50 protein-coding genes (2 of these 50 only partly in view) are annotated in these 57,671 nt (G+C 63.3%); 17 read left to right on the forward strand and 33 right to left on the reverse strand.

Features of this window, described 5'->3' with window-relative positions; genetic code table 11:
- Positions 1 to 359: the 3' portion of a phosphate/phosphite/phosphonate ABC transporter substrate-binding protein gene (locus M3P21_RS02440; protein WP_249706517.1), read on the forward strand. The gene continues 424 nt to the left of window position 1, outside the view; 359 of the gene's 783 nt are visible here — the last part of the coding sequence; its start codon lies off the left edge, out of view; it ends in the stop codon at positions 357 to 359.
- 6 nt (positions 360 to 365) lie between these two features.
- Here M3P21_RS02440 and M3P21_RS02445 read toward each other — a convergent pair whose 3' ends face one another.
- The 3 genes from M3P21_RS02445 to M3P21_RS02455 form a co-directional block, all read right to left on the reverse strand.
- A complete protein-coding gene (locus M3P21_RS02445) occupies positions 366 to 1,712 on the reverse strand; it encodes an MmgE/PrpD family protein (RefSeq protein ID WP_249706518.1) in 1,347 nt (448 codons plus the stop codon).
- Positions 1,713 to 1,729: 17 nt separating this feature from the next.
- On the reverse strand, positions 1,730 to 4,147 hold the full coding sequence (locus M3P21_RS02450; RefSeq protein ID WP_249706520.1) for a GcvT family protein: 2,418 nt from the start codon (positions 4,145 to 4,147) through the stop codon (positions 1,730 to 1,732).
- A 101-nt stretch (positions 4,148 to 4,248) separates the two neighbouring features.
- Complete coding sequence (locus M3P21_RS02455; protein WP_249706522.1) at positions 4,249 to 5,499, reverse strand: aminotransferase class V-fold PLP-dependent enzyme; 1,251 nt, start codon at positions 5,497 to 5,499, stop codon at positions 4,249 to 4,251.
- 160 nt (positions 5,500 to 5,659) lie between these two features.
- On the opposite strand from M3P21_RS02455, the gene M3P21_RS02460 reads away from it, so the two are divergent.
- The gene (locus tag M3P21_RS02460) at positions 5,660 to 5,989 is read left to right on the forward strand and encodes a hypothetical protein (protein WP_249706524.1); all 330 of its coding nucleotides are present in this window, start codon (positions 5,660 to 5,662) and stop codon (positions 5,987 to 5,989) included.
- 3 nt (positions 5,990 to 5,992) lie between these two features.
- On the opposite strand, the gene M3P21_RS02465 is transcribed toward M3P21_RS02460, so the two are convergent.
- Both M3P21_RS02465 and trhO read right to left on the reverse strand, forming a co-directional pair.
- Positions 5,993 to 6,505: a potassium channel family protein gene (locus M3P21_RS02465; protein WP_249706526.1), complete on the reverse strand. Its 513-nt coding sequence runs from the start codon at positions 6,503 to 6,505 to the stop codon at positions 5,993 to 5,995.
- A gap of 79 nt (positions 6,506 to 6,584) precedes the next feature.
- A complete protein-coding gene (trhO, locus tag M3P21_RS02470) occupies positions 6,585 to 7,490 on the reverse strand; it encodes an oxygen-dependent tRNA uridine(34) hydroxylase TrhO (protein WP_249706528.1) in 906 nt (301 codons plus the stop codon).
- Positions 7,491 to 7,653: 163 nt separating this feature from the next.
- Here trhO and pncA point away from each other — a divergent pair, with 163 nt between their 5' ends.
- The 3 genes from pncA to pncB all read left to right on the forward strand — a co-directional run bounded on the left by pncA (position 7,654) and on the right by pncB (position 11,893).
- Positions 7,654 to 8,247, forward strand: coding sequence for a bifunctional nicotinamidase/pyrazinamidase (gene pncA, locus M3P21_RS02475; RefSeq protein ID WP_249706530.1), 594 nt, complete (start codon positions 7,654 to 7,656; stop codon positions 8,245 to 8,247).
- Between the two features lie 75 nt (positions 8,248 to 8,322).
- Positions 8,323 to 10,545 (forward strand): hybrid sensor histidine kinase/response regulator, encoded by a 2,223-nt coding sequence (locus tag M3P21_RS02480; RefSeq protein ID WP_249706531.1) that lies wholly within the window; start codon positions 8,323 to 8,325, stop codon positions 10,543 to 10,545.
- 58 nt (positions 10,546 to 10,603) lie between these two features.
- Complete coding sequence (gene pncB, locus M3P21_RS02485) at positions 10,604 to 11,893, forward strand: nicotinate phosphoribosyltransferase (RefSeq protein ID WP_249706533.1); 1,290 nt, start codon at positions 10,604 to 10,606, stop codon at positions 11,891 to 11,893.
- A gap of 6 nt (positions 11,894 to 11,899) precedes the next feature.
- Here the strand turns inward: pncB and M3P21_RS02490 are convergent, their stop codons facing one another.
- The 6 genes from M3P21_RS02490 to M3P21_RS02515 all read right to left on the reverse strand — a co-directional run bounded on the left by M3P21_RS02490 (position 11,900) and on the right by M3P21_RS02515 (position 19,376).
- The gene (locus tag M3P21_RS02490; RefSeq protein ID WP_249706534.1) at positions 11,900 to 13,351 is read right to left on the reverse strand and encodes an aldehyde dehydrogenase family protein; all 1,452 of its coding nucleotides are present in this window, start codon (positions 13,349 to 13,351) and stop codon (positions 11,900 to 11,902) included.
- Entirely contained in the window at positions 13,344 to 14,957 is a 1,614-nt protein-coding gene (locus M3P21_RS02495; RefSeq protein WP_249706535.1) for an ABC transporter ATP-binding protein, read from the reverse strand. The genes M3P21_RS02490 and M3P21_RS02495 overlap by 8 nt, the downstream gene beginning before the upstream one ends.
- Positions 14,954 to 15,769 carry an ABC transporter permease gene (locus tag M3P21_RS02500; protein WP_249706536.1) on the reverse strand — a complete coding sequence of 272 codons (816 nt, stop codon included), beginning with the start codon at positions 15,767 to 15,769 and terminating at the stop codon, positions 14,954 to 14,956. Before M3P21_RS02500 ends, M3P21_RS02495 begins: the two co-directional genes overlap by 4 nt.
- Positions 15,766 to 16,713: an ABC transporter permease gene (locus M3P21_RS02505; protein ID WP_249706537.1), complete on the reverse strand. Its 948-nt coding sequence runs from the start codon at positions 16,711 to 16,713 to the stop codon at positions 15,766 to 15,768. Before M3P21_RS02505 ends, M3P21_RS02500 begins: the two co-directional genes overlap by 4 nt.
- 42 nt (positions 16,714 to 16,755) lie before the next feature.
- On the reverse strand, positions 16,756 to 17,823 hold the full coding sequence (locus tag M3P21_RS02510) for a ligand-gated ion channel (RefSeq protein WP_249706538.1): 1,068 nt from the start codon (positions 17,821 to 17,823) through the stop codon (positions 16,756 to 16,758).
- Between the two features lie 65 nt (positions 17,824 to 17,888).
- A complete protein-coding gene (locus M3P21_RS02515) occupies positions 17,889 to 19,376 on the reverse strand; it encodes an ABC transporter substrate-binding protein (RefSeq protein WP_249706539.1) in 1,488 nt (495 codons plus the stop codon).
- Between the two features lie 158 nt (positions 19,377 to 19,534).
- Here M3P21_RS02515 and panB point away from each other — a divergent pair, with 158 nt between their 5' ends.
- Positions 19,535 to 20,374 carry a 3-methyl-2-oxobutanoate hydroxymethyltransferase gene (panB, locus tag M3P21_RS02520; RefSeq protein ID WP_249706540.1) on the forward strand — a complete coding sequence of 280 codons (840 nt, stop codon included), beginning with the start codon at positions 19,535 to 19,537 and terminating at the stop codon, positions 20,372 to 20,374.
- Positions 20,371 to 21,219, forward strand: coding sequence for a pantoate--beta-alanine ligase (gene panC / locus M3P21_RS02525; RefSeq protein WP_249706542.1), 849 nt, complete (start codon positions 20,371 to 20,373; stop codon positions 21,217 to 21,219). The genes panB and panC overlap by 4 nt, the downstream gene beginning before the upstream one ends.
- Before the next feature lie 11 nt (positions 21,220 to 21,230).
- On the opposite strand, the gene idi is transcribed toward panC, so the two are convergent.
- The 10 genes from idi to M3P21_RS02575 all read right to left on the reverse strand — a co-directional run bounded on the left by idi (position 21,231) and on the right by M3P21_RS02575 (position 29,349).
- Positions 21,231 to 21,773 carry an isopentenyl-diphosphate Delta-isomerase gene (gene idi, locus M3P21_RS02530; protein WP_249706543.1) on the reverse strand — a complete coding sequence of 181 codons (543 nt, stop codon included), beginning with the start codon at positions 21,771 to 21,773 and terminating at the stop codon, positions 21,231 to 21,233.
- Positions 21,774 to 21,961: 188 nt separating this feature from the next.
- Positions 21,962 to 22,375: a c-type cytochrome gene (locus M3P21_RS02535; RefSeq protein ID WP_249706544.1), complete on the reverse strand. Its 414-nt coding sequence runs from the start codon at positions 22,373 to 22,375 to the stop codon at positions 21,962 to 21,964.
- A gap of 93 nt (positions 22,376 to 22,468) precedes the next feature.
- Complete coding sequence (locus M3P21_RS02540) at positions 22,469 to 23,506, reverse strand: P1 family peptidase (RefSeq protein ID WP_249706545.1); 1,038 nt, start codon at positions 23,504 to 23,506, stop codon at positions 22,469 to 22,471.
- An 84-nt stretch (positions 23,507 to 23,590) separates the two neighbouring features.
- A complete protein-coding gene (locus M3P21_RS02545; RefSeq protein ID WP_249706546.1) occupies positions 23,591 to 24,331 on the reverse strand; it encodes an SDR family oxidoreductase in 741 nt (246 codons plus the stop codon).
- Between the two features lie 73 nt (positions 24,332 to 24,404).
- Positions 24,405 to 24,824 (reverse strand): alternative ribosome rescue aminoacyl-tRNA hydrolase ArfB, encoded by a 420-nt coding sequence (arfB, locus tag M3P21_RS02550; protein ID WP_249706547.1) that lies wholly within the window; start codon positions 24,822 to 24,824, stop codon positions 24,405 to 24,407.
- 79 nt (positions 24,825 to 24,903) lie between these two features.
- Positions 24,904 to 25,542 (reverse strand): queuosine precursor transporter, encoded by a 639-nt coding sequence (locus M3P21_RS02555; RefSeq protein ID WP_249706548.1) that lies wholly within the window; start codon positions 25,540 to 25,542, stop codon positions 24,904 to 24,906.
- Between the two features lie 93 nt (positions 25,543 to 25,635).
- Entirely contained in the window at positions 25,636 to 26,457 is an 822-nt protein-coding gene (locus M3P21_RS02560; protein WP_249706549.1) for an esterase-like activity of phytase family protein, read from the reverse strand.
- A gap of 35 nt (positions 26,458 to 26,492) precedes the next feature.
- Entirely contained in the window at positions 26,493 to 27,323 is an 831-nt protein-coding gene (gene mepA, locus M3P21_RS02565; RefSeq protein WP_373319937.1) for a penicillin-insensitive murein endopeptidase, read from the reverse strand.
- Positions 27,324 to 27,364: 41 nt separating this feature from the next.
- A complete protein-coding gene (locus M3P21_RS02570) occupies positions 27,365 to 28,729 on the reverse strand; it encodes an MFS transporter (RefSeq protein ID WP_249706552.1) in 1,365 nt (454 codons plus the stop codon).
- A gap of 47 nt (positions 28,730 to 28,776) precedes the next feature.
- Positions 28,777 to 29,349, reverse strand: a complete 573-nt coding sequence (locus M3P21_RS02575) for an acyl-CoA thioesterase (RefSeq protein ID WP_249706554.1) — start codon at positions 29,347 to 29,349, stop codon at positions 28,777 to 28,779.
- Between the two features lie 132 nt (positions 29,350 to 29,481).
- Here M3P21_RS02575 and M3P21_RS02580 point away from each other — a divergent pair, with 132 nt between their 5' ends.
- The 3 genes from M3P21_RS02580 to yaaA all read left to right on the forward strand — a co-directional run bounded on the left by M3P21_RS02580 (position 29,482) and on the right by yaaA (position 32,732).
- Positions 29,482 to 29,769 carry a YggT family protein gene (locus M3P21_RS02580; protein ID WP_249706555.1) on the forward strand — a complete coding sequence of 96 codons (288 nt, stop codon included), beginning with the start codon at positions 29,482 to 29,484 and terminating at the stop codon, positions 29,767 to 29,769.
- Between the two features lie 89 nt (positions 29,770 to 29,858).
- Complete coding sequence (gene recQ / locus M3P21_RS02585) at positions 29,859 to 31,898, forward strand: DNA helicase RecQ (protein WP_249706557.1); 2,040 nt, start codon at positions 29,859 to 29,861, stop codon at positions 31,896 to 31,898.
- 27 nt (positions 31,899 to 31,925) lie between these two features.
- Positions 31,926 to 32,732, forward strand: a complete 807-nt coding sequence (gene yaaA, locus M3P21_RS02590; protein WP_249706559.1) for a peroxide stress protein YaaA — start codon at positions 31,926 to 31,928, stop codon at positions 32,730 to 32,732.
- A gap of 23 nt (positions 32,733 to 32,755) precedes the next feature.
- Here yaaA and M3P21_RS02595 read toward each other — a convergent pair whose 3' ends face one another.
- The 9 genes from M3P21_RS02595 to M3P21_RS02635 form a co-directional block, all read right to left on the reverse strand.
- Positions 32,756 to 33,544, reverse strand: a complete 789-nt coding sequence (locus tag M3P21_RS02595) for an IclR family transcriptional regulator (RefSeq protein WP_249706561.1) — start codon at positions 33,542 to 33,544, stop codon at positions 32,756 to 32,758.
- Entirely contained in the window at positions 33,534 to 34,700 is a 1,167-nt protein-coding gene (locus tag M3P21_RS02600; protein WP_249706563.1) for an acyl-CoA dehydrogenase family protein, read from the reverse strand. The genes M3P21_RS02595 and M3P21_RS02600 overlap by 11 nt, the downstream gene beginning before the upstream one ends.
- A gap of 12 nt (positions 34,701 to 34,712) precedes the next feature.
- Positions 34,713 to 35,909 carry an acyl-CoA dehydrogenase family protein gene (locus tag M3P21_RS02605; protein ID WP_249706564.1) on the reverse strand — a complete coding sequence of 399 codons (1,197 nt, stop codon included), beginning with the start codon at positions 35,907 to 35,909 and terminating at the stop codon, positions 34,713 to 34,715.
- Positions 35,909 to 37,087 (reverse strand): acetyl-CoA C-acyltransferase, encoded by a 1,179-nt coding sequence (locus M3P21_RS02610; RefSeq protein WP_249706566.1) that lies wholly within the window; start codon positions 37,085 to 37,087, stop codon positions 35,909 to 35,911. Before M3P21_RS02610 ends, M3P21_RS02605 begins: the two co-directional genes overlap by 1 nt.
- Positions 37,088 to 37,098: 11 nt before the next feature.
- Positions 37,099 to 39,186: a 3-hydroxyacyl-CoA dehydrogenase NAD-binding domain-containing protein gene (locus tag M3P21_RS02615; protein ID WP_373319929.1), complete on the reverse strand. Its 2,088-nt coding sequence runs from the start codon at positions 39,184 to 39,186 to the stop codon at positions 37,099 to 37,101.
- A gap of 109 nt (positions 39,187 to 39,295) precedes the next feature.
- Positions 39,296 to 41,338 (reverse strand): hypothetical protein, encoded by a 2,043-nt coding sequence (locus M3P21_RS02620; RefSeq protein ID WP_249706567.1) that lies wholly within the window; start codon positions 41,336 to 41,338, stop codon positions 39,296 to 39,298.
- Positions 41,335 to 44,094, reverse strand: coding sequence for a DUF4159 domain-containing protein (locus tag M3P21_RS02625; protein WP_249706569.1), 2,760 nt, complete (start codon positions 44,092 to 44,094; stop codon positions 41,335 to 41,337). The genes M3P21_RS02620 and M3P21_RS02625 overlap by 4 nt, the downstream gene beginning before the upstream one ends.
- Complete coding sequence (locus M3P21_RS02630) at positions 44,091 to 44,966, reverse strand: DUF58 domain-containing protein (protein WP_249706571.1); 876 nt, start codon at positions 44,964 to 44,966, stop codon at positions 44,091 to 44,093. The genes M3P21_RS02625 and M3P21_RS02630 overlap by 4 nt, the downstream gene beginning before the upstream one ends.
- Positions 44,963 to 45,970 carry an AAA family ATPase gene (locus tag M3P21_RS02635; RefSeq protein WP_249706573.1) on the reverse strand — a complete coding sequence of 336 codons (1,008 nt, stop codon included), beginning with the start codon at positions 45,968 to 45,970 and terminating at the stop codon, positions 44,963 to 44,965. Before M3P21_RS02635 ends, M3P21_RS02630 begins: the two co-directional genes overlap by 4 nt.
- A gap of 65 nt (positions 45,971 to 46,035) precedes the next feature.
- Here M3P21_RS02635 and M3P21_RS02640 point away from each other — a divergent pair, with 65 nt between their 5' ends.
- The 3 genes from M3P21_RS02640 (at position 46,036) to M3P21_RS02650 (ending at position 49,454) form a co-directional block, all read left to right on the forward strand.
- Complete coding sequence (locus M3P21_RS02640; protein WP_249706575.1) at positions 46,036 to 46,614, forward strand: DUF1285 domain-containing protein; 579 nt, start codon at positions 46,036 to 46,038, stop codon at positions 46,612 to 46,614.
- A 78-nt stretch (positions 46,615 to 46,692) separates the two neighbouring features.
- Positions 46,693 to 48,147 (forward strand): xylulokinase, encoded by a 1,455-nt coding sequence (xylB, locus tag M3P21_RS02645; protein WP_249706576.1) that lies wholly within the window; start codon positions 46,693 to 46,695, stop codon positions 48,145 to 48,147.
- Between the two features lie 8 nt (positions 48,148 to 48,155).
- Entirely contained in the window at positions 48,156 to 49,454 is a 1,299-nt protein-coding gene (locus M3P21_RS02650; protein ID WP_249706578.1) for a cytochrome-c peroxidase, read from the forward strand.
- On the opposite strand, the gene M3P21_RS02655 is transcribed toward M3P21_RS02650, so the two are convergent.
- Positions 49,451 to 50,974 (reverse strand): CRTAC1 family protein, encoded by a 1,524-nt coding sequence (locus M3P21_RS02655; protein WP_249706580.1) that lies wholly within the window; start codon positions 50,972 to 50,974, stop codon positions 49,451 to 49,453. The genes M3P21_RS02650 and M3P21_RS02655 overlap by 4 nt on opposite strands.
- Complete coding sequence (locus tag M3P21_RS02660; protein WP_249706581.1) at positions 50,961 to 52,184, reverse strand: ROK family transcriptional regulator; 1,224 nt, start codon at positions 52,182 to 52,184, stop codon at positions 50,961 to 50,963. Before M3P21_RS02660 ends, M3P21_RS02655 begins: the two co-directional genes overlap by 14 nt.
- Positions 52,185 to 52,354: 170 nt before the next feature.
- Here M3P21_RS02660 and xylF point away from each other — a divergent pair, with 170 nt between their 5' ends.
- From xylF to xylA, 4 genes are all read left to right on the forward strand, one after another.
- Complete coding sequence (gene xylF / locus M3P21_RS02665; RefSeq protein ID WP_249706582.1) at positions 52,355 to 53,371, forward strand: D-xylose ABC transporter substrate-binding protein; 1,017 nt, start codon at positions 52,355 to 52,357, stop codon at positions 53,369 to 53,371.
- A gap of 110 nt (positions 53,372 to 53,481) precedes the next feature.
- Complete coding sequence (locus tag M3P21_RS02670) at positions 53,482 to 54,780, forward strand: sugar ABC transporter permease (RefSeq protein ID WP_249706583.1); 1,299 nt, start codon at positions 53,482 to 53,484, stop codon at positions 54,778 to 54,780.
- The gene (locus tag M3P21_RS02675; RefSeq protein WP_249706584.1) at positions 54,780 to 55,559 is read left to right on the forward strand and encodes an ATP-binding cassette domain-containing protein; all 780 of its coding nucleotides are present in this window, start codon (positions 54,780 to 54,782) and stop codon (positions 55,557 to 55,559) included. Before M3P21_RS02670 ends, M3P21_RS02675 begins: the two co-directional genes overlap by 1 nt.
- 33 nt (positions 55,560 to 55,592) lie before the next feature.
- Positions 55,593 to 56,900, forward strand: a complete 1,308-nt coding sequence (xylA, locus tag M3P21_RS02680) for a xylose isomerase (protein ID WP_249706585.1) — start codon at positions 55,593 to 55,595, stop codon at positions 56,898 to 56,900.
- 4 nt (positions 56,901 to 56,904) lie between these two features.
- Here xylA and M3P21_RS02685 read toward each other — a convergent pair whose 3' ends face one another.
- On the reverse strand, positions 56,905 to 57,671 hold the 3' portion of the coding sequence (locus M3P21_RS02685; RefSeq protein ID WP_249706586.1) for an ABC transporter ATP-binding protein. 232 nt of this gene lie beyond the right edge of the window; 767 of the gene's 999 nt are visible here — the last part of the coding sequence; its start codon lies beyond the right edge, outside the window; its stop codon occupies positions 56,905 to 56,907.

Below are 57,671 nucleotides of genomic sequence, written 5' to 3' on the forward strand. Positions count from 1 at the left end.
CGCGGGGCTTTTGGTTCGAACACAGGCTGCGCACCCATGGTCATCTGAATTCGGCGCGCTCTGTTGCAGAGGGCAAAACCGATATCGCGGCGCTGGATGCGGTGAGCTGGCGGTTGATCCGAGCCTACGAGCCATTTGCCAAACAATTGCGCGTGCTGGATTTGACCGAGCCGACACCGGGCCTGCCGCTGATTGCGGCAAAAGGGCAACCTGCCGAACTGATATTTGGTGCGGTTGCAACCGCCATAGCCCAGTTGAGCGAAACCGACCGACAGCTACTGGGGCTGAAGGGGATCACCCGCATCCCGCGCGCGGCCTATCTCTCTATCCCGAACCCGCCTGACCCGGACAGCGACTGAGCACCCTTACAGCGGCTCACAGAGCAGCGGCAGCAGATCGGAAATGCGGCTTTCTGCCTGTGTTAGGCTCAAAACACGATCGCGGATCGCCGCCGCGCGAGGCTCGCCAAGGCAGGGCGCGGCAAAGCCCATGAATTTCCCGGTGATCTCCGCTTCGGACATCGGCACCTCCACCCCGCCGCGCGCATGGGTGTCACCCGAATGCAGAACCCGGCCATCGCGTGTCTCAACCTCGGCATCGGCGGTGCGATGGGTGGGGAATCGGGCATTGTGCGTGGCCGTCTCGACCACTTCAATCTTAGGCAGGATGGCGGCCACCACCGGGTCACTCAGGCCCGGCCCTGATATCTGCGCGACGCCGATTGTCCCATGCACCATCTGGCTGGCGACAGCGAAGCGCAACGAATACTGCGCCTGCGAGGTTGTCTCGGGCATGTCGGGGAACAGGCAGGCGGCCTCGTGAAAGCTGCTGATCTGAACCCGGGTGATCTGGTCATGGGTCAGATCATGGGTCTGCATGATGTGGCCGACGGCGTCGATGGCGGCATGCGCCCAGCGGCAGATCGGGTAGGGCTTTATATATTGCTGTTCCATCTGCCAGACGTGGCCAAGATCGCCCCAATGTCGTGCGGCACTCTCGGCCTCGACCGTGATCGCGGGGGCACCGGTGAACCCACGCTCGGCGAGGATGGCGGCAGAGATACCGACCATCGCGCCCCAGCCGGACCCATCATGCAGCATGGTCGGATTGGCGATCTCGCGCATCATTTGCGAGCGGGGGCCGTGATATTCGGCGATTCCCAGGCCTTGACGCAACTGATCCGGGGAATGCCCGCGCAACCGCGCGGCAACGGCTGCAACCCCAAGGCCATTCCAGGCACCCGAGGTGTGATAGTCGCTGACCGAGGCATGCAGCGCCAGACCCGCCCGCCCGGCAATCTCGTACCCAACGGTGATCGCCGCCAGCGCCTCTGGCCCGCTGAGATCGGGCAAGTGTTGCGCTAATGCGGACAGCGCGGGGATGACGGCGACGCCGATATGTCCTTTGACCGGGTTGAACCCGTCATGGGCGTCCAGATTGTCGGTCTGTGTCGCTGCTGCGTAAGCCGCACCCGCCAGGCTGACATTGCGACCGTCAAACATCATCCGGGCGGCATGGCCGGGATCGTTGCTGGCATAGAGCAGGTCGGCAGCGTCACGCGCGAACACGCCCGCCTCCATCGGGGTCGAGGCCGCGACGACGCCGAGCGTATCCAATGTCATCAGTGCGGCTGCGTGCAGGGTGCTGTCGGGGATGTCCGAAGGGGACAGATGCAGGGCAAAGGCTGCGATCCTGTCGAAACGGTCGGTCATGGTGTTCCTCCCCGTGGTCAGCTACGCAGACGGGCTCCTTCGGGATCGAAGGGCGGCGATGTCAGCCGTCTGGCCCGATGCGGTTTGCCGAGAATGAAAATCTCGACCGCCTCACCCGGTCCAGCCAGCGCCGGATCGGCAAATCCGATCGCGAGGGACTGGCCAACGGAATAGCCATAAGCGCCTGAGGTCACCCGACCAACCGGGCGCCCGTCGGGCAAAAAGATCGGCTCACCACCGCTGGCATCGGCCTCGTGGGCTGCCTCGACCGCAAAGACCGACAGCACCTCGCGCGGCGCGTTGTCCTTGACCCGCAGATAGGCCTCTTTGTTGAGGAAATCCTTGTCGAGCTTGATCAGACGTTCCAGCCCGACCTCCTGTGGCCAATATTCGGGGCTGTATTCCCGACCCCAGGAGCCATAGCCCTTTTCGATGCGCAAGGACCCCAGCGCACGACCGCCGGCCGGCCCGCCGCCAAGGTCACGTGCGGCCTGTAAAAGCGCGGTATAGAGCCTGATTTGATCACCCTCGTCGCAATGCAGCTCCCATCCCAGATCGCCGGTAAAGCTGACGCGGATGGCGAGGCAGGTGACGCCCGCCACCTCGATCGTCGCCGAGCGCATGAAGCGGAAGGCGTCGTTGGACAGGTCGGCATTGGTCAGCCGTTGCAACATCTCGCGCGCCTTGGGTCCTGCGACGTTGAACCCGGCGATGCGATTGGTCGCGCGGTCAAGCGTGGTGCCCTCGGGGCGGCCCACCATGTCGAAATAGCGCTGGTGATAGCGTTCGGCCATGCCCGAGCCGACCATCATATAGGTGTCGTCGGCGGTTTTGGTGATCGTGAAATCCCCGGCGATCCCGCCGCGGATGCCGATGAGCGGGGTGAGGCAGGATCGACCGATCTCGGACGGCACGCGATTGGCCACAAGCCGGTCCAGCCAGTCCTGAGCGCCTGCGCCTTTGACGACATAATTGGCGAAGTTCGAGATATCGATGACACCCACCGCCTCGCGCAGCATCCTGACCTCGCGCCCCACCGGCTCCCACCAGTTCTGGCGGGTGTAGCTGTTGGTGTCGATGGTCCCCGGCTGATCCGCGAACCAAAGCGGATGTTCCCAGCCGGAATTGAGGCCAAAGACAGCGCCCATTTCCTTTTGCATCGCATAAGCGGGCCGCATCCGTGCGGGGCGCCCGGCCTCGCGCTCTTCGTTGGGGAAGTGGATGGCGAACCGATGCGTATATTGGTCCTGCACGCGGGCCTTGGTAAAGGCCTTGTCCGCCCAGTCGTCGAAGCGGGCAAGATCCCAGGCGAACATGTCATATTGCGGCTCGCCCTCGATCATCCATTGCGCCGCCAGCAGGCCCAGACCCCCGGACTGCGAGAAGCCGGGAATGATGCCACCGCAAACGAAATAGTTCCTGAGTTCCGGCACCGGACCCCAGAGTGCGTTGGCATCCGGCGACCAGATCATGGGGCCATTGATGACGCGTTTGACCCCGGCGGTGGCGGCGACCGGCACCCGCTCGGTCGCGCGCATCACGTTGTCCATGATCCGATCCAGATCATCGGGGAACAGATCATGGGCGAAATCCAGCGGTGTACCCTCTTCAGCCCAGAACCGCATGTCTTTTTCGTAGGCTCCGATCAGCAGCCCATTGCCTTCCTGCCGGAAGTAATATTCGCCATCGCGATCCGCGATCGAAGGCAGGCGGCGGCCCAGGGCGGCGACCTCGTCAATCGCGTCGGTGACGAAATACTGATGCTCGGTCGGTTGCAGTGGCAGGGTCAGCCCCGCCATCGCCGCGACCTCACGCCCCCAGAGCCCGGCGGCGTTCACCATCCATTGGGTATGAATATCGCCCTTTGCGGTGCGCACGATCCAGGACCCGTCAGGCTGTGGATCAGTGCCTAATACGGGGCAAAACCGTTCAATTGTGGCGCCCATCTTGCGCGCACCGGCGGCATAGGCGTGGGTGACGCCCGAGGGATCGACATTGCCGCCATCGGGCTCATACATGATGCAGCGGATGTCATCGAACTGCGCCAAAGGGTGCAATTCCATCGCCTGTTCGCGGCTGAGCTCATGGAAGTTCAGGCCATAGAACCGCGCCTTGGCCTCTTGCAGGCGCAGTTGATGCTCGCGCGCCTCGGTCTGCGCCAGATACAGCGAGCCCGGCTGGAACACGCCGCAGCCCTGACCGGTTTCCTGCTCCAGCTCTTTGTAGAGGTTCATGGTGTAGTGCTGGATGCGGGTGACGTTGTTGTTGTCATGCAGCCCGTGAATGCCCGCCGCCGCGTGCCATGTGGACCCTGACGTCAGCTCATCGCGTTCCAGCAGGACGACATCGGTCCAGCCCAGTTTTGCCAAGTGATAAAGGATCGAGCAGCCGATCAGCCCGCCTCCGATCACGACGGCCTGTGCGTGGGTTTTCATCACTTGCGCGCTCCCTGCTGCTCGTGCTGGGGCTCAGAAAGCCACAGGAATCGTCAGCCGTATGGCCCGTTCCCGACATGATGCGTCGGGACCGGACCCTGTCAGCCACAGATTCCATTCATTGCGGCAAGGAACTGCGCCACTTCATGTTCACTATTGTAGTGACACATCGAGACGCGCACGCAGGCCTCCTGACCCAGCGGGGTCAGGATGTTGCCGGAGTAATGATCAGCCTTGCGCAGATGGGTGCGGATGCCTTGTTCGTTGAGCTTTTTGACCACATCAACCGACGCCACACCGTCCACCCAGAGCGAGACCAACCCTTCGCGTGCGGGGTTGTCGACGCCGCCGATGATATGCACGCCGTCGATATCCTTCAGGCCCGGCAGGTTGCCGGTGCCGTGGATCATTGCATCGGTCAGGGCCTTTTCCTGGGTGTGAATCGCCTCACCTGCCGCGACAAACCGCGCCCGACGGCCGGTTGCGTCCGTAACCTGCGTACCAAGCCATTCGAAATAATCCGCCAGATCCGACAGCGTCGCGTAAGAACCGGTGTCGCGCGTGCCCATCTCCCAATTGTCCTCCGGCCCGTCGATCAGAGCGTTGTGGGGCAGGTGGGTCAGCCGGTCCGAGATCCAGGCCAGACCGTAGCCGTGGCGCGAGAACACCTTGTAGGGCGAGATCACATAGCCGTCGATGTCATAGCTGTCGATGTCGATCCGGCCATGGGCGGCATGCTGGATGCCGTCGACAATGATGACCGCCTCGGGGGCAACCGCCCGGATCGCCGCCGAGACCGCCGCCACATCCACTCCGATCCCGGTCACGGGGGACGTGTGGATGATGGTCGCAACCTGTGTGTCACGGGTCACCGCCCGCGCGTAAGCCTCGGCAGTGATGGTGCCGGTCGCGTCGTCATGCGGGATCAGGACGTGGCGTTGCCCGGCGATCCCGGCCCAACGCGCGCAGGCGCTTCTTGTGGCCGGATGTTCCAGTGTAGAGCCCAATACCACGCCCTCACCGGTCCCGAGGCAGGCATTCATGATCAGCCGGAACAACAGCTCGGTGCCGCTTTCACCGACAAAGAACTGCCCACCGGTGGCGTTCATGAAGACCCGCATATCCTCCTTGGCTTGGGTGATGACCCGCACCAGTTCATGACTGCCGGGATTGTCGCGGCCCTGATTGTCGGGGATCGCCGCATAGCGGGTGGACGTGTCGACCACGGAGTTGAGGGTCAGCGCCCCGCCGGCGTTTTCAAAGAACACGCGCGGGCCTTGTTGCGGGCAATGGTCGATCTGCGCAAACCGTGCGCGGATTTCGGTCAGAAGCTCGGGGCGGATCGATGGCATGCGGGTGAACCTTATTGGGTGCTGTCGAAAGGAACAGACCCCAGCTTGCGGTGATTTTCCAGCCCTGCCGCGACCAGAAACTGTCACCCCAGCGACCTCACCTTGAAAGTGTTCACATTTTGTTCTATATACCTTTTGTTAAGGAACAAGGATGTCTCTCATGGTCAACACCGCCCGTGACGCCTGGTTCAATGAGCCGGGAAACGATTATCACCTGCTGCCGGTGACGGATCGGCAGATGCAATTCGCCACAGCGATTGCCACCCGTGCCGCGCTGGAGATTCCGCCCGAGGCGCGACGCGACAGGCGCCGGATGTCAGAGTGGATCTCTGCACATAAGGGGCAGGGCGCATCGCCCTTTGATGCCTATCCCAGTGGCAAACAGGTGTCCTATGCCGAACGTCTGTCGCGCCAGAAACGCCGCCCGATCCCGCATGAGTGTTTCCGCGACAAGGCGCTGATGTCAGCCTGGATCGACCGCAACCGCTAGGGTTCAGCCTTGGTCGTCGCGCTGATGCGTCCGGGTATAAGACGCGATGGTCGCCGCCACAAAAAGGCCCAGCAGCACATATCCGGCAATCGCCTCGGTCACCGCCACGGCCCGGCACAGTCCAACGGGTTGCAGATCGCCATATCCGACGGTGGTGAAGGTCACGTAAGAGAAATACAGCACATCCGAGGGATTCTCGGCACCGAGCACGCAGAAATCGTCATAGCCAAACGCGCCATAGACGGCGGCGAACAGGAACGGCACCACCTGGATAAAGGAAATCCCCATGATGATCAGCTGTCGGCGCGGGCTTTCCACAAGGATCACGTGCAGCCAAATCTGAACCAGCAGCCAGACCGCCAGCCCGATGGTGGCGATATTGCCAAAAGCGTTACCCGCCTGCCGTTCGTCGAGATGGGACAGGAAGAAAAAGGCGGCGCTGCTGACGCAGACCATGGCCGCGGCCCCCAGCAAGGTTCGCCGGAATTCTTTTGCCAATATGATCTTTGCAGACATCGCTGACCCGTTCTGTGGATTTCCCGAATGAAATCATCACGCTTCGGGGCGTGCTGCGCAAGCCCCGACCGAACTGGCTTTATGCCTGCCCCAGATGTTCCTCGCCGCGTGCCCGGGCCAGCGCGATCTGTTTCTGACGCTCGCGGAACCGGGTCTTGTCCGCCTCGCTGGTCTCGTCGATGCACTGGTGGCAGGATACACCCGCCTCGTATGCGGGCCGCGAACGGTCCTCGGGCAGGATCGGACGGCGGCAGCCATGGCACAGCTCATGCGGACCCTCGACCAGCCCATGCCCGACCGAGACGCGGTTGTCGAAGACAAAGCACTCGCCGTCCCAACTGCTCTGCTCTTGCGGGACCTCCTCCAGATAGCGCAGGATGCCGCCCTTGAGGTGGAACACGTCCTCGACGCCCTGGCCAAGCAGGTAATTGGTCGATTTCTCGCAGCGGATGCCACCGGTGCAGAACATCGCGACCCGCTTGTTGTGGAACCGGTCCTTGTTGGCGGCCCACCAATCGGGGAATTCGCGGAAACTGTCCGTCTTAGGGTCGATGGCGCCTTCGAAGGTGCCGATGGCGACCTCGTAATCGTTGCGGGTGTCGATCACCACAACATCGTCGGACCGGATCAGATCGTTCCAATCCCCGGGTTCCACATAATGCCCGACGCGCGCCTTTGGATCGACATCGGGCTGGCCCATTGTGACGATCTCTTTCTTCAGGCGCACCTTCATCTTGCCAAAAGGCGGATGGTCGCTGGTCGCCTCTTTCCATTCCAGATCCGAACAGCCCGGCAACGCGCGGATATGGGCCAGCACCGCATTGATCCCCGCGCGCGGCCCGGCAATGGTGCCATTGATGCCTTCGCCCGCCAGCAGCAGCGTTCCCTTCACGCCCTGCGAACGGCACAGGTCCAGAAGCGCGGGTTTCAGGGCGGCGGGGTCGACAAAGCGGGAAAAGTGGTAAAGGGCAGCGATCGTGTACATGCGGGCGGTCCAGGTTGGTTCGGTGCCGGGCGGGCAGGATAGGGTCTGCGTCGGGTGGCAGGCGATCCGGCGGCTTTGATTTAGTCCCGTCGGGCCTCCTCTGCAAGACGCCGATTGACGCGGGGCAGTGCGATGCCTAGGCATTCAGAAAACGGAGGATGCCATGTCTGACGCGCTGTTGGTCATCGATGTTCAGAACGATTTCTGCCCCGGCGGCGCGCTGGCCGTACCCGGCGGAGATGAGGTCGTGCCCATCATCAACCAGATGATGGAGAGGTTCGGAACCGTCCTGCTGACGCAGGACTGGCACCCGGCGGGCCATTCCTCTTTCGCCAGTACACGGGCGGGGGCCGCGCCGTATGATCTGGTCGAGATGCCCTATGGCCCTCAGGTTCTGTGGCCGGATCACTGCGTTCAGGGTTCACCAGGTGCCGCGTTTCATGCCGAACTTCGCAGCGACGCCGATTTGATCCTGCGCAAGGGGTTTCGGCCCGCGATCGACAGCTACAGCGCCTTTTTCGAGAATGACAGGGCTACACCGACCGGACTGGACGGGTATCTGCGGACGCGCGGTATTACCGATCTGACGCTTGTTGGCCTCGCCACAGATTTCTGTGTGCATTACTCGGCGGTCGATGCGGCCAGACTGGGCTATGCCGTTTCCGTGCGGATGGAGGCCTGCCGCGCCATCGATCTGGATGGGTCGCTGGCCACCGCGACCGCAGCGATGATAAACGCGGGTGTCCGCCTGTTCTGACATCCGGGGTTGCGAAATCTTAACCTTTGCCGGGCTATCCCTTACCGGGATGAAACAATTGCCCAAGGCAGGGTCATGTCGCATACCAGGTCGTCGCGGACCGACCAGTTGAGCGGGTTTGAAACCAGATACAGCCGGCGCGGTCTACTGCGCCGCTATGCGCGCTGGCGCATTGCCAATTTCGGTATCCGACAGTTCGTAACCATCACCGGCGGTATTGCGCTGGCGGTGACGAACGGGCCGGCCTCGGGCCTGATCGCGGTTCTTGCGGCCTTGATCGGAGAGGCGGTGGATTGCCTCTACCTGCGCTCGCTGCCGGTGCCAATTCCGGCGGGACGGGGGTATCGGCGCGTCCGGCAACTCAGCACGCTGACAGCGGCGTTTCAGGCGCTGACAATTGCGTTCTGCGTCTATATCGGCTGGACCGGGCCTGTGACCGGCCTGTCGCCGTTTTTTGCGATGGCATTTCTGACCGGGGCGTCGATCGATGCCGGTCTGACCATGCCGTATCACCGGTGTGCCTCGATTGTGCGGCTGACCATCTATGGGACAACAGCGCTTGCGCTCAACATCGGCGCGTATCTGACCGGTTCAGCCAATACCGCCGCTCTGGTGCCGAACATTTCTGCGATTCTTCTTCTGGCGTATATGGTGTTGCTCTTTCAGGGGTTCGTGAACCAGAATTTTCAACGCCAGCGTGCCTCGACGCTGGAACTGCTGCGCAAAAGTCGGCGGCTGGCACGGCGGCAACGCGAGGCCCAGCAATTGTCGCTCGTGGCCCGCAATGCCAATGACAGCGTGTTGCTGTCCGACGCGCGGGGCCGGATAACCTGGGTCAACGACGCCTTTACCAGGATCACCGGTTATACCCCTCAAGAGGCTATCGGGAACTATCCCGGTGATCTTCTGAACGCGCCCGAGACCGACCCGGACACGCTCGAGCGCCTTGCTTCGGCAATTGCCGCAGGTACCAAGTTTCGCGGCGAAATTCTGAATGCCACCAAGACCGGGCAGCTCATCTGGGTCGAGATCAATCTGGTGCCGGTCAAAGCCCAAAATGGCCGCGTTGAAATGTGGGTCGCGGTGGAACGCGATGTCACCGCCGCCCGCGCACATGCCAGGGAAATGACTGCCGCGCGCGAGGCGGCAGAGCGTGGCGCGCGCGCCAAAGCCGAGTTTCTGGCGACGATGAGCCATGAGCTGCGAACGCCGCTAAACGGGGTGATCGGCATGGCGGATGTGCTACTCGATTCCGAACTGGACGCCGATCAGCGCGAAAACGCCCTGACAATTCGCAGCTCGGCGCGGGCGCTTCTGACCATCATCAACGACATTCTGGACCTGTCGAAGCTCGAGGCGCGCAAGACCGTGCTGCGCCCGGTCCGGTTCGACTTGCAGAGCTGCCTGCGCGAAAGCACGCAGTTGCTGACTCCACAGGCGCGGACCAAGGATCTGCAACTGACATTCAAAGCGCTGACCCCGGTGCCGCCGCTTGTGCTGGGGGACGAGGGCAGGTTGCGCCAGATTCTCATCAACCTGATCGGAAATGCACTGAAATTCACCGCCAAGGGCAGGGTCGGTGTTACCCTGTCGGTCGCAGCGCGCGATGATGGTCATGCCGTCACGATCGAGGTCTCGGATACCGGCATAGGGATCGCGCCTGACAAACTCGATCATGTGTTTGATCGGTTTTCTCAGGCCGATGCGGATATCAACCGCACGCATGGCGGTACCGGCCTTGGGCTGACCATCTCGAAAGAGTTGGTCGAGGCGATGGGCGGGTCCATATCAGTCACCTCCGAGCTGGGTCGGGGGACCTGTTTTCGGATCACGCTGCCTTTCGGCTTCGCCTCTCAGGCCCGGTTGCCGGAGGGCAACGTCGATCCCGGCCCCTGCCTTGAGCTTGACGGAATGCGGCTGCTGGTGGCCGATGACAACAAGGTCAACCGCCTGCTGATCAGCAAGTTCCTCAAGGATGTGCCGCTGAATCTGGAATTTGCCCATGACGGCGCGCAAGCGGTCGAGGCGGTGCAGCGCAACCCGCCCGATCTGATCCTGATGGATGTCGCCATGCCGGTGATGAGCGGGCTCGAGGCGGCGCGAATGATCCGCGCCGGCGATGGCGCGCAGCCCAGAATCATCGCGCTGACCGCCAATACCTTCGACAGCGACCGGGCCGCTTGTGACGCCGCTGGTATGGATGATTTCCTCAGCAAGCCGATCCGGCGCAGCGATCTGATGGAGCGGTTGACCCATTATGCACGGGCCTCGGCCTCGGCCCGGCGCGCGGGTCATTGAAATTGCCTTGACGCAAAACCTGCCGTATCCATGACCGGCAGAAAGCCCGAGGTGTACCGTGGATATCGCAACGCGCGTCTATAACCACAAGTGGAAGATCGACCCGATCGTCCGATCCCTGATCGACACGGATTTCTATAAGCTGTTGATGTGTCAGTCGGTTTTTCGCAACCGGCCTGATACGCATGTGCGGTTCTCGCTGATCAACCGGACCACCTCGATCCCGTTGGCGGATTTGATCGACGAGGGCGAGCTGCGCGAACAACTCGACCACATCCGGTCCTTGCGCCTGAGCCGTGGTGAAAGCACATGGCTGCGCGGCAACACCTTCTATGGCAAGCGTCAGATGTTCCGGTCCGATTTCATGGAGTGGTTCGAGGGGCTGCGCCTGCCGCCCTATCACCTGGAACGGCGTGGCGATCAGTATGAATTGACCTTCGAGGGGCTCTGGCACGAGGTCATGCTGTGGGAAATCCCGGCGCTTGCGGTGCTGATGGAGCTGCGCTCGCGCGCCGTGATCAACGACATGCGGCGATTCGAACTGCAGATACTCTATGCCCGCGCCATGACCCGCGTCTGGGAGAAGATCGAGAAACTGCGTGCCATCGACGGGCTGGGCATAGCCGATTTCGGAACCCGCCGCCGACATTCCTTCCTGTGGCAGGATTGGTGCGCGCAGGCGATGATCGAGGGGCTGGGCCCCGCTTTTACCGGCACCTCGAACTGCCTGATCGCCATGCGCCGCGAGGTCGAGGCGATCGGCACCAACGCGCATGAGCTGCCGATGGTCTATTCGGCGCTGGCCGAAAGCGACGAAGCGCTGGCGCAGGCCCCCTATGATGTGATGAGCGACTGGCACGAAGAGCATGACGGCAACTTGCGCATCATCCTGCCCGATACCTATGGCACCAAAGGTTTCCTGGATCGCGCGCCGGACTGGTTGGCGGGTTGGACCGGTATCCGGATCGATAGCGGCGATCCGGCAAAGGCGGCGCAGATCGCCCTCGACTGGTGGCGCGCGCGCGGCGAAGACCCGCTTGAGAAACGGATTATCTTTTCCGATGGGTTGGACGTGGATTCGATTGCGGCGCTGCACAGGCAATTCGCGGGGCAGGCGATGATTTCGTTCGGCTGGGGCACGCTTTTGACCAACGATTTCCGTGATCTGGTGCCGGGCAACGGTCTTGCGCCTTTCTCGCTGGTCTGCAAGGCGGTGGCGGCCAATGGACGACCCACCGTCAAATTGTCGGACAACCCGGAAAAGGCGATGGGACCAGCCGGTGAGATCGCACGCTACAAGCGGGTGTTTCAGGTTGGCGATCAGGAAAAGATCGATGTGGTGGTCTGAGCCGCCTCAGCCGTGAAAGGCCGCGACGGTTTTCAACTGCGAGAACCCATAAAGCGCCTCGAAACCCTTTTCGCGCCCGTGGCCGGATTTGCCGACCCCGCCGAACGGCAATTCCACGCCGCCGCCCGCGCCGTAATTGTTGATGAAGACCTGACCCGATCGCAGCCGTTTCGCCAGCCGCATCTGCCGTGCACCGTCGCGGGTCCAGAGGCCCGCAACCAACCCGTAATCGGTGCTGTTGGCGATTGTTAGAGCCTCATCTTCGGTATCGAAAGGGATGATGACCTGAATGGGGCCAAATATCTCTTCGCGCGCCAACCGGTGTCCGACGGGGACATCGGCGAACAGTGTGGGCCGGACGTAATGCCCCGCCTCCGGCGCATCAGGCAGAACAGTGCCTTGCGCGACCACGGTCAGATCAGAGCCGAGTTCGAGATAGCGCGAGACGATCTCTTTCTGCCGCGCCGAGATCAGCGGTCCGACGCGCGGGTCGATCAGGGCAGGGCCGACGGAAAGGTCCTCGTAAGCGGCGGCCATCCGGTCGCGCACCACGTCATAGACGCCGCGCTGGACCAGAATGCGCGAGGCGGCCGAACAGGTTTGGCCTGCGTTCTGAATGCCCGCATTGACCAGAAACGGCAGCGCGGCCTCCAGATCGGCATCGTCAAAAACAAGCTGCGGGGACTTTCCGCCTAACTCCAACGTCACCGGCACCACATTTTCACCCGCGGCCTGCTGCACCAACGCGCCCGTCGCCACTGACCCGGTGAACGAGATATGGTCGATATCCCCATGCCCAGCCAGCGCCGCCCCGGCCTCGGCACCCAGACCCGGCACCACGTTCAGCGCGCCTGCGGGCAGTCCTGCCTCTTGCGCCAGATGGGCAAAGGCGATCGTGGTCAGGCAGGCCTCTTCTGCCGGTTTCAGGACGGTGGCATTGCCCATGGCCAGCGCCGCCCCGATCGAGCGGCCGATGATCTGCATCGGATAGTTCCACGGCACGATATGGCCGGTCACGCCGTGTGGTTCGCGCAGCGTGTAGACGGTGTAGCCGTCGAGATAGGGGATGGTGTCCCCATGAACCTTGTCGGCTGCCCCACCGTAGAACTCGCAATAGCGCGCCAGCGCCATCGCATCGGCGCGGGCCTGGGTCAGGGGTTTGCCCACATCCATCGCCTCCAGCCGGGCAAGGTCTTCGGCCCGATCACGCACCAGTTCAGCCAACCGCAGCAGGATGCGGCCCCGCTCGGCGGCGGTGAGCTTGCCCCAGTCGCCATCCCGCGCTTCGCCCGCCGCTGCCACCGCTTGGTCGATATCCGCAGCCCCGCCCCGCGCGATCTGGCACAAGGCGCTATTGTCGGAAGGGTTGGTCAGGGGCAGGGTCTGGCGTTCGGTGGCGGGCTGCCAGTTGCCGCCGGTCAAGCAGAGCGTGGGATCGAACCAGATCAGGTCAGACATGGGGGTGGCTCCTGTGGTCAATGTCGATATCGGGCAGAACCGGCGCGGCGGCGATCAGGGCCTGCGTATAGGGATGGCGCGGGTTCGAGAAGACCAGTTCGGTCTCGCCTTCTTCCACGATCCGGCCCGCGCGCATCACCAGCACCCGGTCGGTGATCGTGCGCACGACGCTCAGGTCGTGGCTGATGAACAGATAGCTCAGGTCATGGCTCTCGCACAACTCGGCCACCAGATCGAGGATGCGCGCCCGAACCGAGACATCCAGCGCCGAGACCGCCTCGTCGAACAGGATCAGGTCAGGTTTGATGATCAAAGCGCGGGCGATGGCGATCCGCTGCCGCTGACCGCCGGAGAATTCATGGATGTATTTGCGCGCATCATCGGGTGACAGGCCGACGGCGCGCAATGCCTCGGCAATCGCGTCAGCGCGCTCAGCACCGGTGGGCGGTGCATCAAGCAGGTGATAGGGTTCAGTGATCAGCCGCGCAACGCGATGGCGGGGGTTGAAGCTGCCGAACGGGTCCTGAAACACCACCTGCATGCCGCGCCGCACGGCAAGATCGGCACCGCGTTCGGTGTAGACCGGCGCATCGTTCAGCAGGATCTGCCCGCCTTGCACCGGTTCAAGGCCCAGAATCGCCCGTGTCAGGGTCGATTTTCCACAACCTGATTCCCCGACAAGCCCCAACCGCTCGCCCTTCCGGAGCGTGAAGTTGACCCCGTCGACGGCGCGGTGATACTCGGCTGGGCCGAACAGCTTGGTGCGTGGCAACCGGTAAGCGCGCACCACGTCCTGAACCGAAAGCAGCGCCTCGGCACCGTGTTTTTCCGGTAGTTCAACGCTGTGGCGCGACGCCTCGAACAGCATGCGGGTATAGGGATGGTTCATCCGGGCAAAGAGCTGACGCGTCGGCCCGGTTTCCACCACTTCGCCCGCGCGCATCACCACGATGCGGTCGGCCATGTCCGAGACCACCGCCAGATCGTGGGTGATCATCAGCAGCCCCATGTCGAATTCACTGACCAGCCCCTTGAGCAGGTCGAGGATCTGCGCCTGCGTGGTGACGTCCAGCGCGGTTGTCGGTTCATCCGCGATCAGCAGGTCGGGGCGCAGGGCGATGGCCATGGCGATCACCACCCTTTGCCGCTGGCCGCCCGACAACTCATGCGGAAAGCGGGTGGGTGAAAACTGATCCGGCGGCAGGCCAACGCGGGACAACATCTCATGCGCGTGCGCGCGGGCTTGATCCCTGGGCAGGGCGCCATGGATCAGGATGGTTTCGACCACCTGATCGCCGATGGTCTTGACCGGGTTCAGCGCAGACATCGGCTCCTGAAACACCATCCCGATCCGCGCGCCGCGCATTGCGCAAAGCTGTGCTTCGGGCAACGCGGTCAATTCGGTCCCATCCAGTTGGATCGCGCCGCCGATTTCGGCATTCTCGGGCAGCAGTTGCATGACCGAAAACGCGGTCATGGATTTGCCCGAGCCGCTTTCGCCGGTGACGGCAACGATCTCGCCCTTTGCCACGGACAGATCGACATTGCGCAGGATGGGCTTGCCCGCAATAGACACGCTCAGGCCGGTGATCTCAAGCAGGCTCATGCGCGCACCACCCTGAGCCGCGGGTCGAGCCAGTCGCGCAGCCCGTCGCCCATCAGGTTCAGACCCACCACGATGGTGATGATGGCAAGACCGGGAAAGATGGCGATATGCGGCGCGATGGTCACCAGGGTCTGCGCATCGGCCAGCATCCGGCCCAGCGACGGCGTTGGCGGCTGCACGCCCAGCCCGACGAAGGACAGCGCCGCCTCGACCTGAATGCCGAGGGCGAACTGGATGGTGCCCTGCACGATCAGGATGCCCAGAATGTTGGGCAGGATATGTTCGGCGCTGATCCGCAGGCGCGACTTGCCGGCAACCCGCGCGGCAAAGATGAACTCGCGCTCCCACAGGCTGAGTGCGCCGCCTCGGGTGACGCGGGCAAAGACCGGGATGTTGAAGATGCCAAAGGCCACGATGGCGTTGGTGGCCGAGGGGCCAAAGACCGCCGTGATCAGGATCGCCATGGCCAACAGCGGGAAGGCGAAGATCACGTCATTGGTGCGCATGATCACCTCGTCGATCCAGCCGCCTTTGCGCTGGCTGGCCAGCAGGCCCAGCGGGATGCCAAAGGCAAGCCCGATCGCCACCGCCACGATGGCCACACCCATCGAGGTGCGGATGCCGACCATGATCATGCTGAGGATATCGCGCCCGAAATGATCGGTGCCCAGCGGATGGGTCAGGCTCGGCGGCATCAGCTTGTTGGGGATATCCAGTTGTTCGTAGGGGTAGGGCGTCCAGACCAGAGACAACAGGGCAAGGCCGAGCATCAGGGCCGTTAGCAGCGATCCGATCCACAGGCCCCGGCTCATGTACGTGTCCTCAGGCGAGGGTCGACCACGGCATAGGCAAGATCGACCATAAAATTCACTGTGATCACCACAAAGACCAGCAGCATCACCACCGATTCCACCACGATCAGGTCACGCGCGTTGATGGCCTGAAAGATCAATCGTCCGAGACCCGGCAGATAGAACACCTGCTCGATGATGATGGCACCCGCCAGCAGGAAAGAGACCTGCAGCCCGATGATGGTCAGCACCGGGATCAATGCGTTGCGCAGCCCGTGCCGCCAGATCGCCTGACCACGGCTCAGGCCCTTGGCGCGGGCGGTACGCATGAAATCCTCGCCCAGCACATCCAACAGGGCCGAGCGCATGACGCGGGCCAGAATCGACGCCTGCGGCAGCGCCAGCGCGATGGCGGGCAGGGTCAGCGCGTGCAGTCCGGTCCGGAGCCCCTTGTCCCAACCGGGGAACCCTCCGGCATTGAACCAGCGCAGGTTCACCGCAAAAACCAGCACCAGCATCATCGCAAACCAGAAATTCGGGATCGCGACGCCCAGCTGCGTGGTGCCCATCATCGCCGCATCCCCGATCCGCCCGCGTCGTGAAGCCGCATAAATTCCGGCCGGAAAGGCCAACAGGATCGAAATCACCAGCGCATAGATCGTCAGCGGCAGCGAGACCCACAGCCGGTCCGCGATCATCCCCGCCACCGGCGTGCGATAGGTATAGGAGGTGCCGAAATCCCCCTGCAACATGCCGCCGACCCAGGCGAGGTAGCGGTCGGGCTTTGAGGTATCCAGCCCAAGTTCGGCGCGCAGGGCGGCCAAGGTGTCGGGCTGCGCGTTCACGCCCAGCATGAACTGCGCCGGATCACCGGGCGCGATCTCGATCACCGCGAAAATCACCAGCGAGGCGACCGCAAGGCTCAGCATAAGGGAGATAAGGCGTTTCAGCGTGTAGCGCAGCATCGGGGCCACGTTAGGCGCGCGTCGGGCGTGGGTCCAGCATCTCTAGGTTTTGACCAGGAAGTTCAGGATCGCAAAACCGATGATCGCCGCATAAGACAGCGGATAGATCCATTTGATCGCATAATTGTCCAGCTTGGCCGCAAACGCCTCGCGTCCGGCCAGTTTCATCCGCCGCAGCATCACGTTGAACACGATCGCCGCCCCGGTCACCACGAACATCCATTGCAGGATGAAATCCAGAAAGGTCAGATACCCCAGTTTGGGCAGATCTTCGGAGATGACCCAGTTGAACGCCACGAAGACCAGCAGGTTCGCACCCGCGATTTCGATGCGTTTACGGTATTCGTCCAGAAAGAACAGCGACCAGCTGACCGAGATCAGCACCAGCATCGGCATGAAGATCCGGATCGCATAATAGAGCACATGCCGTCGGCCGGTGAATTCCAGTGCGACCTTGTCACTGTCCATCCCGGACAGGCCCACCACCGTCGATTTCTGCATCTGGGCGTTTTCAAGAATCCATTCCTCTTCGCCCAGCAGATCGCCCAAGCCGGATTCGTCTTCCAGGATCGAGTAGCGCACAGTCTGAGAGGGAAAGACCGAGACCACCTCGTAGTAGAAGCGCTGCGTGTCGAACGGGTATTTGCGGAAGTCGAAATAGGGGGCCTGCAGCGTCAGCGAGGATTTCTCGAAATAGCTCGCTTCGCCATCGCTGCGCACAGCGATGACCGACTGATGGATCCAGCGGTTCGATTGCTGGTTTTCGATCACAAAGGCCGGGACGATCGCAGCTCTTTCCGTTGCGTATTCCAGAAAGGCGTCGGTCTTGAAGACCCGGACCTCGCGCTCGTAATCGGCCAGTTCATACGCCAGCGCGGGGTCTTTCCAGCGAAACCGCAACGTCGCCACAGCGCCGTAGTTTTCGGATTTCTGATCGACGAAGGTGATCTGGTCGATATGGATGCCGATGCCCACATCCAGCGGTTTGCCCGGCGTGCCGAGCGGCTGCCCGTGGTCATTCTGCAGCAACCCTTGCGCCACGACCTGACCCGTCAAAGCAAGCAGCATCAGCACGGTTGCCAGAAAGGCAGTCAGGAAAAATCGGCGCAAATTCATCTCTTGAATATCATGTTGGTATGACCGGCGGCGCATCTTTGGAGTGACCGCCCTGGCACTCATTCGGACCAGGACACGCCGGTCAGGTCGATGGCCGCAGTTGGCGCGTTCAGCCATAGACCCTGAACGCCGGCCTTGGCGACGCCGAGCTTGGCAAGCTGGAACAGGTAGCCGTTGACGTAATCCTCGGAGATGATCTGTTGCGCCTGTTGCAGCAGCGCGTCCCGCTCGCCGGGATCGGTAGTAGTGTTGAGTGTCTCCATCAAGGTCTGGAATTCGGGATTGTCATATTGGAAGTAATAATCGGGCCTTGCATAGATGCCGATATCCATCGGCTCGGTATGGCTGACGATTGTCAGGCCGAAATTCTTACCCTTGAAGACCGATTCCAGCCACTGCGCCCATTCCACATTGATGATCTCGGCGGTGATGCCGACCTCGGCCAATTGCGCCGCGATGATTTCGCCGCCGCGCCGCGCATAAGAGGGGGGTGGCAGGTGCAGCGTGGTTTCGAACCCTTCGGGATGACCGGCCTCGGCCAGCAGCGCGCGCGCCTTGTCGGGGTCATGGGGTGAGTTGCCGGTCAGATCGACATAGGCCGGGTTGTGGGGCGCGAAATGGCTGCCGATCGGGGTGCCATAGCCAAACATCGCCCCGTCGATGATCGCCTGCCGGTCGATGGCATGGGCAATCGCCTGACGCACGCGGAGATCGTCAAAGGGCTGCTGCTTGTTGTTGGTGCTCAGGATCGTCTCGCCCTCGGTCGAGCCGACCAGCACCTGAAACCGCGGGTCGGCCTCGAATTGCGGCAGGTTTTCGGGGGCGGGGAAATTGTCGAACACATCCACATCCTCGGCCATCACGGCGGCAAAGGCGGCGGTGGGGTCCGAGATGAACTTGAACGTCGCGCTTTCCAGTGCCGGGGCGTCGCCCCAATAGGCGTCATTGCGGGTCAGGTCGATGCGGTCGCCCTGCACCCATTCCGCGAACTTGTAGGCGCCGGTGCCGACCGGGTTGGTCTTGATATCGGCGATGCTGGCCTCGGACACGATCACCGCGTCGCCCCAGGCCAGGTTGAAGAGCAGGCTGCCATTGGGTTCATCCAGGGTCAGCTGAACACTTGCCGGGTCCAGCACGGTGACCTCGGCGATCCCGTCGAACAGCGCCTTCTGCGCGTTTGCGCTGTCCTCGGCGCGGGCGCGGTCGAGGCTGAACTTCACGTCCTCGGCGCTCATTGGCGCGCCGTCATGGAAGGCGACGCCCTCGCGCAGCTTGAAGGTATAGGTCTTGCCGTCCTCGGATACTTCCCAGCTTTCAGCCAGTCCGGGCACGATCGAGCCGTCGCCCATGAAGCGGGTCAGCCCTTCGAACACGTTGGTATAGACAACCGAATCGATGGCTTGCGCTGCGGCGCTGGTGGGGTCCAGATGCGGTGGTTCCAATTGCAGCGCGATGGTGATGTCACTCTGGGCATAGGCTGCCGAGCTCCACAGGCCCACGACCAATGCGCCTGCCAGTCTCACCGACTTCAAACCGAAAATCCCCATGGTTTCCTCCCAGAAATCCCTCTGGCCTTAGCCCGGCCTTTTGCCAACTCTGGTCGGAAACCTTAGGTCATTCAAGTATATGTTGGCGCAACCGGTCTTCATCTGGCACGTGACAGTTGGTATCTCCGCCTGAACCGCAGTTCGCCGAAAGCAAGCTCATGAGCGCCTCAGCCCGCAAGACAGCCCCGAACGCCGATGACATCCTGCGCCAGAAAGGTGGTGCTCCGCTGGTCAGCCTGACTGCCTATACCACGCCGATGGCGCAGATGATGGACGGGCATTGCGACTTTGTGCTGGTGGGCGACAGCGTCGGGATGGTTCTGCACGGGCTGACCTCGACACTGGGCGTCACGATGGAGATGATGATCCTGCACGGGCAAGCGGTGGCGCGCGGGCTGAGCCGGTCTATGATGGTGATCGACATGCCGTTCGGGTCTTACGAAGAAACCCCGGCGCAGGCGTTTCGCAATGCGGCGCGATTGATGGCCGAGACAGGCGCTGGTGCGGTCAAGCTGGAAGGCGGGGTCGAGATGGCGGACACCATCCGCTTTCTGGTCCGGCGCGGCATCCCGGTGATGGCGCATATCGGGTTGACCCCGCAATCGGTGAACACGCTGGGCGGCTACAAGGTGCAGGGCCGCGAAGACCAGGCCGAGGCGGTGCTGGCTGACGCGCGCGCGGTCGCGGAAGCGGGCGCGTTTTCGGTGGTGCTGGAAAAGGTGCCACAGACGCTGGCTGACCGGATCACCGCCGAGATTGCGATCCCGACCATCGGCATCGGCGCATCAGCGGGCTGTGACGGGCAGATCCTGGTGGTCGACGACATGCTGGGTTTTTTCACCGCGTTCAAACCGAAATTCGTGAAACGCTATGCCAATCTGGGGCCGCTGGCCGAGGTCGCAATTGCCGAATATGCGGCCGAGGTGCGCGCCCGCACTTTCCCGGCGGCCGAGCATGTGTTTGCGGATCAGGCGCCGCAAAAGGCCCCGAAACCATGACCCGCATCCTGCGTCGATTGAACGATTTGCGTGCCCAGACTGCGCAGTGGCGCTCTGACGGCCAGAGCGTAGGTGTGGTGCCGACGATGGGGGCCCTGCATGAGGGGCATCTGTCGCTGGTCGAGGCGGCCAAGGCACAATGCGACCGGATCGTCGTCACGATTTTCGTGAACCCGATGCAGTTCAACAATCCCGGCGACCTGACCAGCTATCCTCGGGTCGAGGCAGAGGACGCCGGCAAGCTGTCACCTCTTGGCGTTGACCTGATCTACGCCCCCGCACCCGAAGAGGTCTATCCCTCGGGCTTCGCCACCACCATCTCCGTCGACGGGCTGACGGAGATGATGGAGGGGCCGAACCGGCCCGGCCATTTCGATGGCGTCGCCACCGTGGTCGCCAAACTGTTCCTCAAGACCCAGGCCGACAGGGCCTATTTCGGTGAGAAGGATTATCAGCAGCTTCTTGTGGTGCGCCGCATGGCGGATGATCTGAATATCCCCATAGAGGTGGTCGGATGCGACACGGTGCGCGAGGCGTCGGGTCTGGCCATGTCATCGCGAAACCGGCGGTTGAGCGAAGCGGGGATGCGCCAGGCGGCAGCGTTGCATCAAGTGATGCGCGAGGTGGCGCAGGCGCTGTCCGAGGGCGCGGAATTCGCGCCGCTGCAGGCCGAGGCGGTCGGTCGGCTGGAACAGGCGGGCTTTGACCCGGTTGAGTATCTGGAACTGCGCGACGTCGCGGCCCTTGCCCCGCTTGAGGCCGCCAGCGCCAATGCAAGGCTGTTCGCGGCTGCATTTATCGAGGGCGTGCGCCTGATCGACAATATCGCGGTTCCCGCGCGCTGAGGACGGGGTTTCTAGCCGGTGGCCGAGATGATCAGGTCCGGCCCGAAAATCCTGTCGGCATAGCTTTCAAGATAGATCTTGAGCCAGGGTGTGAACCGTTCCGGGTGCCGCGCTACCTCGGCCTGCAGGTCGTGATAGTCGATCCAGCGGGTATCCATGACTTCGTCGGGATTCGGCTTGACCTCGACCGTTTTGCGGGCGTGGGCCAGAAACACATCGACCACCTCATGTTCGACCAGGCCCGAGCCCACATCGGCGCGGTATTCAAGCTGATGGCGGAATTCGGGGTAAAGCCCGCTGATCCCCAATTCCTCGCGCAGGCGGCGCACGGTGCAAACGGACGAGGCTTCCTCCCAGTCGGGATGGGTGCAGCAGGTGTTCGCCCACAGGCCGGGCGTGTGGTATTTTCCCATGGCGCGCTGCTGGATCAGGATGTTCATGCCGCGAATGACAAAAACCGAAACCGCCTTGTGTTTCAGGCCATGTTGATGCGCTTCCAGCTTGCCATACGGAACCAGCGTTCCGTCCACCCAGGCGGGAATTTTCGTTCCCATGCAGATGCCTCCCTCTGGCCCGCTGGTGCAGGCCCAGCCAAACGCTGCCTGACCCGGTCCCGGCGTCGCCGGTCCAAACAGCTTTGCGTCCAACCTGCACAGAACCTGCCACAGGTTCAATCGTGCGAAAGGCCGCAGGCAAAGCTGCGGCCTTTTTCAGCCTCCCGAACAGGAGAGCGGTTTGACTGTTACTCGGCCACGCTGGCCAGGAAGGCATAGATGTCCTCGCCGCCCTTTTTCAGCTTGAAGGTCATCTTGGACTTGGCTTTGGGGTCGTCCAGATAGGTCTGCAGGAATTTCTTGGGGTCGGTGGTGTATTCGACAAAGGTCGCTTCGTCCCAGACCAGCCCGGCCTCACCTGCGGCGACGATGCTGGGGCCATATTTGTAGCCTTCCTCGGTGCCTGCGGTACGGCCGATAATGCCATAAAGGTTGGGGCCGGTTTTGCCGCCCTTCACGATGACTTCATCCGACGCTGAGACAATCGTGTGGCAGGCTTTGCACTTGTTGAAAGCTTTCTTGCCTGCTTCTGCGTCACCCTCTGCCAATGCCGGGGTGGCCAGCATGAGGGCGGCGATGGCAGCGTGAATCGAGTATTTCATAATTTCACTCCGTTTGCGTAGCTACCCCACAGGTGAGCGGGTGCGGTAACTAATGTCAATCGGATAGAATGCCGCGCCGCCCTCGCGCGGCGTTTATGGCGGCGCACCGCTTTCATTGCCTTGACGAATGTCAATCCAGCAGGGCAACAGATCGCCTTGAGCGGGCCGCGCAAGAAACACGGCGCGCGCGATGGCGCGACTGAGGCAGAGCGCGGCTGCGTGGCCGATCAGCCCGAGCTCGGTATCGGGGTTTTGCGGTGCGCGCGCACCTGTTGAGACGCCGAATACAAGATCGCCGTCACCGGGGCTGTGCGCGGGCATCACGGCGCGTCCGATCCCGTCATGCGCGGCGACGGCCATCCGCTGACACTGCGCCTTGCTCAACGCGGCATCCGTTGCGACGATGGCGATGGTGGTATTGGCGCGTGCGGCGCCTTTTGCGGGGGTCAGCGTTGATTTGCGGCTGCTCAGGTCCAAACCCAGCCCGGCGCGCGGGTCCGGGCCAACACCGCCGAACTCATCGTTCAACTCGAAATGCGCGGCCCAGAAATGGTGGTCTCCGGGCGTGGTGACGCTGCCCAGCGGATTGGCGGCGACAAGCGCCGCAACCGTTGCGCCCGAGGGCAGGATCAGCGAGGCCGAGCCCAGCCCTCCCTTGAGATTGGCGCTCAATGCGCCGGTTCCGGCACCGGTGCTGCCAAGGTTGAACGCGGTCCCCGCCGCAAGGAACGCGGCCTGCCCCAGCGCCGCATAGGGGTTCTGTTGCCAGCCCTTGTCGCCACCATTGAGCAGGTCGAACAGGATCGCGCCGGGCACGATCGGCACTACCGCATCGCCAACCCGAAACCCGCGACCGGAGGCGCGGAGCGCCTCGGTCACACCCGAACAGGCATCCAGCCCAAAGGCCGAACCGCCCGACAACACCAGCGCATCGACCTGCGAGACAGTCTTGTCGGCGGCCAGCAGGTCGGTCTCGCGCGTGCCCGGCGCGCCGCCCATCACATGGACAGAGGCGGTGAAGGGCGTATCCGCAGTCAGCACCGTGACGCCGGATTTCAGGGCGTCGTCCTGAGCGTTGCCAACGCGCAGACCGGGGATATCGGTGATCAGGTTACTGGGTCCGGGGGTCATGGATGGTTGCTTTGTTGCTGCGGGAAAGCGCGCTGGCGCGCGCTGCCTCCGGCGGAGGTATTTTTTGAACAGAAGAATGGGGGGTCAGATGCAGCGGCCACCATCCACCTCAAGCGCTGTTCCGGTGATCATGCTGGCCTCGTCCGAGCACAGGAAACAGGCCGCATTGCCCATATCCTGCGGGGTCGAAAAGCGGCCGATCGGAATCGTCGACAGGAATTTCGCACGCATTTCCGGGGTGTCCTCGCCCATGAAGGATTTCAACAGAGGCGTTTCGCCCGCCACCGGGCAGAGCGCATTGACCCGCAGACCAGCAGGGGCAAGCTCCACTGCCATCGTCTTGGTGGCGGTGATCATCCAGCCCTTGGAGGCGTTGTACCAGTTCAGCCCGGGGCGCGGCGACAGCCCGGCGGTCGAGGCTATGTTCAGGATCGTCCCGGCGCCCCGCGCCTTCATCTGCGGCACCAGTGCCCGCGCTGTCAGATAGACCGATTTCATGTTCACGGCAAAGACGCGGTCGAAATCTTCCTCACTGACCTCATCCAGCGGGGCGGGCAGGTGGGTGATGCCGGCATTGTTGACCAGAATGTCGATCTGGCCGAAGGCGGTTTCCGCCATGCGGGCCATCTCTGCGACCGACGCCGCGTCAGAGATGTCGGTCTCGCACACCGTGCCCGCGATCTCATCCGCGAGCTGCTGGGCAGCCGCCCGGTTGAGGTCGGCGATCATCACATGCGCGCCTTCATTTGCGAACTTGCGCGCGATGCCCGCGCCGAACCCTGACGCACCGCCGGTGACGATGGCAGATTTGCCCTCCAGTCGCATGGTCGCAATTCCTCCCCTATGTGCAATGCCCGAACCCTAGCAGCGCGCGGACCGGATGCCAGCCCAAAGCGTCTTAGTCGTCGCTGATCCGGCCGCGTAGCGCCTTGACCGCGCCGCGCGCCTTTTTGCCCTCCAGCCTGCGCCGCACCGATCCGTAGGTGGGTTTGGTGGGCACCCGGCGCTTTGGCTTGATCAGCGCGCGCGTCACCAGCTCGGCCAGCCGGTCGCGCGCGATCTCGCGGTTGCGCGCCTGCGAGCGGGTCTCGTCGCATTGGATGACGATGGCGCCGTCCTTGGTCCATTTCCGGCCCGCCAGCCGTTTCAGCCGTGCCTTGACCGGGTCGGGCAGCGACGGCGAGCGCGCCGCCTCGAACCGCAATTCAACGGCGGTGGCCACCTTGTTTACATTCTGCCCGCCCGGTCCCGAGGCCCGCATGAAGCTTTCCGTAAGCTCCCAGTCGTGAATGGTGATGGTGTCGCCGATCCTGAGCATGGGCGGACCTTACCGGGGTGGGGCGGAAACAAAAAGGCCGCCCCGATGGGACGGCCTGATTGTCGTGTCGTTAATGCGATCAAGCGTGCTGGGCAGGTGCTGTCAGGCGCGCCACGATCAGACGGAACGGCACAAGGGCCAGCAGTGCCAGCGCCAGCTTGACCAGCCAGTCGGCAAATCCCAGCGTCACCCAGAGCGGCGCTTCGGGGCCGGTCAGCAGGAAGGGGACCGGCTCCCACGCCCAAGAGATTGCGGCATCGGCATTTGCGCCGAAGACCGTGACTGAGGCCGAGAAGGCGATGGTGAAGAACAAGGCGGTGTCCAGCGCCGAGCCAACCAGTGTCGAGACCAGCGGTGCGCGCCACCAGCGGCCCCCGCGCAGGCGATCGAACAGCGCCACATCGGTGAGCTGCGCGATCAAGAAGGCGGTGCCCGAGGCGATGGCGACCCGCAGCGGAACGGCGGGGCCGAACTCCAGCATGATCTGGCTGCCGATCAGCGAGCAGAGGATACCGGTGACGAAACCGGCGAACACCACGCGACGCGCGGCCTGCACGCCGTAGACGCGGTTCATGATGTCAGTGACGATGAAGGCGCAGGGGTAGGTGAAGGCGCCCCAGGTCAGCAGACCGTCGAGGATCAGGAACTGAACCAGAATGTTCGATGCCACCACAATGGCGGCCATGGCAAGAATGCCGGGAAGGTAGGTGCGTGTCATATCTTGGTGCCCGTTTTGACAAGGTAGCGGCGACTTGGCCCGATTCATTTCAGGCAGGCCGCGCTGATAGCCGCTGTTTGCGGCTTTGGCAAGTCATTCGGGCAGGGTGTATTCCACGATCTCGGTGCGCAGGAAGAACACGAAATTGTCGTCCGAGATCATCGTCGCGCGCAGCTTGCCTTTGGCATCCCGCCAGATCGACACCCCTTCGAGGTTTTCATGGGTGCCTGCGCGCGTGTCCAGAATCGTCTCTTCCTGAGTGGCGGCGGTATCGCTAACCGTCCAGCGCCGCAGGCGGCTGCGAAATCCCAGCGCACCGGTTGCGCGTTCCAGAACGTACAGCCTGCCATCGGGTCCGAAATCGGCCCCCACCGGCAGGTAGTCGCCGCGCGGCGGCAGCTTGAACGGGGTCGACCAGCGTTTGCCGTCCCAGCGATAGACCGGGATGGTGCCATCAACAGCGCGGCTGCTTTCAGGCATCGTATAAAGCCGCCCTTGATCGTCGATCGCCAGCGGTTCGAACGAGCCGTTGCCGGCGAGGTGTTTGAAGGCATTGGGGCGGGGCAGAACCTCTGACCGGCTTTCGGGATCGGCATAGCGCGCCAGTCGATGGACGCCTTCGAAGGAAATATAGTGGCCACCGTCGGGTGCCACGGCCAGACCTTCGGAATCTCCGGCGCGCCCGAGCAAGGGCTTGTTCTTGCTGGAGCGGACCCAGTTGGCGGATGTGACCTCGGCGCCCGAGACGCGGCCGTCTTCGCGCCGCAGCTTGGCGCTCACCAGGATCGAGCGGTCGCTGAGCGCCAGCATGGACATGCCGTCATCGGACATCTCGATGCCCGAAAACCCACCGAACCACGGTGCCTTTGCGATCCAGCGATAGCTGCCTGCCGGTTCTGCGCCGGGCGTGTCCACCGCTTGCGCCCCCCCCGACAGGAAAAGCAGGCAGCCTACTGCGATTGCAGAACGGCGGCGCATTGCTGGGGCAGATCGGACAGCGTGTATTCCCGGCGCTTCTTGGGCGCAGGTGCGTTGGGATCACGCGGTTGGGGTGGCGGCGGGTTCAGGATGTTGTTGACCCATTGCTGCGCCTCGGCGCAGCCGTCACCCTTGGGGGGCGGGTCCTGATTGACGCAGCCGCGCACGCCTTTGGGGCAGGCCAGCCGGACATGGAAATGATAATGGTGTCCCCACCAGGGCCGGATTTTGCGCAGCCATTTGCGGTTACCCTTAGCATTCTTGCACATCTCGACCTTGGCACCGGGAAATACGAAAATCCGCGCCACGCGCTTGTCCTTGGCCGCCGCTTTCATGATCTCATGATGCTGGCGGGTCCAGTTGGAATTGACAAAGGCCCCCTCGGACCGGCGCATCGAGATTGACGAGATATTCTCGCGGTTGCGGCGCGAGAGGTTCAGCTTGTTGGCGGGCCGCATCCAGATGTCGATATCCAGACCGATCTGATGACTGCGGTGGCCGCTCAGCATCGGGCCGCCGCGCGGCTGGCTGATATCGCCGATATAAAGCCCGTCCCAGCCCGGCTGCTTGGCGGCAAAGCGGCTCAGGTCCTGAATATAGTCGATGGTCTCGGGGTGGCCCCAGTTGCGGTTGCGCGACAGGCGCATCGCCTGCCAGGTCGGACCCGTCTCGGGCAGTTGTACCGAGCCTGCGGCGCAGCCTCGGGAATAGCTGCCATAGGCGGCGGATTTCTGCCGCGAGCCCTGGTCTTTTGCCCCGAACAGCTCTTTGGCCAGCGGGGCGGCGTCGGTTGTGGTGGCCATGCCACCCAAGGCGATAATCGTCACAAGTACCCGTAAAATCATCAGGTCTGATCCCCTTCCGGCCTTACCCAGCGTAGCAATATGAGACCCAGAATAAACAACCCGATCACCGGGGAAACCCCCAATCTTGCATCCCCGAAAAAGGTGGTGGCCGCGGCAATCAGCATCGGCGCCAGAAAGGCGGTGGCGCGCCCCGACAACCCATAAAGACCGAAGCTTTCGGTCGGGTGCTCGGGGGCGGTGTGGCGCACCATCAGCGACCGGCTGGCCGATTGCAGGATGCCGCCCATGCCGCCGATCAGGATACCGCAGCTGAAAAACACGATATCCGGCAGAGGCGAGCCCGCTGGCAGCGTGATGCCAAAGACCTGTGTGCGATCCATGCCGACGATCACGGTGCAGACCAGGATCAGGATGCAGATCGCCATCACGATCACCGGTTTCGGCCCCAGCCGCCGGTCCAGCTTGCCGCCGAAATAGACAAAGATCGCCGAGGCCAGAACGCTGACGATGCCAAAGATGCCGATCTTGATCAGGTCCCACTCCAGCACCAGCCGCGCATAGATGCCGCCAAAGCTGTAGAGCCCGTTCAGCGCGTCGCGATACAGCATCGAAGAGGCCAGATAAGACGACAGGCTGAATCGGTGCCTCAACCCCAATACCGACTGTTTAAGCTGGCGCAACGCGCCCAACAGCGAGCCTTTCTTGCCGGTGCGCTTCCCGTCCCGCATCCACAGGAAATAGGGGATCATGAAGACGATGTACCAAACGGCGGTCATCGGCCCGACAAAGCGGGTCCCCTCCATCTGCGCGGCATTGAGGCCAAAGGCCGGGGCAAGCCCGATCAGCGTTTTACCATTGGGCTGTTCGACAAAAAGCAGCAGCATGATGGCGAGCGAGATCAGCCCGCCGAAATAACCGAAGGCAAAGCCGCTGCCCGAGATTTCGCCCACATCTTCCTTGCTGGAGATATCGGGCAATTGCGAGTTGATGAAGATCAGCGCGTATTCGGCACCAATAAAGCCGAACCCGAAGGCCACCAGCATCAGCCACATGTTCGACCCGTCCGGCAGCGCAAACCAGAGCGCCGCAGAGCCCAGCACATACATCGCCGAAAAGGCGAAGATCCACGGTATCCGGCGGCCGGTGATATCGGCGAAGCTGCCCATCAGGGGCGCGCTGAAGGCAATGATCATCCCGGTGATGGTCAGGCAATTGGCCCAGACAACCTGCGCCCGCGCCGCCGCTGCCTGCTCTGACAGGCCGGTGGTGGAGAAATACTCGGCGGCAACCCCGGCGAAATAGGGGCCGAAGATGAAGGTGACCAGAAGCGATTGATAGGGCTGGCTGGCCCAGTCGAAAAACCACCAGCCCCAGACGCGTTTACGCGCGGAAATCTCTGCCATGCCCGTCCTCAAAATTCTTTGCGACGATAAAACGGGCTGCGCCGGGTTTAGACAAGCTTTTCCTTTGCGGGGCTTTCAATCTTGTCCTGCATCGGCGGCCAGGGTCGTTTGGCATCCGCCGCGCACCAGTCGGCCAGCCATTCGGGCATCGGCGGTGAGATCGCGTTTTCATAGCCCATCTCGCGCAGCACCTCCGACGGTGGCACGATCCCGCTCTCGTTGGTGACCGCCGCGCGGAACATCACGTGGCTGGCACATTCGCCATTCTTTTTCCACATCGACTGTTCCAGATATGTGAACTTGTCGTCCCAGCAAATCGTACGCGAGCGCGCCTCGAACTTTTCGAAGCCACGGATGCGGCGGCGGAACCGCACGGTCGACCCGGCCATGGTCATGGCCCAGCGCCGGGCCAGGATCGCCTTGCCCAGCCCGGTGCGCTGCGCCAGCATGGTGCGCCCCAGATCATAGAGCGTCATGGCGCGGCCATTGTTCAGCTCCAGCCAGATATCCAGATCCCAGGGCCAGCAGATATGGGTCGAGATATGGGTCTCGGTCAGATCAAGCGGCTCCATTCGGTTGGCGATAAGCATGTCCTTGACCAGTCGGACGATCGGAAACATGGGGCTCTCCTAAGCGGTTTGCCCGCACAGACGCAAAAAGTGACGCGCGCGTCAACCACGACGACGCGGCATCCTTGCGCTTTTGCATATCAGCGACTACCTGTCGGGCAGAACAAAAGGAGAGACCTGACGATGATGGCAATCTACGGACCGCTGCAGCTGATCCTCAGCGTGGTTTATTTCTTCATCATCGTGCATGTGATCATGAGCTGGCTGATCAACTTCAACGTTCTCAACGTGCATCAGCAGCTTGTCGGCCAGATCTGGTACGGGCTGAACCGCCTGCTGGAGCCGATCTATCGCCCGATCCGCAGCATCCTGCCCGATACCGGTGGTCTGGACCTGGCACCGCTGGTGGCCTTCATCGTGGTGATCTCGCTACAGAACTACATCCTGCCGACGCTGTTTGGCTTCATGTAGGGGCCACGCCCTCTTGTTCACCGATTCTTAGTGTGGGACACTGTTTGTCAAGAGCAGACAGACAACATTGAGAACAGGATCACCTGCCCATGCTGGACGCAGAGCCGCTTTTGCGGGACGTCTTTGGATTTGACGCCTTCCGCCCCGGGCAGGAAGAGATCGTCGATGCGGTGACCTCTGGCGAAAACGTGCTGGCCATCATGCCCACCGGCGGGGGCAAATCGCTGTGTTTCCAACTGCCAGCGCTGATGCGCGACGGGGTCACCGTGGTGATCTCGCCGCTGATTGCGCTGATGCGCGATCAGGTCCGCGCCCTGCAAGAGGCGGGCGTGTCGGCGGGCGCGCTGACCTCGGGCAACACACCGGAAGAGAACGATCAGGTCCATGCCGCGCTTGAGGCCGGGCAGCTCAAGCTGCTCTATATCGCGCCCGAACGTCTGGCGGCGGGCTCGGCCATGGGGCTCTTGCGCCGCATCGGCGTCAGCCTGATCGCCGTGGACGAGGCCCATTGCGTCAGCCAGTGGGGTCATGATTTCCGCCCCGATTACCTTCGCATCGGCGAATTGCGCCACGCGCTGGGCGTGCCTTTGGCCGCCTTCACCGCCACGGCGGACGCCGAAACCCGAGATGAGATCGTCACCAAACTGTTCGAGGACCAGCCGCCGCGCATCTTTCTGCACGGGTTCGATCGGCCCAATCTGCATCTGGCTTTTGCCGCCAAGGACAGCCCGCGCCGCCAGATCCTCGATTTCGCCGAGGCCCGGCGCGGCCAGTCCGGCATCGTCTATTGCGGCACCCGCAACAAGACCGAGGCGCTGGCCGCCGCGCTGCGCGAACAGGGTCACAACGCCTGCCATTATCACGGCGGGATGGAGGCCGGTGACCGGCGCCATGTCGAAACCCGCTTTGCCCGCGAGGATGGGCTGATCGTGGTGGCGACGGTGGCCTTTGGCATGGGCATCGACAAGCCCGACATCCGTTGGGTCGCCCACGCCGACCTGCCGAAATCCATCGAGGCCTATTATCAGGAAATCGGCCGTGCCGGGCGCGATGGCGCCCCGGCTGAAACGCTGACCCTGTTCGGGCCGGATGACATTCGTCTGCGGCGCTCGCAGATCGACGAGGGGCTGGCCCCGCCGGAACGGCGCGCGGCGGATCATGGGCGGTTGAACCATCTGCTTGGGCTGGCCGAAGCGCTGGAGTGCCGCCGCAAATCCCTGCTGGGCTACTTCGGGGAAGAGGCTGAAAACTGCGGCAAATGCGATCTCTGCGACCGGCCTGCCAAGATCATGGACGGCACCGAACAGGTGCGCATGGCGCTCTCGGCAATCCTGAGGACCGAGGAATGGTTCGGCGCCGGGCATCTGATCGACATTCTGGTGGGCAATGAGACCGACCGGGTGCGCGAACGGCGGCACGATCAGTTGCAGACCTTTGGCGTCGGGCGCGGGCAGAGCAAACAGCACTGGCAGGCGATCTTTCGCCAGATGATGGGCCATGATCTGATCCGCCCCGACCCCGAACGCCACGGTGCCCTGCGCATGACCCAAGGTGCGTTGCCGATCCTGAAAGGCCAGGCCAGCATCCGCCTGCGCCAGGACACGATCAAGGCGGCGGGACGGCGTCCGGCGGTCAAGGCGATGGTCTCGGACGAGGACGCGCCGCTGCTTTCCGCGCTCAAGGCCAAGCGGCGGGGGCTTGCCGAGGCCTCCAAAGTGCCGGCTTATGTGATTTTCCCTGACCGCACCCTGATCGAGATGGCCGAGAAACGCCCCGCCACACTGGACGAGATGGCGCGCATCAGCGGCGTTGGGGCCAAGAAACTGGACCGGTATGGCGCAACGTTCCTGCAGGTGATCACCGGGGCGGAAGACAGTCACCATCCGCAGCAACGCAAGCTTGCAGGATCGGGCAAGGCGGCGCTGTTCGATCAACTGCTTGAGGCCCAGACCGAACTCGCGCGCGGTGCCGATGGCACGCACAAACCGCTCAGTTGTTCGGCGGCGCAGCTGGCCAAGGTCGCTCAGCTGCAGGCGGGCGACCAGAATGGGCTGGAGCGGGTCTTGGGCGAAAGCCGGGCTGAACGTTTTGGCCCGGCGTTTCTGGACGTGCTGCGCGCGGCGGGCTAGGTCTGGACGGGAACAGGGAGGGGCGACATGCTTGTAGTGATTTCTCCGGCCAAGCGGCTGGACTGGGCAGAGCGCAACGTCGCGCCGACGCAACCCGATTTTCAGGACGACGCCATCCGGCTGGCAAAGACGGCGCGCAACCTGACACTGGGTGATCTGCGCAAATTGATGGGGTTGAGCGATGATCTGGCCCGGCTCAACCGCGACCGGTTCCGCGCCTTTGCCGATGCGCCTGCGCCGGATGCTGTGCGCCCCGCCGCGCTGGCCTTTGCGGGCGATACCTATCAGGGGCTGGAAGCCACAACGCTCGACGCGGACGAGATGCGCTGGGCGCAGGATCATCTGCGCATTCTGTCGGGGCTTTATGGCGTGCTGAGGCCCTTGGACGCGATCCAGCCCTATCGGTTGGAAATGGGCAGCAGGCTGAAAACCCGGCGCGGCAAATCGCTTTATGATTACTGGCGCGATCAGCTCAGCAAGGCGCTCAACGCGCAGGCTGCCGAGACCGGGGCAGATGTGCTGATAAACTGCGCCAGCCAGGAATATTTTGGTGCCGTCGCGCCTGCCGCGCTGAAACTGCGGGTGATCACGCCGGTGTTCATGGAAGACAAGGCCGGCGCCCCCAAGATCGTCAGTTTCTTTGCAAAGAAAGCGCGCGGTGCCATGGCGCGGTATATTATCCGCAACCGTCTCACCGACCCGGCGGGGCTGCTGGACTTCGACACCGGCGGCTACCAATACCAGCCCGAGATGTCTGGCCCCGACCGGCCCGTCTTTCTGCGGCCCTATGCGGTCGCGGCGGAAACCTCAGCCGCGCAGACGCTCGACGCCTGAGAAACTGTGACGAAGGTATCGACTCAATGTGGCGCGATGGCCGGAAAACCTTGACCGGTGGCGCGCCGCAACTCATCAACGGCGCGGGCCAGCGCCGGTCCGACACTGTCGTGAATTCTGTCATCGCTCAGCGCATCCGAAGTCGCGCCGCTGAAGAACGCAACCGGCGCGCCGAATTCTGACGGGCGGTAAGGGGTCGCCAGCGCATTGATGGATTGCGCAAAACGCTCCGGTCCGCTGACAAAGGCATAGCCCTTGGCCAGCAACTGCTCACGTGCCTGTTCGGTCAGCCGTGTCAGCGCCTGCCCCTGATCCTCGGGCAAGAGCGCGGCCAGCTTGGCCGTCTCTTCATCGGTCAATGCGCCGACATAGGCCGCCCCCGAGGAAGAAGACAGCATCGGCATGCGATACCCCACATCCAGCCAGATCGAGGGCGAACCCGCTGGCCGCCAGGTCTTGACCATCAGCATCTTGCCGTCATCCTGAATCGAAACTCCGATCAGCGTGGCGGTTTCGTCCGCAAGCCGTTGCATGATCGACGTGGCAATCTCGACAAACGAAAAGGAGGCCGCCGCGATATTGCCAAGCGCCAGCGCGGCGGGACCAAGCCGGTATTTGTCGTGATGACGGCCATGGGTCAGATAGCCCAGAGCGCAAAGCGTGAAGGTCAGCCGCGAGACGGTTGACCGGGGAATGCCGGTGCGCTCGGACAGGTCCAGATTGCCCAACCCGTTATCGGTGGGACGAAAAGCCCGCAAGATGCTCAACCCGCGCGCCAATGTGTTGGCATAGCGTTTGTCACTATCCGGCATTGGCATTCTCCCCGGTTGTTTCAGACCCACCGCTGAACGCGATGAAGCGGTCCAGATGGTGGTCCACATCGCCAAAGATGTGATCGATCATCACAAGGCGACGGGCGTAATGGGACAGGGCGTATTCGTCGGTCATGCCGATTCCGCCATGCATCTGGATGCACTCCTCGGCCACCAGCGCACCGACCCGACCGATCAGGTTCTTGGTCGCGCTCACATGGCACTCGCGGGTGAGGCGGTCGGCCTCCAGATGACCGGCCAGATTGATCACCGCCGAGCGCGCCTGTTCAATCTCGATCAGCATGCCGGCCAGCCTATGCTGCAATGCCTGAAAGCTGCCGATCGGCACGCCGAACTGCTTGCGCTCTTGCAGATACGCCACCGTCAGGGCCTTGGCCACCTCCATCGCTCCAAGCGCCTCGGCGCAAAGCGCCAGGGTCGCGCGGGCATGGGCTGCCTCCAGCGCCGCATGGGCCTGGCCGGGTTGCCCCAGTCGCTGGCTCTGATCGACGGTGACGGCATCCAGCGTGATGCGGGCCGAGGATGTGCCGTCGACATTGAGATGACCGGTGCAACTCACGCCCGCAGTCGTGGAGGGGACCAGAAACAGCGAAATTCCATGCTCGTCGGTTGGTCCGCCCTCTTCACGGGCCGAGACCAGCAGCATGTCGGCCTGCGCGCCGTTGAGGACATGCACCTTGGCGCCGTTCAGCACAAATTGCCCATTGGCAGCGCTTGCGCGCGTGGTCACGTGGCCCAGATCATAGCGCGATTGCGGTTCGGAATGGGCAAGCGCGAGGATGGTTTCTCCGGCAATGGTCTGTTGTAGCAGCGCGCTATGGCCGTCCGCATCCAGAGCGGCCAGCAGACCACCCGCCAGAACCGCCGACCCCAGAACCGGTTCGATCACACCGGCGCGGCCCAGTTCCTGAAACACGACCATCATATCTGTGCCGGTGCCACCATAGCCGCCCTGTTCCGGGGCAAAGACTGCGCCGAGAATGCCCAGCTCGGCCAGGTCCGAGAACAGGCCCGTGTCGTAGGACTGCCCCGAGGCCAGCACAGTGCGCCGGGCCTCATGGCTGTAGCGATCGTTCAGAAACCGTCGCAGCATGTCCCGCAGCATCACCTGATCTTCATTCAGTTCGAAATCCATCTGCCTACCTCGTCAAAGCCCAAGCGCGGATTTGGCGATGATCGTGCGTTGGACCTCATTCGAGCCACCAAAAATCGACAATTTGCGCATGTTGAAATATCCCGGCGCGGCGGCGGGCGCGTGGTCCGGCCCCAGCGGGTCGGCATTGTCGCCGCCATCCAGAAAATCGGGCAGGTAGGGCATCGCGTCCGGCCCCACCGCGCGACGCAGCAGCGCGCTCAATTCCTGCCGCAGCAACGTGCCCTTGACCTTGAGCATCGAACTTTCGACCCCCGGTGCCTGACCTTTGGCAGCAGCGCTTATCATCCGCAGATTGGTGGTGCGCATCGCCATCAGATCAATCTCGACCTGCGCCATGCGGGCGGCGAAATGCGGGTTCTGATCCAGCGGCCTGCCGCCTGCCATCGTCTGCGCGGCCACCTGTTTCAGCGTAACAAGCGCAGCGTCGGAAAACCCCACACCCGCGATGTTGGTGCGCTCATGGGTCAGCAGGTATTTTGCATAGGTCCAGCCCTTGTTTTCTTCCCCCACGAGGTTTTCGGCAGGCACACGGACATTGTCGAAAAACACCTCGTTCACTTCCGCCTCGCCGTCGATCAGCACGATGGGGCGGACGGTGACACCGGGGGTGTTCATGTCGATCAGCAGAAAGGAAATCCCCTCCTGTTTCTTGGCATCGGGGTCGGTGCGCACCAGACAGAAGATCCAGTTGGCATACTGACCCAGCGTGGTCCAGGTCTTTTGCCCGTTGACCACGTAATGGTCGCCCTCGCGCACCGCGCGGGTTCTGAGCGATGCCAGATCGGATCCGGCACCGGGTTCGGAGTAGCCCTGACACCACCAGTGTTCACCGCTCAGGATCGGCGGCAGAAAGCGTTGCCGCTGTTCCTCGGTGCCGAATTTGAACAGAACGGGCGCAAGCATCTTCAGCCCAAAGGGCACGATGCGCGGCGCGTGGGCGCGGCAGGCTTCTTCTTCAAAGATCTGGCGCTGCACCGCATCCCACTCCGCACCGCCATATTGGCGGGGCCAGCTCATCGCCAGCCAACCGCGCGCGTTCAGCATCGCGTGCCAGTCCTGCATCTCGACCTTGGTCAGCCGCTTGCCCAGCCGTACCTTTTCGCGGACGCGCTCAGACAGGTTCTCGGCGAGAAACCCGCGCAGTTCAGCGCGAAATGCGTCCTGCTCCGGTGTGTATGACAGGTCCATCAGAAAATCTCGAACAGGCCAGCGGCTCCCTGACCGCCCCCGATGCACATGGTCACCACGCCCAGCTTCGCGCCCCGGCGCTTGCCTTCCAGCATCAAATGCCCGGTCATGCGCGCGCCGGTCATGCCAAACGGGTGCCCGATCGAGATCGAGCCGCCATTGACGTTGCAGATCGCGGGGTCAATCCCCAGCCGGTCGCGGCAATAAAGCGCCTGGCTGGCGAAGGCTTCGTTCAATTCCCACAGGTCGATATCCTGCACGCTCAACCCGTGACGTTCCAGCAGGCGGGGTACCGCAAAGACCGGCCCGATGCCCATCTCGTCGGGCTCACACCCGGCAACGGCAAAGCCCTTGAAGGCCCCCAGCGGTGTGACGCCCTCGCGCGCGGCCACGTCTTCGTCCATGAGAACCAGCGCGGCAGCTCCGTCGGAAAGCTGCGAGGCGTTGCCTGCTGTGATGAACTGCCCCTCGCCGCGCACCGGAGGCAGGCCTGAAAGCCCCTCGAGCGTGGTGTTGGGCCGGTTGCAGTCATCCATGGCAAACGTCACCTCCTTGCGGGTGACCTCGCCGGTTTCGCGATCCTTGAAGGCCTGCGTCACCGTGATCGGCACGATTTCGTCATCCAGCTTTCCGGCGGCCTGTGCGGCGGCGGTGCGCTGCTGGCTTTGCAGTGCCAACTCATCCTGCGCCTCGCGGCTGACATCATAGCGCGCGGCGACGATATCGGCGGTTTCGATCATGCTCAGGTAGATGTCGGGCTTGTGTTCGGTGATCCACGGTTCCTGCGCTTGCGGCGGGCGCGAAGGGGGCATCTGGCTGATGCTTTCGACCCCGCCCGCGATGGCGGCGGGCGCCTTTTCCATCGTGATCGCGTGGGCCGCCATTGCAACCGCCTGCAGCCCGGACGAGCAGAACCGGTTCACTGTCGCCGCCGCCACCGAGACTGGCAGCCCGGCCCGGATCACCGCTTGCCGCGCGATATTGCCGCCGGTTATGCCTTCGGGATAGCCGCAGCCGACAAAGGCGTCTTCCAGCAGGCCTGTATCGATACCGGCCCGGGCTACCGCATGTTCGATGGCATGGCCCGCCATCGTCGCCCCGTGGGTCTCGTTGAACGCTCCGCGATAGGATTTGGCCAGCCCGGTGCGGGCGGTCGAGGCTATGACGGCTTGTTTCATGGCAGGGATCCTTATGTGTTCAGGCTGGAGAATGTCTTGCCGTCAGCCACCAGGCGCTGCAACAGCGGCGCGGGCTGCCAGAGGAAATCGTCCTCGGCGGCAAGGGTTGTGATGTCGCGCAGGATCTTATCGAGCCCGACCCGGTCGGCATAATACATCGGGCCACCGCGCCAACGCGGGAAGCCATAGCCGTTCAGCAAGGTGACATCGACATCAAGCGGGCGCCGGGCGATACCGTCTTCGACCACCCGCGCGGCCTCGTTCACCATGGCCGCCATGTAGCGGTCGACGATCTCCTGCGCCGAAAGCGGGCGGGTCTTGACGCCTTTCGCTGTGCGTTCCGCCGCGATGATCGCGTCAACTTCGGGATCAGGTGTGGGACGGCCCTCGGCATAGAGGTAATAACCCCTTCCGGTCTTGCGGCCAAAGCGGCCCATTTCGCACAGGCGATCCGCAAACTCGGCATAGGCCTCGCACGGGTCGCGGGTGGGGGCCAGGCGCTTGCGGGTGGCCCAGCCGATGTCCAGCCCGGCCAGATCGCTCACCGCGTATGGTCCCATCGCCAGCCCGAACGCGACCAGCGCGCGGTCGACGTCATAGGGGCTGGCCCCGGCGATCACCGCACCGTCCAGAGCCTTGCGATACTGCGACAGGATGCGGTTGCCGATGAACCCGTCACAGACGCCCGAACGGACTGCCACTTTGCCTAGCGTCTTTGCCAGCGCAAAGCCGGTGGCGGTCACTTCGGGCGCAGTGTTGTCGGCGACGACGACCTCCAGCAGTTTCATGACATGGGCGGGCGAGAAGAAGTGCAGGCCGATCACGTCCCGGGGCCGCTCTGTCATGGCGGCGATGGCGTTCACATCCAGATACGACGTGTTGGTCGCCAGTATCGCGCCCGGTTTGCAGACCGCATCCAGCTTGCCGAACACCTCTTTCTTCACGTCGAGACTTTCAAATACCGCTTCAACAACCAGGTCACACGGCGCTAAATCGGCGTAATATTTTGTTGTTTTGAAACATTCCGCCTTTATCTGGACATATTTTGCCTCAGACAATTTGCTCCGTTTCACTGCGTTTTTCAACAGGCCGGTCACCGCCGCGTACGCCCGCTCTGCGGCTTCGGAATCGCGTTCGGCAAGGGTGACGGACAGGCCGGACAGCAAGGCGCTGGTCGCAATGCCCGCGCCCATGGTGCCACCACCAACCACGCCGATGGATTGGATGACGCGCGGGGCGATGCCCTTGATTTCGTCCAGTTTGCCGACTTGCCGTTCGGCAAAAAACGCATGGATCATTGCACCGCGTTGATCCGAATTCATCAGGTCGAGAAACAGCGCCCGCTCTTGCGTCAGCCCTTCGGCGAAGGGCAGGTCACACGCGCCCTGCAGCGCGTCCAGGGCTTTTTGTGGCGCGATCTGACCACGCGCAGATTTCGCCAGCCTGGTGCGTGCCGCGTCGAGCGCGCCCGGCTCCGGCGGATTGCAGGGCAGGGCGCTCGTGGGGCGCGGCGCGCGGCTTTCCTCGATCAACACTTTGGCATAATCCAGCCCGGCGCTGCGGGCGTCGTCGCCTTCGGCGATCTTGTCGATCAGCCCCAGGTCCAGCGCCTGCGCCGCGCCGATCTGGCGGCCCGAAGTGATCAAGTCGACCGCGCCCGAGAACGGCACCAGACGCGGCAGGCGCTGCGTGCCGCCCGCGCCGGGCAGCAGGCCCAGCGTCACCTCGGGCAATCCGAACCGGGCCGAGGCCAGCGCCACCCGATAATGGCCGCCCAGCGCCAGTTCCAGCCCGCCGCCCAAGGCTGTCCCGTGCAGGGCGATCACCACCGGTTTTGCGGTGGCCTCGATCCGATTGATCACCTCCGGCAGGGACGGGGGCAGCATGGGTTTGCCGAATTCGCGGATATCAGCGCCCGCGATGAAGGTCCGCCCCGCGCAGCAGATCACGATGGCTTTGACCTGATGGTCGGCAGCGGCTTGCGCCACGGTTTCGAACAATCCGGCGCGCACTGGCTGGGACACTGCATTGACCGGCGGGTTCGAGACTTCGATGACGGCAATGTCGCCGAGACGCTCCATCGTGACTGGGTTGTTCAAGTTCGATCCCTTTCCGGCAATTCTTCGCAGTGCCTGTGGGATAATCCGTTCCGATAAAAATTTCAATATGCGGAATTTCGTGCCTGTATGTGGAATATGCTGCTGACGCTCAGTGGCGACCTTCGCGCAGCCATCCGGCCAGAATGAAGCCCGCCGCCAGGAACAGCACCAGCCACGGTGGCAGCAGCGCGGTCTGGGTCACGTCGCGGGTTTCATAGGCCCCGCGCGGGGTCAGCCCGATCCAGCCCCGCCCCGCAGCGGGTCGCCCCTCGCGCACTGACCGGATTGATGGCAGCCCGTCTTCCAGACGCATCACGCCGCCACGCATGGTCGCAAGGATCGGGTCGAGAACGTCGCCGGTGGCGATGGTCTGTTCGAACTCTCTCGGGGCGGCGGGGCCCAGTCCGATCACCGCATGGCGCTCGCCTTCCTGCAACCGGTAGAGGCCAATTTCAGGGCCGGTATACAGCGCCTCGTAACGGCCGGGCGAGACCTGTTGCAACGTAACGGTCTCGGACTCGCCATTGGGGCGGGTGATGGTCACCGGCCCGACCTCTTCCTCCAGCGTGCGGCGGATGATGCGCATGGTGCGGCCCTGAGCGTCAGCCCAGAGCGCCTCTTCCTCAAGCTCGGGTTCCTTCATCATCCAATGGGCCAGCCGGCGCAGCAGTTCCAGTTGCGGCCCGCCGCCGTCATAGCCCCGGCTCCAGAGCCAGGCGTGATCCGAGGCCAACAGCGCCACCCGGCCTTCACCAACCCGGTCGAGGATAAGAAGCGGGCGCTCATCAATGCCACTCATCACCACGTTGCCGGACCTTGGAAAGACATCGACTTGTCGCAGCCACGCGCCCCAGTCCTCTGGCCCGCCCAGATCGGCAGTGACCGGGTGACGCTGGCCCAGATCGGTCACAACGGGCGTGTAGCGGTCTTCGATCACGCGGGCGGTGGGCTGCGCGGGCAATGTCGGCCCAAGCGGCGAGCGGTAGATGCTGTCGGCAGTGGCGAAATCGGGGCCCGCGGCGACCAGCACCGCGCCGCCATCGGCGACATATTGCGAGACATTGTCCAGATAGATCGCGGGCAAGATTCCGCGCCGCTTGTAGCGGTCGAAGATGATCAGGTCGAAATCGTTGATCTTTTCCAGGAACAACTCGCGCGTGGGGAAGGCGATCAGAGACAGCTCATCCACCGGCACGCCGTCCTGCTTTTCGGGAGGGCGCAGAATGGTGAAATGCACCAGATCGACGGCACTGTCCGACTTCAGCAGGTTGCGCCAGGTGCGCCCGCCCGGGTGCGGCTCGCCCGAGACCAGCAGAACCCGCAACCGGTCGCGTACGCCGTTCATCTGGATCAGCGCGGTGTTGTTGCGGTCGGTCAGTTCGCCCTCGGCAGTGGGCACGGTGAACTGGATCACGTTGCGTCCGCCATGGGTAAGCATCACCGGCAGGTCGATATCCTGTCCTATGGGCACGGTGAACAGGTCCGGCTCGGCCCCGTCCACCGAGATTTGCAGCGGTGCAGACCGCTGGTCCGGTGGTGACGCGCCGCTATCCTCGATCCTCAGCGTCAGGGTCACCGGCTCGTCAATGATGGCGAAGGCGGGCGCATTCTTGACGATCAGGCGGCGATCCCAATCGTCGCTGGTCCCGGACAGCAGCAAATGCATCGGTGCGGGAAGCTGGGGTGCCATATCGACATCATGCACCCGGCCATCCGAGAGCGCGATGATCCCGGCAACCCGCGCGCGCGGCTCTTCGGCCAGAACCTCAGACAATGCGCTCATCAACTGGGTGCCGGCATCGCCCTCGCCATCGCCGACGCGGACACGGCGCAGCTCGGTGTTGTCGCGGGCTTCGATCGCGGTAGCCAGAGCCTCGGCGGCGCCTTCGGTCTGCTGCGCGCGGTCGGCGAGGGTCTGACTGGCGCTGTGATCTTCCAGCAGGATCACGATGTCGCTGAGCGGTGCGCGGTCTTCGATCTGATACGCCGGACCGGCCAGCGCACCCAGCAGGACCAGCGCCGCAAGACCCCGCAACGCCCAGCCCGACAAACCACGCCAAAGCGCCAATAGGATCCCGGCACCGGCAAGAGCGGCCAGAACAGCCAGGGCGGGCCAGGGGATCAGCGGATCAAAGACGATACTTCCGGTCATTGGCCCAACCTGTCCAGTAGCGCAGGCACATGCACCTGATCGGATTTGTAATTGCCGGTCAGCACATGCATCACCAGATTGACGCCAAAGCGATAGGCCAGCTCGCGCTGCCGCTCGCCGGTAAATCCGCGACCGACCGGAAGCAGGGGGCGGCCATTACGGTCAATGGCCCAGGCTGCGGCCCAGTCATTGCCGCCGATGATCACGGGCGTGACCCCGTCATTGAGGTTGCGAAACGGCATGCCCTCGATCTGTTCAGCGTCGGGTGGGGCGGCTTCGACCCAGACATCCGTGCCCTGATGGCGACCCGGAAAATCCTGCAGCAGGTAGAAGGTGCGGGTCAGCACGTGATCGCGTGGCACCGGTTCGAGTGGCGGCACATCCAAAGGCGCCGCCAGTTGCTGCAATTTGCGACCGTTGGGGCTGCCGGTTCCAAACCGCGCGATATCGGCGTCACGCGTGTCAAAGAGGATCATGCCGCCGGATCTGAGATAGGCGTTCAGCTTTGTATAGGCCGCGTCTGAGGGCAGTGGTTGCTCTGGGGAGATTGGCCAGTAGAGGAAGGGAAAGAAGGACAGTTCATCGCGCTCGAGGTCGATGCCGACCGGCTCGACCGGTTCCACCGATGTGCGATAGCCGAGGACCTCGCTGAGGCCCCGCAGCCCCGCCTGCGCCACATCATCGACGGTGCGGTCGCCGGTCAGCACATGGGCCAGAACCAATTCTGCAGTGGCGGACAGCGCGAATCCGGGATCATCCGCGTCTTGTGCCTGCGCCTCTTGTGTGATCAGGGACACCAGCAAAAGCGGTGCCAGCGCGGCCATCCGCAAGCGCCCCGAAAGCGCCAGCGAGGCGATCACGTCGAGCAGCAACAGCAGAACCGCAAGACTCAGCAGCGGGCCACCCAGCGGTGTCTCGCGTTCGACCGACAGACCCTCGACCGGGATATCGGTGGGCCAGATCGCAGGGATCAGATCGGCATCGGCAGTCAGCACATTGCGCGCCAGCCGCCTGTCTTCGCTGGCATAGATACCGGGGCGCAGGTCGGGGCCAAGCGGGTCTTCGACCAGCGCGGCCCCTTCGACGCCCGGCAGGTTGCCCGCATCCTTGAACGCGCCGAACCCGTCCAATACCTGAACCGGGGTCCATGTGGTGCCCGCCAGATCCTCGGCCTCGGGCGGTTTGGCCGAGGATGAGACCGCGAGCCGTTCCAGCATCTCAACAAACAGCCCCGACAGCGGCAGGCTCGACCATTCGGCGTTGGCGGTGACGTGGAACAGCACGATCTGGCCCTGACCCAGCGGTTTGCGGGTGACCAGCGGAGTGCCGTCGCTGAGCGCGGCGATCACCCGGTCGGCCAGTGTCGGGTCGGGTTGCGCCATCACCTGTGCCGTGACCCGGACATCGTCAGGCACCGGCAGGCCGAAAAAGGGCGAGGTGTCGGGGAAAGGGGCCAGCGCCTTGGGCTCTCCCCAACTCATCGCGCCGCCCACGGACCGTCCGCCCGAGCGCAAGCGCACCGGCATCAGCGGGTGTTCGTCATTGCGGCTGACCTCGCTCGCGGCAAGGCGCGGCCCGGCAAAGCGCAGCAGCAGCCCACCCTCTTCGACCCATTCGGTCAGCGCGGTTTCCTCAGCGCCCGACAACGTGGCCACATCGGCCAGCACGATGACATCGGGTTTGGCGGGCAGGATATCGGTGAGCGCGCCGTTCAGCAGTTCGGCGGTGGGCTGCAGCGCCTGTTCCAGATAGTGCAGCGGCGACAGCAGCTCCAGCCCTTCGCGGTCCTCGCGCCCGGCAATCAGCGCCACTTCGCGGCGGCGCAGGCTGTCATCGGCCAAAGTCACCGCACCGGCAGAGCGTTGCCCCTGCAATTCGAACCGGGTGATCCGCGCGCGCAGTTCCGAGGGCAGCGACAGGGCGGTTTCGGCATGGGTTTCACCACCCGCAAAACCTGCGGTGGCCGAGGCCAGAACCCGCGCCGTGCCACCCGGATCGCGGCCATGGGCCAGAATAGTGCCATCTTGCGGCAAGTCCGACGGACTGCGAATGGCGCGCAGTTGAATGGCGCCATCCTCGAAAAACGAGGGCAGCATGCCCAGAACTGGTTTCTCGGTCTGGTAGACGCTGACCGGACCGGCGCTGCCGAGCGCGGCCAGAATGCGGTCGCGACCGGCATAGTCCAGCCCGTCGCTGAACCAGCGGGTTTCAAAGCTTTCGTCTATCGCGGCGATGGTGGCCTCGGCGCTGGTGATCTGTGCGACGGCTGGCTGCCATGGCATCGGCTCCAAGCCCGGCAGGCGGTTGCGCCAGACATCTGCGCTCTGGAAGACGGGTTGCTCCGGCGCGCTCAGCCGCAGGATCGAGACCGGCCTGCTGGTGCGCCCGGCCTCGCCAAGCTGTGCATCCAGCAGCGCCATCTTGTCGGGCCATCCGGTCGCCCCGGCCCAGCTTGCATCCAGCACGATCAGCAAGGGACCAGAGCCGCTGGCCTCGCGAGACGGGTTCAGAACCGGCCCGGCAAGGCCGACGATCACCGCCGCCACGGCCAGCATCCGCAGCAGCAGCAGCCACCAGGGTGTCCGATCCGAGACGCTTTCATCGTCGCGCAGACCCAGCAGCAGGGTGACGGCGGGAAACAGGCGGCGGATCGGTGCGGGCGGAACGGCACGCAGGATCAGCCACAGGACCGGCAGCACCAGCAGACCCAGCAGCAACCAGGGCGCGGTAAAGCCTATGCCGCCAATCACGGTCACCGATGGCCACCATCAAGCGCGCGGTAAACCCATAGCAGCGCCGCCTGGGCGCTGTCTCCGGTATGATGCAGCCCGAATTGCCATCCGGTCACGTGACACAGGTGTTTCAGCCTGTCCTTCCTTTCCGCCAGCCGGGCGATGTAACGCGGCTTCAGGTCCCCGGCTTTCAGGGTTTCGTGGCGCAACGTACCGCCGACGCTTTCGAAGATGGTCCGCCCCTGATATGGGAACTCTTCTTCGCCGGGATCAAGGGTCATCATCAAAACCCCGCGCACGCCGCGATCGGCGGCTTTGGTCAGGGCCAGTTCCACCTCGTCCAGATCGCCCAGAAAATCCGACAGGAACACGGCGCGGGCATGAGGGATCATGGCGCGGTGTTCGGGCGGCTGGTAATCGGGTTCGGCATCCTGCGCCCAGGCCTCGGCCAGCCGGATGACCTGCGCATTGCCGCGACGCGGCGGCAGGGCCGTGCCGGTCAGCCCAACCCGTTCGCCGCCCCGGATCAGCAGGATCGCGATGGCCAGCCCAACCAGCCGGGCGCGGTCCGCCTTGGTCGGCAGGCTTTTGTCCGAAGCAAACCGCATCGATGCCCCCTGATCGACCCAGAGCATCACCGATTGCGCAATTTGCCATTCGCGCTCGCGCACGAATTGCTGATCGCCGCGCGCCGAGCGGCGGTGGTCGATCAGGCGCTTGCTGTCGCCATGCTGCGCCGGACGGTATTGCCAGAAATCATCGCCCAGACCAGCGCGCCGACGACCGTGATCACCCAGCAGAACGGTGCCTGCCAGATGCTCGGCCCGCGCCAGCAGCGGCGGCAGGCGCGAGGCTTCGGCCTCGGATCGTTCCCTGAGGGTCAGGGCGGGTGTCACGCGGCGGCCTCGGTCCGGCTCAGGCCCTGCGCGGTGCGCTCGATCAGATCGGCCAGGCGGTCACCGCGCGCGCGGGCGGCAAAGTTCAACGCCATCCGGTGGCTGAGAACCGGGCGCGCCATGTCCAGCACATCCTCGGCATTGGGGGCCAACCGACCCTGCAGCAAGGCGCGCGCACGCACGGTCATCATCAGGGCCTGTGCCGCACGCGGGCCAGGCCCCCAGGCGACGGTTTCGGCAACCTGGTCCGAGACACCGGGCTCGTCAGGGCGGAAGGCGCGCACCAGATCGAGGATCAGATCGACAACCGACTCGCCCACCGGCATCCGCCGCAGCAAGGTCTGGGCGGCGAGCAATTCGTCGCGGGTGAACACCTGCGTGGCCGCGGCCTCTTCCACGCCGGTTGTGGCCAGCAGAATGTCACGCTCGGTCTCGCGGTCGGGATATTCCACATCGACCTGCACCAGGAACCGATCCAGCTGCGCCTCGGGCAGCGGATAGGTGCCTTCTTGTTCGATCGGGTTCTGCGTGGCCAGCACGTGGAACGGTTCACCCAGCAAACGGTCCTCACCGGCGACGGTCACCGTCTTTTCCTGCATCGCCTGCAGCAGCGCCGATTGTGTCCTCGGGCTGGCGCGGTTGATTTCATCCGCCATCAAGAGCTGGCAAAAGACCGGCCCGGAGACGAAGCGGAAATGGCGCGAGCCGTCCTCGGCGGTATCCAGCACCTCAGAACCCAGAATGTCGGCGGGCATCAGGTCGGGGGTGAACTGGATGCGGTTGCCGTGCAGGCCCATCACCGTCGACAGCGTCTCGACCAGCAGGGTCTTGCCCAGACCCGGCAATCCGATCAGCAACGCATGGCCGCCACACAGCAGCGCGGTCAGCGTCAGGTCCACCACACGCTCCTGTCCGATGAAGCGGCGGGTGATCGAGGCCTTGGCCTGCTGAAGCTTGTCTTCCAGCGCTTCGATCTCGGCGACAAGGTCGGTCGGATCAGACATGACATTCCTTTCTGTGGGCGTATATGGTTGTGAGTGTATCTCTCTCACCGGAAATGGCAAAAACAATGAGTGAACAAAAGAGTGTTACACCCTCGGCAGATGGCATTGCGGCATCGGTCCGGGCCGTTGCCAAGCGCGGATTGCCGCCGGTGCATTTGTGGAACCCGCCCTTTTGCGGTGATCTGGACATGCGTATCGCGCGCGACGGGACGTGGTTTTATCTTGGAACGCCCATTGGCAGGCCGCAACTGGTGCGGCTGTTCTCGTCAGTGCTCAAGAAAGAGGATGGCAAGTATTTCCTGGTGACGCCGGTGGAAAAGGTCGGCATCACCGTGGAGGACGCGCCTTTTGTCGCGGTGGATTTCGAGGCAACCGGCAGCGGCGCGGATCAGGTGCTGGATTTCGTTACCAAAACCGAGGACAGCGCCACTGCCGGGTCTGACCATCCGATTCGGGTCGAGCGTGACCCCGAAACGGGTGAGCCGTCGCCTTATGTCCACATACGTGCCGATCTTGAGGCTCTGATCGACCGCAAGAGCTTTTACCGGCTGGTCGAGCTTGGTGTGCATTCCAACGGCTGGTTCGGCGTCTGGTCGTCCGGCCAGTTTTTCCCGATTATCCCGTCCGAGGAATTGAACGCCTGAGTGGCAGGCGCGGGATTTGTTGACAGGTGCGGCATTCTCGATTTATTTTTGGCGCAAAAATAATAGTGGGAGAATGCCGTGTATCTGGGACTTGATCTGGGCACGTCCGGGCTGCGCGGGCTGTTGACCGAAGGGGATGGCCGCGTCGTCGGCTCGGCCGAGGCAAGCTATCCCAACCCGCATCCGGCATCGGGCTGGTCCGAACAGGACCCGGCGGATTGGATCAGGGCCTGTCAGGCCGTCATGGCCGCGCTTTCAGAGGCGTATCCAAGGGAAGTCGGCGCGTTACGGGGCATCGGGTTGAGCGGCCATATGCATGGCGCGACATTGCTGGGATCGGATGATGCGGTTTTGCGGCCCTGTATCCTGTGGAATGACACAAGGTCCGCCAATCAGGCGAGTTGGCTGGATGCGCGGCCCGGCATCCGTGAAAGCTCTGGCAATATCGTGTTTCCCGGCTTTACCGCGCCCAAGTTGCTCTGGGTCGAGGAACACGAGCCGGACGTATTCTCGAAGACGGCCAAGGTGTTGCTGCCGAAGGATTACCTGCGTCTGTGGCTGACCGGTGACCATATCAGCGACATGTCTGACAGCGCTGGCACCACCTGGCTGGATGTCGGCGCGCGCGACTGGTCTGCACAGGCATTGGAAACAAGCCACATGCGGCGCGAACAGATGCCCGATCTGGTCGAGGGCAGCGCGCCCGGAGGCCAGCTTCGCGCGGCGCTTTGCACCGAATGGGGCATCACCGGGCCGGTGATCGTCGCCGGGGGCGGCGGCGACAATGCGGCTGCGGCCTGCGGGGCGGGGTGTTTTGCCGAAGGTACCGGCTTTGTCTCGCTGGGCACGTCGGGCGTGCTGCTGGCCGCACGCGACAGTTTTGCGCCTGCGCCGGAGACGGCTGTGCATTCGTTTTGCCACGCGGTGCCGGGGCGCTGGTACCAGATGGGCGTTATCCTTGCGGCCACCGATTGCCTGAATTGGCTGTCGCGCAGTGTCGGGCAAAGCCCCGAGGCACTTGCCGGGGCGTTGCCGGGCCGGATTTCGGGGCCGGGTGCGTTAACCTTCCTGCCGTATCTGTCGGGCGAGCGCACACCGCATAACGATGCGAATATGCGCGGGGCCTTTGTCGGGCTCGATATCGGGATGGGTACCGACGCCCTGACCCGCGCGGTCATGGAGGGCGTCGCCTTTGCCCTGCGCGACAGTCTTGAGGCGCTGCGCAGGACTGGCGCCAATCTGGAAACTGTGCTTGCGGTCGGTGGCGGTACACGGTCGCGATTCTGGCTGGAAACGCTGGCCTCGACCCTGGGCCTGTCGCTGGCATTGCCTGCGGGCGGTGAGTTCGGGGCCGCTCTGGGCGCGGCCCGTCTGGCGATCTGCGCTGAAAGCGGCGCCGACCCGGATCAGGTCATGACCGCGCCCGAGATTTCGGAAACCATCGCCCCCCGCGCCGATCTGACGGCGCTTTATGACGAGGCATACCAGTCATATCGAACGCTTTACCCCGCGTTGCGTCAGGCCCACAAATGACCCGGCTGATGCAATCCCTGTCCGCGGCCCTGTTGCTGGCAAGCGCTGGCGTGGCCGGTGCCGACATGCCCGATCTGGGCCCCCCGCCGGTCTTCACCGACCCGGATATCGAGCGGGCTGCGCTGGGGCAGTTGCTGTTTTACGACCCGATCCTGTCCGGCAACCGCAATATTTCCTGCGCGAGTTGTCATCATCCCCGGTTCGGGACGTCGGACGGCGTATCGCTGTCACTGGGGGAAGGGGGTGTCGGATTGGGGCCTGAGCGGCGACCAGACCCTGAAAATCTGCCCGAGCAACGACTGCCACGCAACGCACCGGCATTGTGGAACCTTGGCGCAGAAGAATTCACGGTGATGTTCCATGACGGACGGTTGGAGGCTGACGATGCGGAGCCGAACGGCATCCGCACGCCCCTTGGCGGTGACATGACCACCGGTTTCGACTCGGTTCTGTCGGCGCAGAGCATGTTTCCGGTCCTGTCGAGCGATGAGATGGCCGGGCATTATTCGGAAAACGAGATCAGCCGGTCGGTGCGGCTGGGGATGCTCAGCCAAAAGGGCGGGGCCTGGGATCAGCTTGCTGCCCGCGTTCAGGCCATTCCCGCCTATGCTGATCGGTTGCAGGCAGTACGGCGCGCGGATGAGAGCGACGGGTTCCCGCTGATCTCGAACCTGATCGCAGATTTCATCCGCTTTGAATGGCGCGCCGATAACAGCCCCTTCGACCGTGCCATGCGCGGCGAGGCAGCGCTCGACCCCAAGGCGCAGCGGGGTCTGGACCTGTTTTATGGCGAGGCGGGATGCGCGTCCTGTCATTCCGGCTGGTTCCAGAGCGACCACGCCTTTCACGCCATCGCCATGCCGCAGATCGGCCCCGGCAAGGCGGCGCGTTTCGAGAGCCACACCCGCGACGAGGGCCGGATGCGGGTCACCGGCGACCCGGCGGATGCCTATGCGTTCCGCACGCCTTCATTGCGCAATGTCACGCTGACCGCGCCTTACGGGCATACTGGGGCGTATGCCGATCTGGAACAGGTGATCCGGCACCATCTGGACCCGGTTGAGGCACTGGAGAGCTATGCGCTGGAACTTGCCCTGTTGCCCGCCTTGGCGGGGGCTGATGATACGCGCGCCTTGAACGACCCGCAGGAGGTGGCGAAAATCGCGGCGGCAAATGATCTTGCACCGCTGGCGCTGAGCGATGACGAGATAGCTGACCTGATCGCATTTCTGGGTGCGTTGACGGATGACGCAAAGCGGCTGGGCGTGCCTGATATCGTACCCAGCGGCTTGCCGGTGGACCGCTAGGGACGTATCGCCAGACGTTGATTGGCCGCAACGCTCTGCCAGTCCGAGCTTGACTCGTCCGGCCAGACCACCCGGATTTCGACCGTTTCATCCGCGCCCAGCCCGAATTGCAGCGGCCCGGCGCTGCCGCTGGCATGGCCGCCACCCACGGTGACTTCTCGGGTCTGCACGCCTCGGGCGCTGCGCAGTTCGACAAACGCGCCAATCGCCTGCCGGTTCGGTGCGGTGCCGGAGACATCCACCAGCAGCCAGTTGCCCTGCGCGCCGGTGCTTTCGTACAGTTCCATCGGCGCCCGCCGGTTCATCACCACAAGATCCAGCGCGCCGTCGTGGTTCAGGTCGATCAGTGCCGCCCCGCGCGACCGTGCCATCGAGGCGATCCCGGCCTCTGCCGCCATCTCGACAAACCGCCCGTCAGCCTGTTGCACCAGCAGCGTGTTGGGATCTTTCATGGCCGCATCCGGCATCTGCTCGACATTGCCCTTGGCCACGAAGATATCGTCGCGCCCATCGCTGTTCACATCGCCGAACGCCGCGTGCCATCCGGTCGAGGGCCGCCCGTCGCCGCCCGTATGCGGACGGTGCGCCGTAGTGCCCCGGTCATAGGTTGCATCACGCCAGACGGGTCCGCCCGGGACCGGGTCGAAGCTCTGAAATTTCTGGTCGCCCATCGAGGTCAGGTAGACCTCGGGGAAGCCATCGCCGGTCAGATCGCGCGAGGCGATGCCCATGCCCCAGAGGCTGTAGGGCTGCCATCCCTCGCCCTCGGTATAAAGACGCGGGTCCTCTTCCATCGCCCACATCTGTTCCTGCCCACCACGCACATAATAGTGCCGGTCATTGCTGACCCGCAGGTCGGCGCGCCCGGTGCGGCCCCAATCGGAAAACAGCATCGACAACGCGCAGAAACCGGGCTCCAGGCGTTCCGGCGGGCCATAGCGGTCGCCATCGGGGCGATAGAGCAGGGTGGCATCGCAGGCCTCGAACGGACCCTCGGGATTGCTGCGGTCCACATAGGTGCCAAAGGCCAGCGTCGGCAGGCTCTGCCCGTCCTCCCAGGTGGCGGAGAACCCGGTGGTCCAGTGATCGCCCGAGGTGAACCCCAGCCCCTCGAAGGGCGCGAACGTGCAATCGCCCTGACCCCGCAGCAAGAGATCAGGCCCGACCCGCAAGATGGCCAGATCGAGCACATCGTCACCGTCGATCTCGACCGGATAAGCCCCGGTCACACCGGTGAGCGACAAGCTGTCCGGTGTGTCTTCCTCAAACCGCAGGCTCGCACCCGGGTCGTCGGTCAGGTTCCGCATCAATTGGGCGGGATTCTCGCCCCCGGCAGCATAAAGATCGGGCAGGTCGTCGCCATCGCAGTCGAATGCAGCCACGCCGCCGCCCACGAAATGTTCCCAACCGCCATCATAAACATGGTCCGGGATCGGGCGAGGCTCGAAAAGTGGCGCCTGAGGGTCAGCATGGCCGGGCAATGCCAGCGACATAAGCGGCAGCGCCTTAAGCAGTTGCATTGACCACCTCTCGGGCGGCGCGGGCCGAGACCTGCTCGATCCCGTAGGCGGCGGCCCCCTTGGCCCACATCAGATCGCCCCAGTGATGCACCTTGATCTCGGGCAGCGGCGCGTCGATCTCGACGACCGAGCGTTTCACACTGTCCAACACGCGTTCTTCATACAGGTGGTCAAAGGAGATTTGCGCACCTGACAACACGATCAGTTGCGGGTCGAAGATGTTGATCAGATTCGACAGCCCCATGGCAAACATCTGCCCGGCCCGGTCCAGCACCGATTGCGCCAGTCGGTCGCCTTCGCGCGCGGCGGCAAGAACGTCGGCCACGCTGCGCGGCCGGTCGCCCAGCGTCTGGATGTTGGCCTCGCGCAGCAGCGCATAATCGCCCACATAAGCCTCAAGACAGCCGCGCTGGCCGCACTGGCACAGCGCACCGCCGTTTTGAACCTTGGTGTGACCGAACTCGGCACCGCAGCCGCGCGCACCACGATAGAGCTTGCCGTCCAGTACGATCCCCATCCCGACCCCGTGCTCGATGGTGACCACGAGGAAATCGCGATAGCCCTGACCGTCACCAAAGAGCTGCTCGGCAATCGCCACCAGATTGGCGTCATTGTCGATAAATACCGGACTGGAAAGTTTCCGGGACAGGATCGCGCCGAACTCGACATTGCGTTCGGTCAGTGATGACGACCAATGCACGAAGCCTTTGGGGGCGTCGATCTGACCGGGCAGGCCGATGGCAATGCCCGACAGGCTGGATTTTTCCACGCCCGCCTGCGCGCAGGTGTCCGCGATGGCGGTCCTGATCTCGTCGGCCAGGTCCTCGCCTGACATGCGGGCGTTGCGCAGATCGTGTTCATGCAAGGCAATCTCGGTCCCGCTGAAGTCCACCAGCAGTACCGTGACGCTTTTCTGCGAGACCTTGAGGCCCGCGATTCTATGCGCCTCGCCCCTCAGTTTGAGCAAGACGCGGGGTCGGCCGCGCTTGGCCTTGGGGGCCGCTGCGCTGGGCTCCTGGCTGATTTCCTCGATCAACCCTTCTTCCAGCATGTCGGCGGTGATGGCGGTGACCGTGGCTGGGCTGAGACCGGTGGCCGAGGCGATGTCGATGCGGGCGATTCGGTCGGCCGCGCGGATTTCTTCGAGGATTCTCAACCGGCTGACCTCTCGCTGGTCGGCTGCCGCAGGGGTGGGTCTGGGCGCATTCATGGCGTCATATCCTCTTTTGGCTTGTGTCGCGTTTCAGTGCGGAACAAGCTGATTCAGGTTCTTTTGTGTAAGCCGATCATATTTATTTTGACAGAAAAAATAAATATGTTAAAACAAATCATGCTGAGGCCAAACCATCAGCACGCAATTTCTCAGGGAGGAGGAACACCATGAAAAAACTCGGACTCACTGCTGTTGCCACAATGCTGATGAGCACAGCGGCATTTGCGCAGACCGTCGGCGTAAGCTGGTCGAATTTTCAGGAAGAACGCTGGAAGACGGACGAGGCGGCGATTGTCGCGGCGCTTGACGCAGCCGGTGCCGAATATGTCTCGGCGGATGCGCAATCATCCTCCAGCAAGCAATTGGCGGATGTGGAAAGCCTGATCGCACAGGGCGTGGACGCGCTGATCATTCTGGCGCAGGACACGCAGGCCATCGGCCCGGCGGTTCAGGCCGCTGCCGATGAAGGCATTCCGGTCATCGCCTATGACCGCCTGATCGAAGACCCGCGCGCCTTCTACCTGACCTTCGACAATGTCGAAGTGGGCCGGATGCAGGCCCGCGCGGTGCTGGAGGCACAGCCCGAGGGCAACTACGTGATGATCAAGGGCTCGCCCACCGATCCGAACGCGGATTTCCTGCGTGGCGGTCAGCAGGAAATCCTGCAAGAGGCGATTGATAGTGGCAAGATCACCATCGTGGGCGAGGCCTATACCGATGGCTGGCTGCCTGCGAATGCGCAGCGCAACATGGAACAGATCCTGACCGCCAATGACAACAAGGTTGACGCCGTTGTTGCCTCGAATGACGGCACCGCCGGTGGCGCTGTTGCGGCGCTGACCGCGCAGGGCATGGAAGGCACGCCGGTCTCGGGACAGGATGGCGACCACGCCGCGCTGAACCGTGTGGCCAACGGCACACAGACCGTGTCGGTCTGGAAGGACGCGCGCGAACTGGGCAAGGCGGCAGGCGAAGTAGCCGTTGCGATGGCCGGTGGCGCGTCTGGTTCGGATGTCGATGGGGCGGGCGAGTGGACCTCGCCAGCCGGAACCGTCATGACGGCCAAGTTCCTGGCCCCGGTGCCGGTGACCAAGGACAATCTGACCGCCGTGGTCGATGCCGGCTGGATCACCCAGGATGCGCTCTGCCAGGGCGTGACGGGCGGCCCGGCACCTTGTAACTAAGGTCGTGCAACTAAAACCGCGTAACTAAGGTCGTCTAATCAAGAACGACCGGGTGCTGCGCCACGGTGCAGCACCCCCTCCCCACCACCGCTGAAACGAAGAGGTCTGACATGACAGACACAACGTCTCAGCCAATCCCCGAACGGCAAAAAGGCAACCTGTTCCAGCAACTGGAACTGGACCTGAGGCTGTTGGGCATGATTGGCGCTTTCGTCATCCTGTGTATCGGTTTCAATTTCCTGACAGATGGTCGGTTTCTGACGCCGAGAAACATCTTCAACCTGACGATCCAGACGGTCTCGGTCGCGATCATGGCCTGTGGCATGGTTTTTGTGATCGTGAACCGGCATATCGACCTGTCGGTGGGCGCGCTGCTGGCCACCACCTCGGCGATCATGGCGGTGACGCAGACGCAGATTCTGCCGCATACGCTGGGCTTGGGGCTGGGTAATCCGGCGATCTGGCTGATCACGCTGCTGGTCGGGCTGGCTGCGGGCACGCTGATCGGCGCGTTTCAGGGCTGGATGGTCGGCTACCTGAGCATTCCCGCTTTCATCGTGACGCTGGGCGGGTTTCTGGTCTGGCGCAATGTGGCCTGGTACTTGACCGACGGGCAAACCATCGGCCCGCTCGACAGCACCTTCCTGACCTTTGGTGGCACTAACGGTACGCTGGGCGAGGCGACAAGCTGGCTGTTGGCGGCTCTGGCGGCGGCGCTGGCGATCTGGGGCATTTGGGGCGCACGGCGGGCCAAGGCGGGGCATGGCTTCCCGGTCAAACCGGCCTGGGCCGAAGCGACGCTATGCGCGATTACCGCCGGGGCCATCTTTGGCTTCATCTGGATTCTGAATTCCTACCACATCCCCAAACGCCGTCTGGAACGGATGTTCGAGGCGCGGGGCGAGGTCATGCCCGAAGGGCTGGAGGTGGGCTATGGCCTGCCGGTCTCGGTGCTGATCCTGATCACCGTTGCGGTTGTGATGACCATCATCGCCCGCCGGACGCGGTTTGGCCGCTATATCTTTGCCACCGGAGGCAACCCGGATGCGGCAGAGCTGTCGGGCATCAACACAAGACGTCTCACAGTTAAGATATTCGCTCTGATGGGCTTTCTCTGTGCGCTGTCGGCGGTGATCGCCTCGGCGCGGCTGTCCAACCACTCCAACGATATCGGCACTCTGGACGAGCTGCGCGTCATCGCTGCCGCTGTGATCGGCGGCACCGCGCTGTCGGGCGGGTTCGGCACCATCTATGGCGCGATCCTGGGTGCTCTGATCATGCAGGCGCTGCAATCGGGCATGGCCATGGTCGGCGTCGATGCGCCGTTCCAGAACATCGTGGTCGGTACGGTGCTGGTTCTGGCAGTGCTGATCGACATCATCTACCGCAAACGAGTGGGGGCAAAGTGATGACACGCAATCCAAAACGCGCCGCGGGCGAAACGCCCCTTGTGGAAATGGACGATGTCTCGATCTCTTTCGGGGGTATCAAGGCGGTCGATCATGTCAGCGTCGATCTTTATCCGGGTGAGGTCGTGGGCCTGCTGGGCCACAACGGTGCCGGAAAGTCGACCCTGATCAAGATGCTCTCGGGCGCCTATCAGAAGGAAACCGGCGAGATCCGGGTGAACGGCCAGACGGTCGACATCCAGAACCCCCGCGACGCCCGTGCGCTGAATATCGAGACGATCTATCAGACGCTGGCGCTGGCCGACAATCTGGATGCTGCCTCGAATCTGTTTCTGGGCCGCGAGCTGGTGACGCCGCTTGGTCTGGTGGATGATTCCGCGATGGAGGCGGAATGCCGCAAGATCATGGGCCGGCTGAATCCGAACTTCCAAAAGTTCAATGAGCCGGTCTCGGCGCTGTCGGGCGGTCAACGCCAGTCGGTTGCCATTGCGCGCGCGGTCTATTTCAACGCCAAGGTTCTGATCATGGATGAACCCACGGCAGCGCTTGGACCGCATGAGACGCAGATGGTCGCGGAACTGATCCAGCAGCTCAAGGCGGACGGGATCGGCATCTTCCTGATCGACCATGACGTGCATGCGGTGATGGAACTGTGCGACCGGGCCAGCGTGATGAAAAACGGCGAGTTGGTGGGCACGGTCGAGATCGACGATGTGACCGATGACGACCTGTTGTCGATGATCATCCTTGGCAAGAAACCGGGGGAAGAGGCGGCCTGAGCCTCTTTCCGGAATAACAACAGGAGCAGCGGGATGAGCACGGGATTCTTCGAGGGCATTGAGAAGGTCAGCTTTGAGGGCGAAGGCAGCACCAATCCGCTTGCCTTCCGCCACTACAACCCCGACGAGCTTGTCATGGGCAAACGGATGGAAGATCACCTGCGCTTTGCCGTTGCCTATTGGCACAGCTTCGCGTGGGAGGGCGGCGATCCCTTTGGCGGCCAGACCTTTGTGCGCCCCTGGCATCCGCAGGACGATATGGGACGGGCCAAGCTGAAGGCCGATGTGGCGTTCAAGATGTTCGATCTGCTGAATGTGCCGTTCTTCTGCTGGCATGACGCCGATATTCGCCCCGAGCAGGGCTATTTCGCCGACAATCTCGCGACGCTTGAGGAAATCACCGACTATATCGGGGAAAAGATGCAGGCCAGCCGGACCGGGCTGCTTTGGGGCACGGCCAATATGTTCAGCGACCGGCGCTGGATGTCGGGGGCCGCGACCAACCCGGACCCGGATGTCTTTGCCTTCGCCGCGGCCACGGTCAAAAGCTGCATGGACGCCACCCACAAGCTGGGCGGCCAGAACTATGTGCTCTGGGGCGGGCGCGAAGGCTATGAGACGCTGCTCAATACCGATCTGGGGCAAGAGCTGGACCATATGGGTCGGTTCCTGAACATGGTGGTCGAGTACAAGCACAAGATCGGGTTCAAGGGCGCCATTCTGGTGGAGCCGAAACCGCAGGAGCCCTCCAAGCATCAATATGATTATGACGCGGCCACCTGCATTGGGTTCCTGCGCAAATACGGGCTGGAAGATGAGGTGAAGCTGAACCTTGAACAGGGGCACGCCATTCTAGCCGGGCACAGTTTCGAGCATGAGATCGCTGTGGCCGCCAGCGAGGGCATGCTGGGCTCGATCGACATGAACCGCAACGATTACCAGTCTGGCTGGGACACCGATCAGTTCCCCAACAACACGCCCGAGGTGGCGCTGGCCTATTACCACATCCTGAAGGCGGGCGGGTTCGATACCGGAGGCACCAATTTCGACGCCAAGCTGCGCCGTCAGTCGCTGGACCCGCAGGACCTGATCGCCGCTCATGTCGGCGGTATGGATATCTGCGCCCGCGGCCTGAAAGCCGCCGCCGCGATGGTCGAAGATGGCGGTTTGGAACAGGCACTGACCGAACGCTATGCGGGATGGTCTGCGCCAGCGGCGCAGGCGATGTTGGGCAGCGATCTGGGCAGTATCACCGACCGTGTTCTGGCCGAGGCGATCAATCCCGAACCCCGCTCGGGCCGTCAGGAAATGCTCGAAAACTACGTCAACCGCTTCGTCTGAGGGCTCAGGTTTCGGTCCAGTGGTGACAGGCGACCGCGCGGGTCGGTGAGATGGTTTCCAGCATCGGCCGCCTGGCGCGGCAATCCTCACGCGCCAGTGGACAGCGCGGATTGAAATGGCAGCCGGGCGGCGGGTCGAGCGGCGAGGGGATCTCGCCCTCGATCGGTGCGAAGTCGCGCTTGCGCTGATCCAGACGCGGGGCCTCGGCCAAGAGCGCCTTGGTGTAGGGATGTTTGGGGGCTGCGAACAACTCTTCGGTCGGCGCGCTTTCAACGATGCGGCCCAGATACATGAGTGCCACCCGGTCGGCGATATGCTCGACCACGCTCAGGTCATGGCTGATGAACAGATAGGTCAGGCCAAGCTTCTGGCGCAGGTCCATGAACAGATTGATGACCTGCGCCTGGATCGAGACGTCAAGCGCGGCGATTGCCTCGTCACAGACCAGGAATTTCGGCTTCACGGCCAGCGCGCGGGCGATGCCGATCCGCTGCCGTTGCCCGCCCGAGAACTGGTGCGGGTAGCGGCGTTTCAGCGATGGGTCCAGCCCGACCTTGCCCATGACCTCTTCGACATAATCCGACGTGTCCGAGGTCGAGACCAGCCCATGCACCCGGGGCGCTTCGCCGATGATATCCTCGACCCGCATCCTTGGGTTCAGGCTGGCGAACGGGTCCTGAAAGATCATCTGGATCGCCAGCGTTGCGGCGCGTTTCTCGGCCCCTGTCAGCGCGGCGATATCGGTGCCATCATAGAGTATCTGACCATCGC

This window comes from Ruegeria spongiae (genome assembly GCF_023502395.1).
In the GTDB taxonomy this organism is placed as follows: domain Bacteria; phylum Pseudomonadota; class Alphaproteobacteria; order Rhodobacterales; family Rhodobacteraceae; genus Ruegeria_C; species Ruegeria_C spongiae.

Bases quoted from the DNA above. Each gene is read 5' to 3' on its own strand.
- M3P21_RS02445 (WP_249706518.1), bottom strand. From the start codon at position 1,712: ATGACCGACCGTTTCGACAGGATCGCAGCCTTTGCCCTGCATCTGTCC.
- M3P21_RS02450 (WP_249706520.1), bottom strand. From the start codon at position 4,147: ATGAAAACCCACGCACAGGCCGTCGTGATCGGAGGCGGGCTGATCGGC.
- M3P21_RS02455 (WP_249706522.1), bottom strand. From the start codon at position 5,499: ATGCCATCGATCCGCCCCGAGCTTCTGACCGAAATCCGCGCACGGTTT.
- M3P21_RS02460 (WP_249706524.1), top strand. From the start codon at position 5,660: ATGGTCAACACCGCCCGTGACGCCTGGTTCAATGAGCCGGGAAACGAT.
- M3P21_RS02465 (WP_249706526.1), bottom strand. From the start codon at position 6,505: ATGTCTGCAAAGATCATATTGGCAAAAGAATTCCGGCGAACCTTGCTG.
- trhO (WP_249706528.1), bottom strand. From the start codon at position 7,490: ATGTACACGATCGCTGCCCTTTACCACTTTTCCCGCTTTGTCGACCCC.
- pncA (WP_249706530.1), top strand. From the start codon at position 7,654: ATGTCTGACGCGCTGTTGGTCATCGATGTTCAGAACGATTTCTGCCCC.
- M3P21_RS02480 (WP_249706531.1), top strand. From the start codon at position 8,323: ATGTCGCATACCAGGTCGTCGCGGACCGACCAGTTGAGCGGGTTTGAA.
- M3P21_RS02490 (WP_249706534.1), bottom strand. From the start codon at position 13,351: ATGTCTGACCTGATCTGGTTCGATCCCACGCTCTGCTTGACCGGCGGC.
- M3P21_RS02495 (WP_249706535.1), bottom strand. From the start codon at position 14,957: ATGAGCCTGCTTGAGATCACCGGCCTGAGCGTGTCTATTGCGGGCAAG.
- M3P21_RS02500 (WP_249706536.1), bottom strand. From the start codon at position 15,769: ATGAGCCGGGGCCTGTGGATCGGATCGCTGCTAACGGCCCTGATGCTC.
- M3P21_RS02505 (WP_249706537.1), bottom strand. From the start codon at position 16,713: ATGCTGCGCTACACGCTGAAACGCCTTATCTCCCTTATGCTGAGCCTT.
- M3P21_RS02515 (WP_249706539.1), bottom strand. From the start codon at position 19,376: ATGGGGATTTTCGGTTTGAAGTCGGTGAGACTGGCAGGCGCATTGGTC.
- panB (WP_249706540.1), top strand. From the start codon at position 19,535: ATGAGCGCCTCAGCCCGCAAGACAGCCCCGAACGCCGATGACATCCTG.
- panC (WP_249706542.1), top strand. From the start codon at position 20,371: ATGACCCGCATCCTGCGTCGATTGAACGATTTGCGTGCCCAGACTGCG.
- idi (WP_249706543.1), bottom strand. From the start codon at position 21,773: ATGGGAACGAAAATTCCCGCCTGGGTGGACGGAACGCTGGTTCCGTAT.
- M3P21_RS02535 (WP_249706544.1), bottom strand. From the start codon at position 22,375: ATGAAATACTCGATTCACGCTGCCATCGCCGCCCTCATGCTGGCCACC.
- M3P21_RS02540 (WP_249706545.1), bottom strand. From the start codon at position 23,506: ATGACCCCCGGACCCAGTAACCTGATCACCGATATCCCCGGTCTGCGC.
- M3P21_RS02545 (WP_249706546.1), bottom strand. From the start codon at position 24,331: ATGCGACTGGAGGGCAAATCTGCCATCGTCACCGGCGGTGCGTCAGGG.
- arfB (WP_249706547.1), bottom strand. From the start codon at position 24,824: ATGCTCAGGATCGGCGACACCATCACCATTCACGACTGGGAGCTTACG.
- M3P21_RS02555 (WP_249706548.1), bottom strand. From the start codon at position 25,542: ATGACACGCACCTACCTTCCCGGCATTCTTGCCATGGCCGCCATTGTG.
- mepA (WP_373319937.1), bottom strand. From the start codon at position 27,323: ATGGCCACCACAACCGACGCCGCCCCGCTGGCCAAAGAGCTGTTCGGG.
- M3P21_RS02570 (WP_249706552.1), bottom strand. From the start codon at position 28,729: ATGGCAGAGATTTCCGCGCGTAAACGCGTCTGGGGCTGGTGGTTTTTC.
- M3P21_RS02575 (WP_249706554.1), bottom strand. From the start codon at position 29,349: ATGTTTCCGATCGTCCGACTGGTCAAGGACATGCTTATCGCCAACCGA.
- M3P21_RS02580 (WP_249706555.1), top strand. From the start codon at position 29,482: ATGATGGCAATCTACGGACCGCTGCAGCTGATCCTCAGCGTGGTTTAT.
- recQ (WP_249706557.1), top strand. From the start codon at position 29,859: ATGCTGGACGCAGAGCCGCTTTTGCGGGACGTCTTTGGATTTGACGCC.
- yaaA (WP_249706559.1), top strand. From the start codon at position 31,926: ATGCTTGTAGTGATTTCTCCGGCCAAGCGGCTGGACTGGGCAGAGCGC.
- M3P21_RS02595 (WP_249706561.1), bottom strand. From the start codon at position 33,544: ATGCCGGATAGTGACAAACGCTATGCCAACACATTGGCGCGCGGGTTG.
- M3P21_RS02600 (WP_249706563.1), bottom strand. From the start codon at position 34,700: ATGGATTTCGAACTGAATGAAGATCAGGTGATGCTGCGGGACATGCTG.
- M3P21_RS02605 (WP_249706564.1), bottom strand. From the start codon at position 35,909: ATGGACCTGTCATACACACCGGAGCAGGACGCATTTCGCGCTGAACTG.
- M3P21_RS02610 (WP_249706566.1), bottom strand. From the start codon at position 37,087: ATGAAACAAGCCGTCATAGCCTCGACCGCCCGCACCGGGCTGGCCAAA.
- M3P21_RS02620 (WP_249706567.1), bottom strand. From the start codon at position 41,338: ATGACCGGAAGTATCGTCTTTGATCCGCTGATCCCCTGGCCCGCCCTG.
- M3P21_RS02635 (WP_249706573.1), bottom strand. From the start codon at position 45,970: ATGTCTGATCCGACCGACCTTGTCGCCGAGATCGAAGCGCTGGAAGAC.
- M3P21_RS02640 (WP_249706575.1), top strand. From the start codon at position 46,036: ATGAGTGAACAAAAGAGTGTTACACCCTCGGCAGATGGCATTGCGGCA.
- M3P21_RS02650 (WP_249706578.1), top strand. From the start codon at position 48,156: ATGCAATCCCTGTCCGCGGCCCTGTTGCTGGCAAGCGCTGGCGTGGCC.
- M3P21_RS02655 (WP_249706580.1), bottom strand. From the start codon at position 50,974: ATGCAACTGCTTAAGGCGCTGCCGCTTATGTCGCTGGCATTGCCCGGC.
- M3P21_RS02660 (WP_249706581.1), bottom strand. From the start codon at position 52,184: ATGAATGCGCCCAGACCCACCCCTGCGGCAGCCGACCAGCGAGAGGTC.
- xylF (WP_249706582.1), top strand. From the start codon at position 52,355: ATGAAAAAACTCGGACTCACTGCTGTTGCCACAATGCTGATGAGCACA.
- M3P21_RS02670 (WP_249706583.1), top strand. From the start codon at position 53,482: ATGACAGACACAACGTCTCAGCCAATCCCCGAACGGCAAAAAGGCAAC.
- M3P21_RS02675 (WP_249706584.1), top strand. From the start codon at position 54,780: ATGACACGCAATCCAAAACGCGCCGCGGGCGAAACGCCCCTTGTGGAA.
- xylA (WP_249706585.1), top strand. From the start codon at position 55,593: ATGAGCACGGGATTCTTCGAGGGCATTGAGAAGGTCAGCTTTGAGGGC.